This is a genomic window from Staphylococcus sp. HMSC036D05 (genome assembly GCF_001836225.1).
Lineage (GTDB): Bacteria > Bacillota > Bacilli > Staphylococcales > Staphylococcaceae > Staphylococcus > Staphylococcus caprae.
Map to the genome: position 1 here is coordinate 1 of NZ_KV827775.1, position 57,671 is coordinate 57,671.

The window sequence follows — 57,671 nt, forward strand, 5'->3', positions numbered from 1 at the left end:
ATTGTCATTCAGTTTTCAATGTTCATTTAACACTTACAATACATTATTGTATCTAAATCAATTTAATAAGTCAAGAATAAATTCTTTCGTTTATTTCTTGTTTCTTGTTAATTAATTCAACAAATAATATCTTATAATGTTTCGTTTAAAAGTTCAATAGTCAAAATTACACTTTATTAACATTAACTTTAAGGTTTTTACTTAAAGTTTTCAATTAATTAATCTGTTTTTGACGACTTTTATATAGTATCAAGTAATAAGACTATCGTCAATCAATTTATTAGAGTTTTTAAGGTTAAATTTACCTTATCAGTGAATTAATTTCTTCATTAAGAACAATTAGACTTTATAGTGTAATTAGCTTTTACTACGCAACCATTATCAATTCATCATCTGGATCTAAATTACCTCACAATTACATGAGTTTATACAGAAAAACTAGGCAACCTCTCAAGAGAAGTTGCCTAGTTCATTAGTTTAAAGTTTTTAGTTATTATCTTTTTCTTTACATTCTTTGCATGTGCCGTAAATTTCCATTCGATGATGTGTAATATCGAAGTCAGTAACATGTTGTGCTAAGTGTTCAACTTCATCAAGTTGAGGATAATGGAAGTCTACGATTTTACCACATTTTTCGCATATAACGTGATAATGATTATGTGTATTGAAATCAAATCTACTTGATGCGTCACCATATGTGAGTTCCTTAACTATGCCAATATCTTTAAATACTCTTAGATTATTATAGATAGTTGCTACACTTATATTAGGAAAATCAGGTGAAAGTGCTTGGTAAATCTCATCCGCAGTTGGATGTGAATGTGAAGAAATGAGATAACGTATAATTGCTTGTCTTTGTGGTGTAATACGTATGCCTGCTTTTCTTAAAGACGCAATTGATTCTTCAAGTTCATGTTCAATTGACTCTAAATCCGCACTCATTGAATTCACCATCTTTCTAATTAATAATAATTATTACTTAATATTAATATAACTGTTCGTAATAATGAATGTCAATAAGTACGTATTGTTTTCAGTCAATAGCCTTTATTTAAGTCCACCCTATTCTCAATTACATCATTCTTATTGAGAAAATGCTTTAAATTCTTTTCAAATATTGCTGTAACATCTCGATTAATATGCTTATCATTACCTGTGATATGAGCCGTAATTGTTACATTATTTAAATCATATAATGGATTATCGCTTGCGAGCGGTTCATTTTCAAATACATCTAAATAGGCATGTCTAATGATTTGATTTCTTAAAACATCTATTAATAGTGATTCATCGACGACAGTACCTCGTCCTATATTAATAAACAATGCATCGTCTCTCATTTGTTCAAAATGGTGTTTCTGAAGCAAGTGTATTGTTTCATTCGTTTCAGGTAAAGAATTAACAATAATATTTGCTTCTCCAATCACTTTATCAATTTCTTCTATAGTATATGTTTCGTCAAAGTGATCTTTCATATGACCTGATTTACTGACTCCGACAATTTTCATTCCAAACGCTTTGGCCAAATACGCAGTTTTTTGCGCAATAGCACCAGTGCCTAAAAATAAAAGTGTTTCACCGTTCACCCTATGACCTGTCAATTTAGAGTCAAATCGATGTGCCAATTGATTCTCATATGAAGTTCGCATTTTTTTATAATCATCTAAAATAAATGCAATAATATACTCTGATAGTTGTTTAGCTTGTACGCCTCTCCCGTTTGTAACGATAATTCCTCTTTCATTAATATAATCTAATGGAAGGTTATTTACTCCTGTAGCATACCAAGCAATCCATTTTAAATTTTTACATTCTTCTATGAATGCTTTATCTATACTTCCATCATACCCAATGAGTATATCTAATGTTTCCCTATCTTCAGTTGGAATGGTTTCCGCTTTTTTATAAAACTTAAACTCCTCATTAGGAAACTTTTTAATAAGTTCATCTTCTAAATCTTTCAATCTAATCAGGCTTACGATTTTCACTTAAATCACCCCAGGATATTTTTTAATTCCTCTATCTGAGTTTTGACTTTAACTTTTTCAATAACATCCATAATATATCCATTTTCATCAATCACAAACGTCGTTCTAACAATACCCATGCTTTCTTTGCCGAAAGATTTCTTTAATTGATAAACACCTACTTCATTTGCCAACTTATAATCTTCGTCGACTAATAAGTCGAAGTTAAGTTGATGCTTTTCGATAAAGTTTTGATGTTTCTTTTTAGAATCTCCGTTAATTCCATAAACATCTACGTCAAGTTCATTAAAATCTGATAAATGGTCTCTAAAGTCACATGCTTCAGTTGTACATGTCGGTGTATTGTCTCTTGGATAGAAATATAAGATTGCTTTACGCCCTTTTAATGTTTCATTAGTAATTACCTCTCCATTTTGATTTTCTAATGAAAATGAAGGAAATTGTTCGCCTTTATTTAACATATGCTCACCTATTTCTTAATAATGTTGATTTTATGATACGATATTAGATGAAAATATTAAATTAAAAGAGGTTGATAGATATGAATTTTACTGAAAGCGAACGTCTTCAGGAACTATCTAATGAATATATATTAGGTGGCGTTAATTCACCTTCACGTTCTTATAAGGCAGTTGGTGGCGGCGCTCCAGTTATGATGAAAGAAGGTCATGGTGCTTATTTATATGATGTAGATGGCAATAAATTTATTGATTATCTTCAAGCATATGGACCAATCATTACTGGTCATGCACATCCACATATTACTGAGGCAATTCAGGATCAAGCTGCTAAAGGTGTTCTATATGGCACGCCTACTGAACTTGAAATTGATTTCTCTAAAAAGTTAAGAGAAGCTATTCCCTCACTAGAGAAAATACGTTTCGTCAATTCAGGTACTGAAGCAGTGATGACAACGATCAGAGTTGCTCGTGCCTATACTAAGAGAAATAAAATTATTAAGTTTGCCGGATCTTATCATGGTCATTCTGATTTAGTTCTTGTTGCTGCTGGAAGTGGTCCTTCTCAATTAGGTTCTCCAGATTCAGCAGGTGTCCCTCAAAGCGTTGCTCAAGAGGTAATTACTGTACCTTTCAATGATATCGAATCATACAGAGAAGCAATCGATTATTGGGGAGATGAAATTGCGGCTGTACTTGTTGAACCGATTGTTGGTAACTTTGGTATGGTTATGCCTCAGCCAGGATTTTTAGAAGAAGTGAATAAAATCTCACATGATAATGGTACATTAGTAATTTACGATGAAGTGATCACAGCATTCCGTTTCCATTATGGTGCTGCCCAAGATTTATTAGGTGTTAAACCTGACTTAACTGCATTCGGTAAAATCGTTGGAGGTGGCTTACCTATTGGTGGTTACGGCGGTCGCCAAGATATTATGGAACATGTTGCGCCATTAGGACCTGCCTATCAAGCTGGAACGATGGCTGGAAATCCATTATCTATGAGAGCAGGTATTGCTTTATTAGAAGTATTAGAACAAGACGGTGTCTATGAAAAATTAGATCAATTAGGTCGACGCCTCGAAGAAGGATTACTTAAATTAATCGAAAAACACAATATTATAGCCACAATTAATAGAATATATGGCTCACTGACATTGTACTTCACAGATGAAAAAATTACGCATTATGAACAAGTTGAAAATTCAGATGGCGAAGCCTTTGCTAAGTTCTTCAAATTAATGTTACATCAAGGTATTAATTTAGCACCTTCAAAATTTGAAGCTTGGTTCTTAACTACAGAACACACAGAAGAAGACATTGATCAAACACTCGAAGCCGCTGATTATGCATTTAGCCAAATGAAAAAATAATCCCCCTTCTTAAACATGATCTTATTGGCTAGAACAAAAACTTTATTGAGGATAGATAAACTTAGTATTGATGGCGACACGCCTGCAGGAATAGCATGCGTCTTGAGACTACTTGTAAGTCGTTTGATTTTTAAAAGACAGGCTACGCAGTAGCTGATTGATATTGAGCTCATAAAATGGCTCAACATCTAATCATCCTTGCGGGGGTGATAATACGAATTCTTAAATTCTAGAATTCTGTATCACTCCCAAGTCATGCCCGCGGCAAGGGAGCTAAACAATACGAAGTGTTTATAATCATAGTCTTAACTTCAAACCTCTGCTCAATCCGGGCAGAGGTCTTTTTTGTATCACAAAATTTTCAAAAAGAATGTGCAAAGATCATTTGTATTAACTTGAAAATTTTAGCATCTCGGTGTATAACAATAATGAATGAGAATATATAATTATATAATTCAAAATTAAATCGAAGGAGCGTTATATTTGAGACTAGGAGCTCGGATTTTCAAAACTGGTATAGCCATCATATTAGCTATGTCTATCGCTTCTTTACTTCCGGCAAATATTGGTCTGAAAGCACTCGCTGGTGTCAGTGCAGTTGTAGCGATGCAACCAAGTGTTTATCGCTCTATTAAAACTGTTTCAGAACAAGCCATAGGTAATATTATTGGTGCCATACTTGCCGTGACCATGGTAACTATTTTTAGTAATAACTTCATCATAATGGGCGTTACGGTTATCTTATTAATCGCAATTCTATTCAAATTTAACCTAGCCCACGTTGCTACCCTAGCAAGTGTGACTGCTCTAGTAATTATGGGGCAACACACTGGTTCTTTCTATGTAGCGGCATTCTTTAGATTCGCTCTCGTAATGATAGGTGTACTAAGTTCCTCAATTGTCAATTTAGTATTTCTACCTCCAAAATTTGAAACCAAAATTTATTACAACTCAATGAATATTTCATCTGATATCTTTGTGTGGTTTAAACTTGTGCTTAATGATACTTCAGAATTTCATAATATTAAGCAAGACTGTACGCAACTTAACTCACGTATCACTAAATTAGAGCAAATCTATGATTATTATAATGAAGAGAAACCTTTAACTAAGAAGCATATCTATCAACAGAATAGAAAGAAGATACTATTTAAAGAAGTAGTAAGAACGACTAGACAAGCCTATGAAGTATTAAATCGTATGTCACGTTTTCAAAATGACTTACATCAACTTAACAATCAATTATTATTACAAATTAAACTTGAATTGGATTCGTTAGTTGCAGTTCATGAACAAATTTATAAAAGTCTATCTAAAAAGGCAAAATATGATGTTACACAGCTAGATTACGAAGTAGATAATCCACAAAAGAAAAACTTGATGGATGCCTTCCAACAAGAATTAATTAACAATCCTCATCAAACTCGTTATTCCTATGGTAATATGATGCAGATTATTGCAGCAATAGAGGAATACAGATATCACCTTGAACATTTAGATAGAATTCGATTAAGTTTCTTCACTTATCATCGTTCAGATTCAGACATTGATATTTCCGAGGAAGATTTTGATTTGTAACATATGACAAAACCACCTTTATTCTACAATCAACCATAGAATAAAGGTGGTTTTGTTTATAAATAATTATATTAGCGTTAAAGTTGCATCATTCTCATTATAAATTTTGGATGCTGTATAGATGTTCGTAAGCACCTTTTTTCGCAATTAATTCTTGATGTGTACCCGTTTCCACGATTTGTCCATTTTCCATAACAACAATCTTATCAGCATGTGTAATCGTAGACAGACGATGTGCCACAATTAAGGTTGTTCTATCTTTACTTAATACATCAAGTGCTTCCTGAATGATGACTTCACTTTCTAAATCAAGTGCACTCGTTGCTTCGTCTAAGATCAGAATAGGCGGGTTATTTAAGAAGATTCTAGCAATAGAAAGACGTTGTTTCTGACCGCCGGAAAGTTTCACACCTCGTTCTCCAACTTCAGTGTCGTAACCTTCAGGTAAATTAATAATAAAGTCGTGCGCATTTGCCATCTTAGCCGCTTCGACGATTTCTTCTTCTGTCGCGTCAGGTCGACCTAGCAAGATGTTTTCTCTCACTGTATCTGAAAATAAAATATTGTCTTGTTGTACGAGTCCTATCTGATTTCTTAAACTGCCAGTTAAGAAGTCTTTAACGTTATTTCCATCAATATTTATTTCTCCAGCAGTTACATCATAAAATCTAGGTATTAAACTAATGAGTGTCGATTTACCGCCACCACTCATACCAACAAAGGCCACTGTTTCACCTTTATTAATTGTAAGGTTAATGTCATGTAACTCTTCTGATTCATTTTCATTATACTTAAAGCTCACATGATTCAAATCAATTTGACCTTTTTTAATTTCGATAGGTTGTGCACCGATGCCATTCTTAATATCATAATCTTCGTCCATCAATTGGAATACCCTATCCATTGAGGCGAAACTTTGGGTCAATGTCGTAAATGATGATACAAGTCTTCTTAATGGTCCAAAAAGTTGTTCCAAGTACCCTACGAAAGCTGCTAAAGTACCAACAGTAATAGAGCCATTAATCACTAAATAAGCGCCAACACCAATGACAATGATTGGTCCTAAGTCTGTAACAGTATTAATTGCTGCAAAGGAATATGCATTCCATCGTGTGTGCTGGAAAGCACGCTTTAAGAAGTGACCATTTCGATGATCGAAGTTTTTCGCTTCATTATCTTCAATTGCAAAACTTTTTATCACAGACATACCCTGAACACGTTCATGTAAGAATCCTTGAACTTCTGCTAGCGCTTGTGAACGTACGCGAGTTAATTGTCTTAATCTTCCAAAGAAGAAATAGACCGTTAAAATATAGAATGGGAAGATAAATATCGCTGCAATTGTCAATTTCACATCCAAGAAGAACATGATTGATAAAGCGATAATTATTGTTACGCAATCTAACCAAATGTTCATTAATCCTGTAAGAATGAAGTCTTTCGTTTGTTCTACATCATTAATGACACGAGAAATGACTTGTCCTACTTGATTATTAGCATAAAAACGTGCACTTAATGCCTGTAGATGATTATATAATTGTTTACGAATGTCATATAAAATTTTGTTACTTGTCCATTGAGCTAAATATTGTCTTATATACTCAATGGGTGGTCGAACAATTAAAAATATAAATAGCGCTATGCCAATCGCCACACCGAGATGACTGAATTTCTCACTATTTGAAAGTGAGTGATTATTAATCACGCCGTCAATCGCATATTTAATAAGCAATGGAATTAACATAGGTATACCGAATTTGATAATACCCACGATAATTGTTGCTATAATACGATATCTATACGGTTGAACGAATTTTAAATATCGTTTAATCATGCGTATTTACCCCCTGTGATGCACGCAGATTTTATTTATCAAAAATGAACAGAGGTTGAACACATTTCAATCGCTTACCACTATTTGTAAGCAACGTCATGATAATGTTTCAACCTCTGATTTAAAATACTATACAAGCTTATATTACGATGTTAAGTCATTCTTTATAATGGTGGAATAGTCTCATTGCAAGATTGTAATACATTTAAATCATGAATACGATTTATTGTTTAATACCTTTAACAATATAAAGCATTGATTCAAGTATTACATCTATTTTGCTTAATAATCTCTAATCTTTTTATAACGTTCTTTCCATACTTTAATAAAATCTGGCGCAAATGGCCCCTTCTTCTGTTCTATCCATTGTTGTAAGATATCAACATTTCTTCTTAAAATCACATCAATATCATGAGGATAGTTCATTTGATTCATATGTTGTTCGTACTCATCTTCATCTAATAAATGATACTTACCATTGGGATAAACTTTAATATCCAAATCATAATCAATATATTTAAGTGCCTCTTCATCGCACACGAAAGGTGATGATAAATTGCAATAATAATAAATGCCGTCTTCCCTAAACATGCAGATAACATTAAACCAATACTCTGAATGGAAGTATACAATTGCCGGCTCTCTAGTAATCCATGTACGCCCGTCACTCTCAGTCACTAACGTGTGATCATTTCCACCTATAATCACATGGTCAGTACCCTTTAAGATTGTTGTTTCCGACCACACACGATGAATGTTTCCATCATGTTTGTAACTTTGAATCTTAATTGATTCTCCTTCTTTCGGTATGGATTCCTTAACCATACTCCACACCACCTTTAATATTTTTAGCCATTTAGATTATATCATATTTTAATCTACATGCTTAATAAATAAAGGCGCTTCCATTATAAGTGAATTAACACATCTATCCCACTATGAAACGGTATATTTTATCCATTGAAACTGGAAAAGTATGAGCCTCTCTATCATCTAAATCAAACCATTTCATATTTGAAGGCAATTCATCATCTGGAATGTCATGTATCTCAGGTACACTATATACTTTAATATTCCATGTCATATGCGTAAATTGATGTCGTAGTTCATAAATAGGTTCTTCTAAAGATTGAACACGTAATCCAAGATAATCAGAAAGTTGCGCATCTGCATCACTTTCTTCTCTCATAGGAAATTGCCACATACCATTTAATAATTTTTCTTGTCGTTTTTCAAGAAGATATTGTCCTTTATTATTTCTAATAAGTAGAACCTTTTGATTTACTGTTTTCTTTTTAATATTTTTCGTTTTTACAGGAAGTTCCTGTGTGGTCCCTTCGTGGAAAGCTTCACAATTTTCTTGAACTGGGCAAAATAGACATAATGGTGATTTCGGAGTACAAATTAATGCACCCAACTCCATCATTGCTTGATTAAATGTCCCTGAGGCTTCTTGTACATAAGGATTTAATTCCTGCTCGAATGCTTTACGTGTCGATTGCAACTTCGTATCACGATAATCATTATTCAACCTTGACCATACACGAAAGACATTGCCATCAACAGTTGCAAGCGGTTGGTCAAATGCGATACTCATCACTGCCGCTTGTGTATAAGGTCCCACGCCTTTTAACTTTTTGAAAAGTTCTGGTTCAGAAGGGACTTCACCATCATATTGTGCTTCAACTTCTTTAATAGCAGTGTGGAAATTTCGAGCTCGACTATAATAGCCTAAACCTTCCCAATACTTTAGCACTTCATCTTCATTAGCTTCACTTAAACTTGCAACTGTCGGGAAGCGATGAATAAATCTATAGTAATAATCGATCACTGTATTGACTTGTGTTTGTTGCAACATTACTTCACTCAGCCATATATAGTAAGGGTTTGTCGTTTCTCTCCATGGCAAATCCCGTTGATTCTTCTCAAACCAATCTACAATATTCTTTTTAAAAGATTCGTTTTGATACATGCAATTAATCCTTTCTTTACTCTTTCAATTTTGATTCATTTGATGTTAGTCTTTACTTTTAAAAACAATAATCGATTGAAGTAAGTTAATTTTGTTATTGTGACTTTTAGATTATAATATATATTAAATAAAGATGAAAAGAGTGAACAATTATGGACACAGCCACGCACATTGTTATGGGTGTGGGTCTCACTGCGTTAGCTACTCAAGATCCAGTTATGGCAGGCTCATTTGCAGCTACTGCTACAACATTAGTAGCAGGTTCATTAATACCTGATGGCGATACAGTATTAAAATTAAAGGATAACGCGACCTATATCTCCCATCATAGAGGAATTACACATTCTATACCTTTTACCATTTTATGGCCGATTTTAATAACATTTCTAATATTTGTGATTTTTAATCATACTGAGCCACTACACGTGTGGCTATGGGCACAACTTGCCGTCTTTTTACACGTATTTGTAGATATATTTAATTCATACGGCACCCAGGCACTAAGACCTATTACAAATAAGTGGATACAACTAAGTGTGATAAGCACCTTTGATCCAATTATCTTCACTCTACTATGTATTGGCGTCTTACTTTGGATTGTTGGTGTTCATCCTTATCTTGCTTTCTTTCCTATCGTCGCAATTTTAGTCATTTATTATATCGTGCGTTTCATGATGCAAGCAACAATTAAAAAAGAAGCGCTCAAACGTATCGATCGTTCGCATAATGCTGTGAAAGTCTTTGTCGCCCCTACAATCAAATTTCATGTTTGGCGTGTTGCGATTCAAACTGAACAACATGATTATGTAGGCACTGCACGTTGGAAAGACGTTGAATTTACTGATAAAGTAAAACGACAATCTATGACGCCAGACACATTACTATGGAAAGTAAAAGGAAACAAAGATATCTTTACTTTCTTAAATTTCTCTTCTATTTATCGTTGGCAAACAACACCTTTAGAAGATGGTGCAACTGAAATACGATTAATGGATTTAAGATATCTTAACAATGGTCGGTACTCATTCGTCGCAATAGCACATTTAACGCAAGATAACGAAATCGACCACTCCTACATCGGCTGGGTCTTCAGCGAAGACAAACTACAACGCAAACTATACTCACAATAACATACAAAGAAACCAAGGCACCCCTTCCTCCAACCAATGATAAGGGGTGCCTTGGCTTTTATCTAAATTTATCTAAACACTTAATGTCTAAGTATTTTCAAACTGTAAACAAATATATGATTAACCTATCTTCAATACGCTAACAAATTACCGTTAACTTGCAAATGATCACATTCCTTCAAATGACCAATGACCACTTACCTTCAAACTAACACTCACCTTAACGTTAAAGGTTACCATCATTATCATTTACGTTACGAGCGGTATGTCCTTTCACGCTACCATCATGACGTCCATTTTCACCTGTGATATGCTCATCTTTCTTCTTGTCTTCATCTTCATGTTCGATAGCTTTTGAAGTGTCATTATCACCCAAAGTAACTTGACTATCATATTTATCAAAAGCAATGTGACGAACTAGCGCATAATTTATCACACACAAGATTACTAAAAGAAAAATAAAATAAATATGATATGGAATGTTATTCATACTTACTGCTCCAAATACCACCGACTCTGCGCTACCATTCACGAGATAATAAACTGGATTCAACATTAATATATGTTCAATTATTGTTGAATGTGTCTTAGGTATAAATAATATCGGCACGATAAAGAAACAAATCGCACTAGCAATTAAGTATAGCAGATGAAATCGTTTAACAATGAATTGTAATAAACCACACATGACAGCTGCAATTACAATAAATATACTTGCCATGACGCTATAATAAATAAACGCAAAGATTGAAGTATCAAAATTGACTGGCTTTAAAAATGCGATAATTAAACCAAGAACTAACATCGTCACTAAAGTCATCAACGCAATGACAATTAACGGTGTGACAGCTGAAATATGGAAAGACTTCATTACCATATAATCTTTTCTATAATATTTATAGCCTAAGTATATAGAAAACACTATAAGCCCAAAGACAACAAGCGCTGTTACTCTGAATAACCAACGCACTTGTACCAATTCAGTATTATGATTCAAATTGAAGATACCTTCTAAACCTAAAATAAACACAAGACCTATTACAAAACTAATGACAAACCAATGCCAAGTTTGCTTTATCCGTTGAGTACAGTAACCTATCAGATGTGGCAAGTTTTTAAAGTATAAGATTATATTATCTATCATTTTCACACCTACAATTCAATATATATCCATTTGTTATCTTTCATATCTGCTATGAAATAACCATTGCCAGATTTCGTAATCCATACATCTTTTTTTATATTATATTTTTTCTTCAATTCTGTTTTATGTTCCATAGGTACCACAAATCCTGAAAGTGTATCTTCATCTCCGAAAATCATTTTAATCGGTTGTTGAGTGATTGGTACGACATAACGACTATCTTTCTCTGGAACAAGGGTCTTCGTAACTTTGTCATGCTTTTGGTGTAAATGACTATTAAAATACTCTATGTATGTACTATAGTTGGTTTTAATATAAGGTGAAAGCTTTTTAAAACTGTGTGATTCATATAAACCAGCAGGGTTAAAATAGAATAAGTCACTTTTTCCAACCGTATACGTCTTTTGGTTCATTTCTATTCGATATTTTTTACTATTCTCACCTGTAATTGTCGCTAATCCATATTTAGGTAATTCCGTATTCTTTGTACCTTTTAATGTGGTAGAACCATCAAGCGCAAGGCCATAAGCTAATTTATCTTCATATGGATCTTTGCTTTGGTTTTGTATTGCGGCTTGGGTATTATTTTCAGAAATATGAACTTTGCCTAAATTGTTGAAGAGTAATACCCCCATCAAAGCTAGACCAATTAAGAAACTCGCAAATAATGTCCAGAACCTTACTAAAAAGACAGGTGGCTTAGCATGATTATAGCGCTCAATTCTCTTAAAGTTATACGTCATTTCTGGTATACGTGTACGGCTTTTCTTCCAGTCTAAATCGAAGCTTTCCAATTGCATCTTAGAATCAATACTTTGACGGTCCTTTTCATGTTCTCTAAACACAGGCAAAACTTGATTTAGCGAACCCTCTTTACGAATTTGACCATGAGATACCCAAGTGATATAGTTAGCTGTTTCACTAATCTTGTCTATATCATTGTCAATCAATACTAATGTTTGGTTACTTTGTATGTAATCATCTGATAATTCAATTGCTCTTTTGAAGAATACATCATCTAAATGTGTCAATACGTGGCTAAGGATGATGATTTTATTTTGAGAAGAACGGGCGATACTCAGTAATAATTGAGCATACTCAGTTGGAGATAAATTTGAAATACTTGTCTTCGCTTTATCTCCTAAATGTGCCCATTGAATGATTTGTTCTGCCTTGTGGTCATTTACTTTGTAAGGAAATAATTGCACAGTGCTGTCTACAAAATCTTGAACAGTTTGATATGTAACATGACGGTGCTCCATATCTCCATAAAATACATTCTCAGTACGAATAACTTTTCCTTTATCAGGTTTAACAGTCCCACTCAAAATTCTACCAATTAACGTCTTCGAGGATCCTGGTTCACCAATAATACCAAGTGATTCACCTTGATAAATATGTAAAGAGATATTATTTAAATTGATATCTTCTGCATCATATCCAAAGGGCAGATACCATTTCTTTGAGCTTTTATTTCTATAGTAATGTGTCACTTTAAGTAACCTTAATACAATTGAGCTTCCCATTGATTAAACATCCTTCTAAATTTTTAATAATGCTAATGGTAGACCTTCTTCTGGTTCACTACTTTTAATTCTGAACCCCCAAGCAAAAACACCTTTCAGTCTTTCTACTTTGAAGTATTGTTCACTGCCATCATTTAATTTATAAATCTTTCCTATTTCAACTTTATTACGATCAACCAGATAGCTTTCTGCAATGATGACTTTACTTTGGTACACATCGTATTCATTCATAATGCCATTCATTTCAGCTTTACGCATTTTTTCTTTATATGTCTGAATTTCATGTCTTAATTCTTGTTCTGACATCTCACTCAATTTCTTCTGTACCATTTGTAATACCACTTTCTTCTAATTTTGTTTTAATTTTATCATACTTATAACCTTTTCTCATAAGCGCTTCAATGGTTTTCATCATTAATTTTTGACCATCGTATTTTCTACAATTTTTATTATAGACTTTCTCTAAATCACGTTGCAATAAATTATCTAATGTCTCTTCATCTTGGGAAAAGTTGAGCTCAGACATCGCAGCCTGAATCGTCTCAAATGTGAAGCCTTTTTGCATTAAAGCTTGTGAAACTTTTTGTTTTACTTTAACTTCAGGCCCCTTCTTCGTTTTCATTATTTTATTGCCTACTTTAATGACATCTTCAAGAGGTTGTTCTTGTTCATAAAGCGCTGTATAATGATCAATGATTTTAGGTTCAATACCTAATTGATAAAGCTTTTGTTTATATATTTCTGGTCCTTTATCTGTCGTACGAATCATTGTGTTTTTCAAACTTTCAGCATAATCTTCATGATCAATAAACTTTTCTTTATAGCAATAATCAATCACTTGCTCAATTGCATCTTCAGAAATTTCATTTTTTTCTAGATATTGCCGAACTTCTTTTTCAGTACGTTTTTTATAAGATAAATACTGAATCGCCATATTCACACCACGTCTATAGTGATCGTATTTTTGAATTTGTTCCATATCAGCCGCTTCAAGTATTTGATCTTTTTTTAAATTAAATTTAACGAGCGTATCGATATCAATACCCATTTCAAATACACCGTCTAAATATAAGTTGAATCGTTCTTTGTTCTTTTTCTGAACTTCAAGTTTTGTAACTTTAGGCACGTCTCACCCTCCCTTTCCTGAAAATGTTTTAAACATGAATTACCATTATTATGGCACATTTATTACATATTCATAAACAACTATGCCTTTTTTGAGAACCATTATGTAACGATATAAATAAACACCTGCGCTCTATCATTTTCAGTAGAAAGCAGGTGCTTAATTTTGTAATTAATTTCCTAATTGTGACATAGCTTCTTTATATTGTGCGTCTGTAATATAATCTTGCTGTTTCATCTTTTCCAAATTAGCTTTAACACGATTTTTAAAATTCTCAGACATATCATTGACATCATATACACTAGGCGCATTCACTTTACTTGCTAAAATGGCACTTTGTAATACACTTATTTGTGGCATACTTTGATTATTTTTATTCACTGTTGTACCAAAATAATGATTTGCTGCACTTTCAACCGTATACTGATTGTCACCATAATAAATATTATTCACATAAAAACTTAAAATTTCGTTCTTGTTATACTGTTGTTCAACTTTATGCGCAACAAATAATTCTTTAATCTTTCTCATAAATGAACGTTCATTATCGTAATAATAATTTTTGACTACTTGTTGTGTGATGGTACTACCGCCTTGAACATCTCGGTCACTAATGGTTGAAAATAATGCACGTGTTGTTCCTTTTAAATCAAAACCATGATGTTTATAAAAACGTTCATCTTCCATCGATATAAATGCGCCCTTAACATAATTAGGCATGTTATCTGCAGGTACGAAACTATTTTTATTTTCAATTGACTTCAAATCATCAACATTCGCTCTTGAAGATAAGAAATACATCAAACCTAAAAATAAAATAAACACGATAATGACGACGAACAATATTTTTAAAATGATTTTATTAGTTTTCTTCTTTTTTGGTGGTTTACCTACTGGTTGATAATACGTATTATAATGAGGTCTTCGCATTTCACTACGTTGATCATTATAAGAATCCGCATATTTTTCGCTTCTTTTCATGCGTTTGCTCCTTTTTTCTTAAACTCACCCTCTTAAAGTGAGTTTACCAGTAGTTTCATCGTTTAGCTATAGCTTATGATAAAAATCAGTCCCAAGGTGTATCCGTGTCTGGACCCGTTGGCTTAGCTATATTCCAAAATAGCTAAGGATGCTTATTTCAATCACTTTTAAATAAAAATAAAACTGCCAACAGAGTGAATACTCTGTCGACAGCCTCATATCTCATATTAAATTATTTAGAATACTGAATTATGCTTCTAATTGTTTAACAATTTCTCTATTGAAATCGTCTAAATCATCAGGTGTACGGCTTGTTACGATGTTGTTATCAACAACTACTGATTCATCAACAACTTGCGCACCTGCATTTGATAAATCTTTACGTACATTTAATACACCAGTTAATGTACGGCCATTTAAGTCATCAGTATCGATTAATACTAATGGACCGTGGCAAATTGCAAATGTTGGAACATCATTTTTAGTGAAGTATTTAGCAAATGTGCCATAACGACCTTCAGCATCGCCACGTAAGTGGTCAGGTGAGAAACCACCAGGAATTAATAATGCATCATAATCTTCTGGTTTAGCATCTGCAATGCTTACTTGAACTGTAGCTTTTTCACCATGTTTACCTACAACTTCATGTTTTGCAGTATCCCCAATGATTTCAGTTTCAAATCCAGCATTTTCTAAAGCTTCTTTAGGACTTGTTAATTCAATATCTTCAAATTCATCTGCAAGAATGATTGCTACTTTTTTAGTCATAATTAATAATCACCTTTCTCTAATTAATTCTAATCTATATATAGACAAGATGATTAATGTTTAAACATAAGATGTTAAGTCCTTTCATTTCTCACTTTTCTTAAAATAAAAAACAAATCCTCAATTTAGAAATTAAAATAAGAGGATTTGTTAAATCTACATCATTATTATAGTATGAGCCTTATTTTGAAACTTGCTTTACTTTCTCTTCTAATTGATCTAATAGACCAATCCATTCGTCAATATCTTCTACACGTACTTCGTCAGGATTCACATGGTCGATATCCTCTATAAATTTGTTTAGACGTGTTTTAATTTGATCAATTGTTTGTTGTTCATTCATTTAAAATAAGCGCTCCTTCTTTAAATATTTTTTTAAGATACTCATATCCTAACAGAATTTGACAAAAAGCGATATAATCTTAATAATGTTTACTGTACTTTTTACGTAATAAACAAAGTAGATGGAAAGTTTATATTTAGGAGTAATAATTCATGTTGACCACAAATAAAAAACCTATTTCTATCCAAAATGACCCATGGGAAGCGTATAACGATATCATTGATCATGGTGGATTAACATTAAGTAATATAGAATTTACAACAACCAATCTGTGTAATATGCGTTGCAGTCACTGCGCAGTAGGCTATACACTTCAAACAAAAGATCCAGACCCTCTTCCAATGGATATTATTTATCGAAGACTGGATGAAATCCCCAACTTAAGAACGATGTCGATTACTGGTGGCGAGCCAATGTTCTCCAAGAAATCGATTAAAAATGTCGTTAAACCTTTACTTAAGTATGCTTATGATCGAGGTATTTACGTTCAAATGAATTCAAATTTAACATTGCCACAAGACAGATACTTAGATATTGCAGAGTATATCGATGTCATGCATATTTCTCATAACTGGGGAACAATACAAGAGTTTACCGATGTTGGTTTCGGAGCGATGAAGAAGCAACCACCTTTAAAAGCAAAACTTAAATTATATGAACAAATGTTAGATAATTCGAGAACTTTATCGGAACAAGGTATGTTTGTTTCTGCTGAAACAATGCTGAATCAAAGTACGTTACCTTATTTAGATAAAATTCATCATGAAATTGTTAATGATATGAAGTGTAGCCGTCACGAAGTACATCCTATGTATCCTGCTGATTTCGCGAGTCAACTGAATGTTCTTTCACTTAAAGAAATGAAAGACGCCATTAATTACTTATTAGATATTCGCGATGAAGAGACTTGGATGCTATTTGGAACTTTACCTATTTATCCTTGTATTAATGATGAAAATGACCAAAAATTACTACATAGATTAAGAAACGCGAAGAATGTCACAATGAGAAATGACCCAGATGGACGTAGTCGATTAAATGTCAATGTCTTTACTGGCAATGTTATTGTGACTGACTTCGGTGATGAAAATGGTACAATTTCAAACATTCAAAAGGATAAACTCACTGATGTATTTGATCAATGGCTTCATTCAGAATTAGCACAATCACTTAACTGTCACTGCCCTGAATTCCAATGTCTAGGTCCTAATGTATTAGTTAAAAATATGTACTATCCTCAAACAGACTTCAAACTCAAAGAAAAAGAAATGCATTCACGCCACATTTTTTCTTAAGTAATAACAACATACAAAGACGTTAGAATAAGTAGCATTATTCTTAAAAGATAAACAAAGTATTGATGGCGACACGCCTGCAGGAATAGCATGCGTCTTGAGACTACAGGCTCAAGCCATGCCCGCGGCAAGGGAGCCAAGCAATACGAAGTATAAAATATAAAAGTAGCAGTAAGAAGTTTCTAACTGAAATCCTCTTACTGCTATTATTTATGAGAATGATGACTCTGACTGATTGCTTATTTTTCAATATGTCTAACTCTGGATAGATATTCAATCGTTTTCTTACTTTCTGAACGACGTTCTTTGCGTCTTTCAACACGTGAAGGTGCACTTTCATGGAACCACTTTTCAACATCTGTTTCAGGATAGACACCTGGAACATTTATAGGCTTCCCGTCTTCGCCTAGTGCTACAAAAGTTAGAAAACTTAAGGCTGCGAGATGACGCTCATTATTAAAGACATCATCTATAATAATTTGCACACAAATTTCCATTGAACTTGTTCCAGCATATGACACCATCGCTTCATAAGAAAGAATGTCTCCTGTTTTAATTGGTCTTAAGAAATCTACTGAGTCTGTTGAAGCAGTCACCACTTGTGCGCCCGCATGTTTTGTAGCTGAAATAGCTGCTATTTCATCAATATTTGCCATCAAAGAACCACCAAACATTGTATGATGATGATTCGTATCTTGTGGAAATACTTGTCTATGTTTGATACATTTTGCTTCAGACATTGCTTTCATTTTTCTATTTTCATTAGACATACTCTATTTCTCCCCATCTTTATATACCAGAACTTTAACTCCCAGTAAGCTAAATTCATTAATTATTATTATACCTTTTTAATTTTGAAAAGTAATGTGCGTACTGCATTACTAGGCCCAATTACCATTCTCGAAGACTAACTCTTTCGTACCATCTTGTAAAATGCCATAAATCGTTAAATCAGAACTACCAATCATAAAGTCTTCATGGACGTTCGAATCATTTAATCCACTTGCAATTTTTTCTTCTGTCGTCATTTCGGTACCACCTTTAACATTGAAACCATATGCAGAACCGATAGCGAGATGGCAAGAAGCATTTTCATCGAATAGTGTATTGTAAAAAATAGTACGACGATTTGAAATTGGCGAATCATCAGGTACTAAAGCGACTTCGCCTAATCTTCTTGAGCCTTCGTCTGTGTTAATTAAATCTTTAAGAACTTCTTCGCCTTTTTCAGCTTTAACTTCAACGATTTCACCATCTTTGAATGTTAATGTGAATCCGTCGATAATATTACCATTATAACTTAGAGGTAATTTGTTTGTGACATAACCATTCACATTATTTCTATCAGGCGCAGTAAACACTTCCTCTGTAGGAATATTGGCAATAAACGGTTGTCCATCTCCATTGACATAACTTGTTGCATCTTCCCATAAGTGTCCTTTAGGTAAACCAACTGTTAGGTCTGTACCTTCAGAGATATAGTGAAGAGCCTTATAATTCTTTTCTTGAAGTCTTTTGGCATGAACACTTAAAGATTTTACATGGGCATTCCAGTTTTCGATAGGATTATTGCCATCCACTCGCACAATATCGAATACTTCATCTATGAATTTTTCATATGCCTCTTCTTCATCCAAGTCTGGATAAACACGGCGTGCCCAATCTCTTGTTGGGAATGCTGCAACTACCCATGGGAACTGATTCTTTTGACTCGCTTCCATATATGGTTTAAAGCCTTTTGAATACTGAGCTTGATATGCTTTTAATTTATTCACATCAATACCATTAAGTAAATCTGGATCTTCAGCAATTAATGCTAAATTAGCTGCACCACGTTTAACATAATCTAAACGTTCATCAATATCATATTGCTTTAATTCATTATTTTCAAAGTGCTCAACAGATTCATGTTCGAATTTAAGACGTTTCAAACGCGCATCAGCATATTTTACTCGAACATCTGATGCACCTGCTTTATAAGCTTCTTCAACTATTAAGTGCGTTAATTCTAAGGCTTCAACTGAAGAGCGAATAAATACAGGTTGATTCTCTTGAACATTCATGCCTACTTTAACAAGTAGTTCCGCATATTGTTGTAACTTTTCTTGATAATTAGCCATACTGTAGTCCCCCTAATCTTGTCTAAGTTGTCCTAAATGGTCTGCAATCGCAGTGACCTCACTCGGAGAAAACGAATCTTTAGACATTACAAATTCATATATTTCAGTGATTTCTTCGTGATTTGAAGATTTGAATTTATCTGGATTCAGTAACCCTTGATTGACTATATTTAATTTCTTTCTGATTTCTGCAATCATTTCTTCATTTGATAATGACATGGGATTCACCTCTTTAATTCAATATTCTATCAAATTACCATACTTTATTAAACTTTAATAGAATTTGAGGTTAAGTACTTTCTTATTGTTTAAATACTCTATAAAATGGGGATATAGTTACATAGTTTGGAGGAATAATTATGGTAGACGTAGCATTTGTATGTCTCGGTAATATATGTCGTTCTCCAATGGCTGAAGCTATCATGAGACAAAGGCTGCAAGACAGAGGCATTTCAGGTATTACAGTTCACTCACGAGGTACAGGACGTTGGAATTTAGGCGAACCACCTCACGAAGGTACCCAAGCGATATTGAAAGAACACAATATCCCCTTCGATCATATGATTAGTGAACTTTTTGAACCAAATGATGATTTTGACTATATTATAGCAATGGATCAAAGTAACGTGGATAATATTCGCCAAATCAATCCAAATCTACACGGACAATTGTTCAAATTGCTAGAATTTAGTAACATGGAAGAAAGTGATGTACCAGATCCGTATTACACAAACAATTTTGAAGGTGTATTTGAAATGGTACAATCATCATGTGATAATTTAATTGATTACATCGTAAAAGATGCAAATTTGAAAGAGGGGTAATCACTATGGAAAATAAATTAGTTCCTGGTATTCTAATTGGTGCAATTATCGGCGGCGCTGCTACTTTAGCCGATAAATCTACACGTAACGCTTTAAAACAATCATTTAAAGACGCTAAAGAAGGCAATCGTTCACGTAAACCTTCTAAATTTAATAGCATTAAAGATGAAGTAATGTATTGGAAAGATACGATTGAAGAAATTCGTCGTAACAATCCAGAATTAGAACGTTCTATTAAAGATGCTAAGGATACATTCGTTAATCGTAAAAACCAACGTTTAGGTAAATAATCGATAGAATAAGCACGACTTAGCTATACTTTATAACAAGACGCCTTTATTGTTAGAGATTGTATATCTCGCTTTATGGGCGTCTTTTTATATTGACTCATCATGAGTGACTATATATTTAAACCTAATTGTCTTCATATATTTCATACATTAAATTGATTTGAAAGATATTCTATTTAAAATTCACTTTATAGCATTTGCCTTTCCTATCAATTTAAGACAAAATATTGAATGAAATATTAATTTACTTAAAACTTTAAGGTGATTATTAAAATAAATGACATAATTTGCCATTTATTGTTTTAATTCTAACTTAACTTGGGAATATAACAGTCATACATTTTTCGATTATACAAAGCAAAGGAGATTGTCATGTCAAAACAAGAAAAAACGACTTCAAAATTCCTTAATTCAGCTAAGGAACAAGAAGAACGTCAACACAAAAAGAATGACGATAAAGACAAACAAATTAAAGTCGATCGTACATACATTGAACCTCAAGAGTTCAAGTCAAAGTCACCTAAGAAAAAGGACCAAGTATTCTTTCTATCTCGTTTAAACAAGCCAGCAAAGTACACGAAAGATTCTAATTTCCTAAAATACTTAATTTATAGAATCGGTAAAGACGATGCATCCGGTCTAGCGGCTCAAATGACTTATCATTTCGTGCTCGCAATGTTCCCTATGCTCATCTTCTTACTTACTTTATTAGGACAATTTATAACTATTAACACTGACCAAATCAACCACAAGGTCAGTCAATATATACCTGATCAAAGTACTGCTGATGTTGTTACTAAGATATTTAGTAGTATTTCAGATAGTGCCAATGGTGGCGTTCTATCCATTGGTTTAATCTTAGCCATTTGGTCTGCGTCTAATGGTATGTCTGCCATTATCAATTCATTTAATGTCGCTTATGACGTAGAAGATGCAAGAAATGGCATTGTGCTTAAGATTCTAAGTGTCATTTATACACTCGTTTTAGGCATCGTATTTGTAGTGGCAATTGTGTTGATTACATTAGGACCTGTGATTAGCAAATTCTTATTTGGACCTTTAGGTTTAGATAAACAAGTAGAGTGGATCTTTGATGTAGTGAGAATCGTATTACCTCTGATTATCATTATTCTTCTATTCACAGTATTATATTCTGTTGCACCAAATGTTAAAACAAAATTACGTTCAGTACTTCCTGGTGCTTTATTTACATCTATTATTTGGTTAGTTGGTTCATTCTTATTTGGTTGGTATATCTCAAACTTTGGTAATTACAACAAAACATACGGAAGTTTAGCCGGCATCATTATCTTATTCTTATGGTTGTACATTACAAGTTTCATTATCATCATTGGTGCAGAAATTAATGCAATTATTCACCAAAGAAAAGTCATCAAAGGTCATACACCTGAAGAAGCTGCGTTACTCCATGATGACAACAATCAAAATCATTATAATGAAGACACAACTTATGAATACAACAATGACACACCAGAGAATAAAGATGAAAATTATAATATAGATCAAAATGCTGATAATGAGAAACCTGAAGATCAGGAAACACTTAAAGATAAAATCGTTGATAAATTTAAAAACAATCATGACAACGATGATAAAAATCAAAAATAAACCACTAAAAAAGGCGAAGGACACGTTTTCACCGTGACTTTCGCCTTTCATTTTTGTTATTTTATTGTATAAGATTGTGTTGGAAAGCATAGATAACAGCTTGTGTTCTATCTTGTACTTCTAATTTACTTAGAATATTACTCACATGCGTTTTAACAGTTTTAATTGTAATATGAGATGCACTCGCAATTTCTTGGTTTGAATACCCTTTTGCGATTAATAATAAGATTTCCATTTCACGTTCTGTTAACATTTCATATAATTCCGCACGTTTTTTCATTCGATTTCTCATTTTCACAAGTACTTCAGGTTCAAACACTGATTCACCTTGATATGTTTTACGTACTGCTTCAGCAATATCACTTGCGCTTGTTGTTTTTAAAATATAACTATCCACGCCGGCATCTAACGCACGATAAACTTCTTTATCTTCAATAAAGCTTGTTAACATCACGACTTTAATATGAGGTAAATCCTTTTTTATTTCGGTTGTGGCTTCTACACCATCCATATCGTCCATCAGTAGGTCCATTAAAATTAAATCTGGCTTTAATTCGTGTGCTTTCTCAATGGCTTCTTTTCCTGAAGCACCCTCACCTACTACCTCAATATCTTCTTGTGTAGAAAGATAACTAGAAATACCTATTCTAACCATTTCGTGATCATCCACAAATAATACTTTAATCGCCATTTGATTCATCCTCCTTGTTCAATGGTGCTTTGACTTCTATACGTGTACCTGAATCTGGTAACGATACGATATGGAATGTGGCACCAATCTCTAATGCGCGTTCTCTCATATTTTTTAAACCATAACTTTGTTCAAATTTTTCATCTACATTGAAACCTTTACCATTATCTTGAACTCTTAACAGTAAATAATCTTCTTTATTGAATAATTCTACCGTTACTTTCGAACCATTTGAATGTCTTAATGTATTGGAAATCGCTTCTTGAGTAATTCTAAACAAATGATCTTCAATACCTTTAGGTACTTTGAAATCTTGAATTTCATGAACCACTTTCATAGGCACTTTCTTTTGAAGATCAATGACTAAATCTTTGATTCCTTCACCTAGAGACTTATCTTTTAATCCTATAGGTCTTAAGTGTAGAAGTAACGCTCTCATTTCAAGCTGTGAATCTTGAACCATTTTCTCTAGAACAGGAATTTGTTGGTCTAAAGGCGGTTCTAATTTAGATTCTTTAATCGCTGAAAGCATCATACTTGCGGCAAATAATTGCTGACTTACCGAATCATGTAATTCTCTAGCCAAGCGCTGGCGTTCATCTTCTATAATTTTTTTCACTTTCACATCATTTAGATTATAGTTTTCATTTGTCATGTTTTGCGTTTTCATTCTCAATCGATGCAATTCTTGATTTAAGGGTACCAATGTATGATAAATATCTAAAGTCTCACTATATAACTCTAAATTTTGATCGTTAATACCAACTGTTTCCCCTTCAATCGATCTTTCAATTTGAGATTTAATCCAATCATTTTGTTGATTGATTTTATACGCTAACACAGACCCTACAATGATGCATAACAAGATAATTAATATATTTAAGAATAAAAATACGGGAATTCCAAATATTTGGGTGTAAAACATCCCTTGAAAATAAATAATATTAACAAAAACTTTGTCAATGAATAAAAAAGCAGTGAGCATACTATAGACAAGTATTAGCATCGATCCAATTGCTCTTAAGTAGTGATTCATTTATAAATCACCTCAACGTCTCCAATAAATGTTGAAACGTAAACATTGACTGTATAGTTGTCATCTTTAGTTTTTTCCTCAACTTGAATATGATTATTCTCAATTTTATATGATTTGTCATTTACATATGCCGTTCCGTAAAAAGCAGCTGTATGTAAATTAATGTTGTAATTTAACGGCACAACCACTTGTACTTTACCTAAGATGTGACGAACAACAATTGTATTAGTTTCTTTAATATTAGCCGCTTTGGTCATATCAATATGGATATCGCCAATCCCATGTTGAATTTGCACATCTTCCCATTTATACACATATACGGGTGTACGTTGTTCACCGAACCATTTTTGTTTAATAAAAATAGGTGATGTCACTTCTTCATCTGTTGCAACTACCTTTAAAGGTTTAAATTTATAAATTAAATAGCGGATAATGAGTACAACTAAGAATATAAAAAGAATGATAATCGTGTACTTATTTGATAATAAAGTAAAGGCGATAAGTAACGCACCTATCCAGAATGACAGTAAACCTCTTACTTTATGAAAGAATACATACCCCACATACACGAGCACGCATCCTAATAATAAGACGAGAAGAAAGCCAATTTTTTCAAAGAATATATAATAAAAATTAGCGATAATCATTAAAGCTGTAAAAATTATCAACATCTCAGTTGATATATATTTATGCGTCATGTTTCGCCACCTTTCTATGCTACAGCACTCATATGATAAATTAAGTTACATTCATTTTCTGTAGTAATTTTTTCTTTAGATTGTTGATGAATATCCGCTTCTATTCTCGCATAATACGCTTCTATATCATCAAGTTTTGTTTTAATACTTTCAATTTCTGTATCATGAATTTCCTCAGCACAATAAATGTCATGATTATTTACGATGTCGATATATTTATTTTCTAATGAGAGTGTTAAGCTGTCAATTAACTTCTTGAGTTGCGTTCTTTTTTCACTTAAATAATTAATATAACTCTCAATACTTTTTAATTTTTTATCGAGTATCATTCTGTATTCATTGATACTATCTTTAATTGTTGATTTTAGAAAATGTTGTATGTATAAATCCATATAATTCATAGTACCACCTCGTCACTGATTAAGCTTTATTATAAAACAATTCCGAAACCTAACGTAATAGGCTCCGGAACCATATTGAGTTCATACTTTAGTCCGACGAGGATTTCATATGATTATTTTAGTAACTTCATTAAATCTGAAAATGACGCAACGATTAGTCATCAATTTTAGTTGTTAATACTGGACCATCTTTTGTAACAATGACTGTGTGTTCTATTTGAGCCACAAAACTTTTATCTTTTGTTTCAAAAGCCCATTCGTTTTTACCTTCAGTCACATATGTAGCACGTGATGAAATAAAAGGTTCTACAGCGATAACAAGACCTTCTTTTAATAATGTTTTATCCTTAGGATCATAATAATTCATGACATGTTTTGGTGATTCATGTAATGATTGTCCCACACCATGTCCAGTTAAATTTTTAATGACAGTTAAGTCATTTTGACGTGCAGTAGCATGCACAGCTTTACCAATGTTGCTTAATTTCGCACCAGGTTTCACTTTAGTCATTGCATTTTCAAATGCCATCGTTGCTACATCACACACTTTTTGTTTCATAGGATTATCTGATTCACCAACGACAAATGAGATGCCTGTATCGGCATAGTAGCCATTTTTTAACGCTGACACATCAATATTTACTAAATCGCCTTCACGAATCATACGTTTACCAGGAATGCCGTGTGCTACCTCTTCGTTCACACTAATACATGTTTGACCTGGAAAGTTCTCATCGTGGATTGGCGCAGAGATTGCACCATGTTCTTCGAATAATTCTTTGGCGATATTGTCTAACTCTCGAGTTGTGACACCAGGTTTTGTTGCTTCTCGCATTGTGTCTCTGACTTTAGCACAAATGTATCCTATTTCTTTTAACGCTTGTAATTCTTCATCAGTTTTAACAATCATTTTATCCCGTTCCTTTATAAATTTTATTACATCTTATTATAGCAAATTTTTTTTGATATACTAAACATGAATCATATATCACGTTACATTGTAAAATTATTTTTAAGAGAAAGAGAATTTGTATAAAGTATTAGCTTTTCGAATTCCCTTTTACTGCAAAGGGGTCATATAAGTATGAACGTAAAATGGTATAAACATATTATTGGGGCTAGGACAATTAAAACTGGTCTTGCAACTTTCCTAACAACGGTGTTTTGTATGTTGCTTAACCTCACCCCGATATTCGCAATATTAACTGCGATTGTAACCATTGAACCTACTGCTAAGGCTTCCATCAAAAAAGGATATAAACGTCTTCCTGCAACGGTTATAGGTGCGTTATTTGCGGTAATCTTTACATATATTTTTGGAGATCAATCCCCTCTAAGTTATGCGCTAGCTGCAACATTTACAATTTTAGTTTGCACTAAGCTCAATTTACAAGTAGGGACAAATGTTGCTGTACTTACATCAGTCGCAATGATTCCAGGTATCCATGAAGCATACTATTTCAATTTCTTTTCTAGATTATTAACTGCCCTGATAGGACTTGTGACGGCTGGCTTAGTTAACTTTATCATCTTACCTCCCAAGTATTATCATCAACTTGAAGACCAATTGTCACTTTCAGAGAAAAAGATGTACGAATTATTTTACGCTCGTTGCCAAGAGTTATTACTAGGTAAGTTCAGCTCTGAAAAAAGTAATAAACAACTCACTAAATTAAATATTATCGCTCAAAAAATTGAAACATTAACAAGCTATCAAAGAGATGAACTCCATTATCATAAAAATAAAGAAGATGACTGGAAGTTGCTAAATAAAATAACAAATCGTGCATATAATAATCGTTTATTTATTTCACATTTATCAAATATCATCTATTTACCTAAGAACACGCACGTTGCTTTTACACCTAATGAAAAAATGGCAATCATTAACATTAGCAATAGTATCAATGAAATTATTAGTAATGGCAGCTTTAAACGGCAGAAGAAATCAGCTTCAACTTTGAAGACATCTGTGAAGCGCTTAGAGGAATTTGATCAAAATCAAATGAAAAGTCATCTCATATATGAAATGCTACTGATTTATAAAATTTTAGATTCACGCTATGCCAAATAAAAAGATATTAAAAAGAGTTTTTTTGGGGGGCAAAATGAAATAGCATGATTAACAATGAAAAGCTCTGAACATACAAATACCTCAGAAAGACTGAATCATTATACGTCTTTCTGAGGTATTATTTTATGATTTACTAGTAAAATTTATTCTGTTTCGCCTTGACCGATTGTAACTGAAGTTACATAACCGTCTTCAACTTTGAATTGTAATTTGATTTGATCACCGTGATATACGTATGTACCGTCATCAGGTTGATCTGCATTCGAACTTGTGTGTGGGATATGATTTAATTTATCACTAGGATAAGCATCTTTCATCTGATCTAAAGTGACTGATTGATCTGTTACTTTAAAGCGAATACTCACAGCAGTATCGTCGCTTGTTGCTCTAACTTCTTGGTCATAAACTTTTTTGTATTCTACATTGTCGTCGTTATCTTGATCGATAGAGTAGCCGTTAAAATTCAACTGTCCACTATCTAATGCGTTAACAAAATCTGAATCTGCAAGATATGAAGCGTTTTGTCCAGCGTTACCTTTATGTGTATAACCGCCTTCAGCTTCGTTCATGTGAACGCCATAATGTGTTTCGTTATTTTCCCCTTTAACCATTTGTTCAGCGTGTGCAACTTGCGAAAGTGAAAAAGCAATCGTTGATGCAGCGAGTGTCAGACCCATCAATTTTAAACCTTTCATTTTCTCACTCCTATTTTAGTTGTATAAATTTAAAATTCTCCCTTACGAGTTCAGTATATCAATCGATTAATTTATAATTAATTATATTTCTTATATTAAGCGTTTTAGCACTTTACTGTCTAAATATAAAATTTTTAGGACATCTAAGCATCCTAAGTGTCTCATAAAAAAAGAGTTAAATTGAAAACCACAATTGGTCATTCAACCTAACTCTCTATAAAAATATTCAATTTTCACTTTATTTACACATTAGTGTTTGTTTCCTTTTGCTCGTTCGATGAGGACGCTTTTAGCTACTTCTTCTTCGGTGTTATCTAATTCCTTAGGTTCAAAAGGGATACCTTTACGTTCGCATGCTTTTTCAAGGAGATAATCTGTCATTTCATGGTTCTTAGGTAAAATAGGACCATGTAAATAGGAGCCTAACAAGTTTTTATAATGGATACCTTCTTCACGGTCAGTGTCATTATTACCATAACCATGTGTCACATGTCCTAATGTACCAAAGTTATGATATGTTCTTCCACCGTGATTCTCAAAGCCTACAATCGTTCCGAAAGTGTCACTCTCAATGACAATATCACCTGTTAAACGATCCGTTTGAGATTCAGTGTAAAAATCTAGCACACCTAAACCTTCAAGCTCAGTACCATCTGGCGTAATATATTTAGTACCCAAGAATTGGTATCCTCCACATATCGTGAGTCCTGGCATCCCATCTTCAATCGCTTCTTTAAGAGACGTTTTAATCTTACTTAATTCTTTAGTAGCAAGTGCTTGTTCTCTGTCACTACCTCCGCCAATGAAGAAGATATCGCAATCGTCGAATGTTACGCCTTCAGTTTCATTAATTTCTTTGACGTTAAGTTTAATATTTCTTTTTTTAGCGCGTTGTCTTAACGCTATAATATTACCAATATCACTATATAAATTTAATTTATCTGACATAAAGTGGTAAACCGTTAATTCATTCATTTACGACTGCCCTCCTTCAAATGAGCGATTGAGTTGCTCTAACATAGGTGCTAGAGATGTATAGTTTGGTATAGCCACCGTAAACGATGTATAGTTCATTGTTTGAGCAGTTGCTTTATAAATGTCCTTTTCAACGATAATAGGTACATTGACTTCAGCTAGCTTTAAACGCAATTGAAGTTCTTCGGCACGCGTACCTGTCACTATAATTGCTTCAATATCTTGATTGCTTAACTTTTCAAAGTCAGCATCATAGATCCATGAAGTATCACGGCCATCTGCAGCATTGTCATTCAAACTAATCACATAGACTTTCTTGCCCTCTAGCTGTTCTCCAACGGATAAACTTGCATTCATACCAGCCGGATTCTTAGCTAAATTAATCATCGCTTCTTTATTATCTTTAGAAAAATACTGCATCCGTCCATTATCTGAAGTGTACGTTTCAAAACCTTTTTCAATTGATTCATCACTAAGACCTAATTCACGTAATACAGTATACGCAGCGATTGCATTATATGCATTAAAGTCTCCAGCAATCTTCATATTAAATAAATGATTATTAATTGTCATATTTAAAAACGGTGAAACTTCAAAAGATGATACTTCATATGTAGGGTCTTCACGTTTGAAACCACATTGACAATGATAATGGCCGATTTGATTGTAATGTATATAATCATATTGCAATAGACGACCACAATTAGGGCAATATTTACTTTCATTCATCGTACTTTGTTCGAATTCGTGTGCATGTGCTTTCATACCATAATATACAAGTGAATCACTTGCGATTTTCAAACGACTAACAAATGGATCATCGGCATTTAACAATAATTTAATTCCTTTATTACTAATTGATTTCGCAATATTGTTAACCATAATATCTATTTCACCAAATCTATCCATCTGATCTCTGAAGAAGTTCGTAAACACCATCATTGACGGTGTCACTTCTTTTAACACACGCGGAATTGAACCTTCATCGATTTCTATGATAGCGATTTTAGTTTCTTTAGAAATTTGCATAATGAAGGCAGATGTAATCCCAGCAGCCATGTTTGCGCCTTCGTTATTATGAATAATCTTAATTTGATTTGCTTTTAAAGTATGTCCGATTAAGTTAGATGTTGTTGTCTTTCCATTTGTCCCACTGATAAACACAATATCATCTACTTGTTCAGACAATTTTCTTAATATATTTTGATCCACACGACGTGCAATTTGCCCAGGTAAGTCCGTTCCCTTTTTACCAACAGCGATACTTGCCTTACGAGCCAACTTAGCCATGTGGGTTGCAGTCCATTGTCTCATGCGTTTCCTCCTCTTAATTCCACTCGCATAATTATAACATGTAAAGGGTATAACAAAAAAGATTCTCAATTCTTATGGGGCTATCTATTTGCAGATTAGAACAATTATCATCTGTAATTGAGAATGGTTATCTCTAGATTAGAATAATTATTATTTACTATTGAGAAAAGGTCTGTTATACTCATAAGTGTTATTAATTAATTAAATTTTTATATGAGGTGAAAAAAGATGTTAAGTAAAGATCTACTCAAAGCATTAAATGAACAAATGAACCACGAATATTTCGCTGCGCATGCTTATATGGCAATGGCTGCTTATTGCGATAAAGAGTCTTATGAAGGATTTGCAAATTTCTATATTGAACAAGCTAAAGAAGAACGTTATCACGGTAAAAAAATCTACGACTATATCAACGACCGTGGCGAACATGCAGTATTCGATACATTAAAAGCGCCTAAAGTAGAATTCTCATCTATTTTAGAAACTTTTAAAGATGGTTTAGATCAAGAAAGAGATGTAACTAAACGTTTCTATAACTTATCTGAACTTGCACACAAAGATAAAGACTATGCTACAATTTCATTCTTAAATTGGTTCTTAGATGAACAAGTTGAAGAAGAATCAACTTTTGAAACACACATTGATTATCTAACTCGTATTGGCGATGATTGCAATACACTTTACTTATATGAAAAAGAATTAGCTGCACGTTCTTTTGACGAAGAGTAATTTTAATTTAATACTCGTATTTTTATGAGAGAGTGATTTAACTAAACTGTTAATGAAGTGATACGCTTCGTTGACAGTTTATTTTTTAATTTTATAGTGCGTTGTTATGGAGTTCCCTTTCTGTGATGAAAATGAATTGATGATGTGAATGTGCAATTGTTTTTACTATGCAGGTTGTAAGAAGTGTTATAAAATATATAATTAAAACGTTTAATCACAAAGTATTAAATGGTTATATTGAAAGGAATGTTGCAATGAATCATAATGCATTTGTAGCGTTAGACTTTGAAACAGCAAATGGAAAACGCACGAGTATTTGTTCTGTTGGAATGGTAAAGGTCATTGATAATCAATTAACCGAATCATTCTACACGCTTGTGAATCCTTTTGATTATTTTACTGAAACAAATATTAACGTTCATGGTATTAAGCCAGAGAATGTTGAAGGTGCTCCAAGTTTCGAATATGTCTATCCGTACATGTTACAATTTATCGATCAATTACCAGTTGTTGCCCATAACGCAGCTTTTGATATGAATGTCTTACACCAAAGTTTAAAGCAACTTAATATAGAAACGCCCTCGATGACTTATTTTTGTTCGTATCAACTTGCTAAACGCACGATTGACGCATATCGTTATGGTTTGAAACACCTGATGAATCATTATAAATTAGATTTTCATGGTCACCACGATGCACTAAATGATGCAAAAGCTTGTGCTATGATTACATTTAGATTGCTTAAACATTATGATGATCTTCCAAGTATGCTCAATATTTATGGGAAGAATCTTAAAGATAAAGGCTGATTCACCACTATATACAAGTGATAATCAGCCTTATTTTTTATATAAAATCATATATTGTCATGTTTCGATAACTCGATTGTTCTAAATTGCCGACAGTTACGCCGATAAGACGAATTGGAACATCAGGGTCTTTTAAATCATTATAAAGTGAATAAGCAATGTTATAAATATCTGTTTCAGATTGCACTGAATCTCTTAAACTTGTTTGTTTTGAGAGTGTTTCATATTGAAATGTTTTAATTTTAACAGTTACAGTTTTACCAGATTTCTGCAATTTATTGAGTCTTTCTGCTGTCTTTCCAGATAGCTCCCAGACCTTTCTCAAGATTTCATCATCATCATTCACATCAGTAGAAAATGTACGCTCGGTACCTACGGATTTCCGTACGCGTGTCGCTTTAACTTCATTATTGTCAATGCCCCGCGCTTTGTTATATAAACCTCGTCCCCTTTTCCCAAATAAGCGTATGAGTTCAAACTCATCTTTATTATATAAATCTTGTCCTGTAAAGATTCCATTATCATGCATCACTTTCTTTGAAGCCTTACCCACGCCAGGAAAATCTCCAATATCTAAATGCATTAGAATCTCATGCACATTCTGATAATCAATCACCGTCATGCCATTAGGCTTATTCATACCACTTGCTAATTTAGCTAAAAATTTATTATATGAAACCCCAGCAGATGCTGTAAGTTGCGTTTGTTCATATATATCACGTCGAATATAATTAGCAATTCTTGAAGCTGGCATATCGGGTCTTACTAGATGCGTAATATCTAAGTAAGCTTCATCAAGTGACATGGGTTCTACAATTTCTGTATAACTACGGAATATTTCCATAATTTGTTGAGAAGCTTCTCTATAAGCACCAAAGCGACTTGTGACATAGTATCCATTAGGACAAAGTTTGTGAGCTTGAGACATTGGCATTGCGGAATGTACACCGTATTTTCTTGCTTCATAAGATGCCGTTGATACGACACCACGATTACTTGCTTTACCTCCAACTATGACCGGTTTACCTTTTAATTTGGGATTATCTCGCATTTCAACTTGTGCGAAAAAATAATCCATATCAATATGAATAATCCTTCTTTCTGCCATTGTCTCACCTCACTTTCTCCGATTCTCAAAATAGCTTTATATTATTATACGCTTTAAATAGATAATTTACATGTATTGTGCACACTTTAAATACCTTAACCCAGCTTTAATTTTAAAAAAACGAATAAGTTAAAGCGAAATCTTTCATTCTTAACAAATGAAGTATGGATGACAAGACTCCTGAGGGAACAGAACAAACTGAAGGCTACAGGCTGAAGTTGTCCCCTAGGAAAGCGCGGCCATCCAATACGAAGTAATTATATAAAACGAATATTTCTATATTTCGTATTTTAACTATGATTATCATTCCATTATTTTCGAAAACTAAAAACCACTTATCCGCTTCAATGGATAAGTGGCCTATTGATTATTCGTGATTGGCTTGGGTTGGTTTATTTTGATATAAATATAAACCTTCATCATATTTTTGAATATATTTAAATTTACTTGTAAGCGCAAGTGCGACTAAAAATACATCAATCATGCAGTAACTAGTATGTATACTAAACATAAAGATTAATGAAGAATAGGAATAGAGTTGTATCAAAGTGAGTAATGCTACACTGATAATTACAAGTGGTGCTAATAGAATCGTTGTAAATTGCCATCTATTAAAACAAGTATTAGAGAATTGTACGATAATAGTACTTTTCTTATATTTCAATATAGGCTTTTCACCTTTTGAAAACACGATAAATAATACACGATGAATCAATTCGTGAACAATCAATAGAACAATAAATCCAATAAAGCCATATAGCAGATTCATTACTAAATTTTGTTCAATCACGTGCGTGACTTTATATGCCCATTTATAAGTGAATAATACGACAAATAATCCTAAAACAATTTGCAATAAAATAAATCGCTGAAGTTGAAATTTATTTTCTGATAAATCTATTTTATGCACAACCAACCCTCCAATACTCTATTTTTCAACCATAGTATACAACTTTTATTTAGGTTAAAAAAGACTCTTTTCAAGAAAGTAAGTTGCTTGTAATATAACCTTAACATTCAATATACATTTGCAATTAATTGCATTCTATTTATATAATCTTTTACATTCGCTCAAACAATGCCACGGTCTCAATATGTGTGGTTTGCGGGAACATATCTACTGGCGTTATTTCAACTAAATGATAATGACTCGCTAACATTTGTGCATCTCTTTGTTGAGTAGATGGATTACAAGATATATACACGATACGTTTAGGGTTCAATTTGAGTAATGTTTTGATAAACGTCTCATCGCAACCTTTTCTTGGTGGATCAACCATGACAACGTCTGGTTTAATTCCTTGTGCTTTCCATTCTAGAATAATATCTTCTGCTTTCCCACATTCAAAAGTCGTATTATTTAATTGGTTTTTAGTCGCATTCTCTTCTGCGTCTTTAATTGCAGAAGGTACGACTTCGACGCCATAAACATGTTTCGCTTGTGATGCCATATATAAACCAATTGTACCAATGCCACAATACGTATCTAATACAATTTCTTCACCAGTTAACTGCGCGTAATCAATTGCTTTTTGATAGAGCTTTTCAGTCTGGGCAGAATTAATTTGATAGAATGATTGGTCTGAGATATTGAACGTCACTTCACTCAATTGATCGACAATTTTCTCTTTACCATACAATGTCACAGAATGACGGCCCATAATGACATTTGAATGACTGTCATTGATATTTTGTTTGATACTCGTAATATTAGGAAAGGCATTTTTAAGCTTTTCAACAAGCATTTCAGAATGCTTAAATTTCTTACCATTTGTTACAAATATAACCATCATTTCATCAGTATGGTGCCCAGTTCTCACAACGAGATGTCTGATTAATCCAGTTTTAGATTGTTCATCATAGATACTAATATTCAGTTCATTAAGCCATTGTTTAACATGATTCATCACTTCTTGGTGTTGTTCATCTTGAATTAAGCAATGATCCATATCGATAATGTCATGACTTCTTTGACGATAGAATCCCATGATCACTTGCCCATCTTTATTCTTGCCTACAGGTATTTGAGATTTATTACGATATCTCCACGGTTGTTCCATACCTACCGTGGGATTTATTGGCGTATCTTTGAAAGGTCCCTTTCTATGAAAAAGGTTGACGACTTGTTCTTTCTTCATATCAAGTTGTGCCTGATATGTCATATGTTGCAGCTGACACCCCCCACATTTGTAGTAATACACACAAGGCGGAGTTATTCTATCTTTACTCTCCTTTTTAACTTCAAGTAATTTCCCTATCGCAAAGTTCTTTTTAACTTTAATGAGTTTAAATTCGATCTCTTCATCTATTAATGCGTTCGGTACAAATACTGGATAACGATCAATTTTCACTACACCATGCCCTTCGTGTGTTAAATCGACAACGTTCCCAATTCTCACATCGTTCTTTTTTAATGTTTCCAAAACGTTTCCCCCACATGCAAAAAGGTTAGGACAGCAAATTCTGGGTCTCCTAACCTTTTGATTTATATTCTCATTGCTCGGTCGTTGTTTGTTGCTTTTCAGAAGTAATATCTGGCGTCGTACCGTTATCTAATAATTCTTCATTGAAAACGTCTTTCGGTGTGAAGACTTCAATATGACGCTCTAGATTTAAGAAGTTGGCAGGTAGTTTACCACCATATTCTCCATCGACATTAAGTTGCATCTCTGTATAGGATGAGATATTAATTGATTTAGCCTTTTCATAGATCACTTTCGGATGTTTCGTATGTTCTCCTCTTGAAGCTAATGTCATGATATGACCCAACTCTGCTAAGTTGGCCTTTTCCACAATAATTAAAGTAAAATGACCATCGTCTAATTTCGCATCGGGTACTAACTTTTCAAAGCCAGCCATAGAATTTGTTAAACCAAGTAGGAAGAGTAATGCCTCACCTTGGAAAACTTTATCATCATATTCAATACGAATATCAACTGCCTTCATTTGTGGCAACATTTCAAATCCTTTAATGTAGTATGCGAATGGACCTACAATAGACTTCAGTTTACTTGGCGTCTCATACGATACTTGAGTTAATCGACCGCCAGCCGCAAGATTAATAAAGTAACGATTATTCATCTTACCAATGTCTACTTTAGTTGTATGACCATCAATGATGACATCAACTGCACCCATAATGTCGTTAGGCAAGTGTAGTGCACGTCCAAAGTCATTGACTGTACCCATTGGTATAATTCCTAATTTAGGACGATTAGGTTGTTCAGCAATCCCATTGACGACTTCATTTAACGTTCCATCGCCACCTGCAGCAATCAGTAAATCATAATGACTACTTAACGCTCTTTCTGCTTCAATTGTTGCGTCTCCAGCCTTTTCAGTTGCATATGCGCTAGTCTCGTAACCAGCTTTCTCCAATTTAATTAATACATCTGGTAATACGCGTTTAAAAAGTTCTTTCCCTGATGTCGGGTTATATATAATTCTTGCACGTTTTCTCATTGTTAATCCCTCGACTTCATATACTCATACATTATATTAAATGATTTAAACATCAGTTGAAAGTATTTATTACTAATTCTCTTAACTAATCTGCTTTGCCAAGTCTTTTTAATTGGAAAATGATTTCTTTTTTCAATTTTTGTATTTTATTATGATGATTTTTTAGAAATAACTTAATCTCTACTTTTCAAAAAATAAAGCTTCTACCACATGTCTTTAAACATACAGTAGAAGCTTTAAAGTAAGTATTTGATTGATTAACGTTTGTCTAGTTCTTGTTTTAATAAGCCATTTACTTTTTGAGGATTTGCTTGGCCTTTTGAAGCTTTCATAATTTGTCCAACTAAGAAGCCCATCGCTTTCCCTTTACCATTTTTATAATCTTCAACAGATTGAGGGTTATTATCTAAAGCTTCATTAACAAATTTTAATAATGTCGCTTCGTCAGAGATTTGTACTAAACCTTTGTCTTCCATGATTTGTTTAGCATCTCCACCATTTTCAGCAAGTTCTGGGAAGACTTTCTTAGCAATTTTACTACTCATCGTACCGTCTTCAATTAATTTAATCATGCCGGCAAGGTTTTCAGGAGTTAACTGAGTATCTTGTAATTCAACTTGATTTTTATTTAAATACTCGTTTACGCCACCCATTAACCAGTTAGAAGTTAATTTAACGTCGGCACCATGTTGGATTGCACCTTCGAAGAAATCTGACATTTCTTTCGTAAGTGTTAATACATGTGCGTCATACTCAGGTAATCCTAAATCATTTACATATTTAGCTTTACGTTCATCCGGTAGTTCTGGGATTGTTTGACGAACACGTTCTTTCCATTCTTCATCAACGTATAAAGGTACAATGTCTGGTTCTGGGAAGTAACGGTAATCATCAGAACCTTCTTTGACACGCATTAAAATTGTTTTACCAGTAGATTCATCGAAACGACGTGTTTCTTGACCGATTTCTCCACCATTTAACAATTCTTCTTCTTGTCGTTTTTCCTCATATTCTAAACCTTTTCTTACATAGTTAAATGAGTTAAGGTTTTTTAATTCTGTTTTAGTACCAAATTCTTTTTGACCATAAGGACGTAATGAAATGTTGGCATCACAACGAAGTGAACCTTCTTCCATTTTACAATCTGATACACCTGTGTATTGGATAATTGAACGTAATTTTTCTAAATAAGCATACGCTTCTTGAGGAGAACGAATGTCTGGCTCAGAAACAATTTCAATTAACGGCGTACCTTGACGGTTTAAGTCAACTAATGAATAACCATCTTTATGTGTTGATTTACCAGCATCTTCTTCCATATGAAGACGTGTGATACCGATACGTTTAGTTTCTCCGTCTACTTCGATATCGATATAACCATTTTCACCAATCGGTTGATCAAATTGTGAAATTTGATATGCCTTAGGATTATCTGGGTAGAAATAGTTTTTACGATCAAATTTAGAATTCGTAGCGATATCCATATTTAATGCCATTGAAGCTCTCATAGCCCAATCTACTGCGCGTCTATTTACGACTGGTAATACACCTGGATATGCTAAGTCGATAACATTTGTGTTTGAGTTAGGTTCAGCTCCAAAATGCGCTGGTGATGGAGAGAACATTTTTGAGTCTGTTTTTAACTCAACATGAACTTCAAGTCCTATAACTGTTTCAAAATGCATGATTTCCACTCCTTATAAATTTTCGTATGCGTCATGTAAGTTGTATTGTGTTTCATATTGATAAGCTACACGATATAACGTCTTTTCATCGAATGGTTTACCAATGAATTGTAAACCAATTGGTCGTCCGTTAGATTGTCCGCAAGGAACAGAAATACCAGGTAAACCAGCTAAGTTAACTGGTGTAGTTAATAAGTCGTTAGCGTACATTGTTAATGGATCATCAATTTCTTCGCCAATATTAAATGCAGTTGTTGGTGTAGTTGGTCCTACAACAACATCATATTCTTCAAATACTTTATCAAAGTCATTTTTAATTAATGTTCTTACTTTTTGAGACTTTTTATAGAATGCATCATAATAACCAGAGCTTAATGCGAAGGTACCAAGGAAAATACGACGTTTAACTTCGTCACCAAATCCTTCTGATCTAGACATTTTATATAATTCTTCTAATGATTGCGCCTCTTTTGAGTGGTAACCGTAACGAATACCATCGAAACGAGCTAAGTTTGCTGATGCTTCAGATGAAGCAATCACGTAGTATGAAGGAATGCCATATTTAGTATTTGGTAGTGAAACTTGTTCTACTTCAGCACCTAAAGATCTTAAAGTTTCAATTGCATTTTTAACTGCGTCTTTAACCTCTTCACTTATACCCTCACTTACATATTCTTTAGGGAAAGCAATTTTAAGCCCTTTAATATCTTTACCGATATCAGAAGTGAAATCTACATCTTCTACAGGAGCACTCGTTGAATCATTTGCATCTACACCTGAAATCGTTTCAAGTACAAGTGCGTTATCTTTTACGTTACGAGTGATAGGTCCGATTTGGTCTAATGAAGATGCGAATGCTACAAGACCAAAACGTGACACACGACCATAAGTAGGTTTCATACCTACAACACCACAATAAGCTGCTGGTTGTCTAATAGAACCACCAGTATCAGAACCTAAACTGAATGGCACTAAGCCAGCTGCAACCGCTGCTGCAGAACCACCAGAAGAACCACCTGGTACTGCTGTATGGTCAAATGGGTTTAATGTCTTTTTGAAGTAAGATGTTTCTGTTGAACCACCCATCGCAAATTCATCCATGTTTAATTTACCAATTAATACAGCATTTTCATCGTATAATTTATTCATTACTGTTGATTCATAAATAGGTACGAAACCTTCTAACATTTTACTTGCGCAAGTTGTTTCAACATCTTTTGTAATAATATTGTCTTTGATACCCATTGGGATACCAAATAATTTACCTTCCATTTGGTCTTTCGCTTGTAATTCATCTAATTCTTCTGCTTTTTTAATAGCATTATCTTTATCTAATGCTAAGAAAGATTTAATCGTAGGATCAGTTTCTTCGATAGCTGCGTAAATATCTTTAACCACATCAGAAGGTTTAATTTCTTTGTTCTTAATCATTTCTGTTAATTTCTCAACAGATTCATAACGAATACTCATCTTAAGCGTCCTCCTCATTCATGATGGCTGGCACTTTAAATTGCCCATCTTCTGTTTCTTTTGCATTTTTCAATGCTAATTCTTGAGGAATGCCCTCGATTGCTTTGTCGTCACGTAGCACGTTTTGTAAATCTAATACGTGATAAGTTGGCTCAACGCCTTCAGTATCAGCACTGTCATTTTGTTTTGCAAAATCTAAAATACTTTCTAAAGTGTTAGCCATTTCTTCTGTTTCTTCAGAAGTAATTTGAAGTCTAGCTAAATTAGCAATGTGTTCAACTTCTTCACGTGTAACTTTAGTCATTAAATAATAGCCTCCTTAATACTCATTCATCACCAAATTGTATCAAATTTCGCAATAAAAATCTAAGTATTTATGATTATCATGCATAAAATCAATGCTTGATATATCAGCATTTATACTCATTATTATATTAAGTTACATATTTATATATTTTGGATTTTCTTATAGTGACTCAATTCAGTTAATAATTAAATAATGTGATATATATACAGTTATATTCATTTTCAAGAATTCTAACATTTAAATAGTAAGCGCTTACTTAATTGTTACAACAGTTTATATTTGCATTATAATTAAAATTTTACTTTTCTGAACATTTAGTTATATTGTATAATATTACATGTAACTAAATTAAAACTACATAAAGGGAGTGTTTACGATGCTGACATTAGGTTCCACACTTAGTAATCAAGTCGACGCAAACTGGCAAACCTATATAATGATTGCCGTTTATTTTATTATTTTGCTAATTATCGGCTTCTATGGTTATAAGCAAGCTACAGGTAACTTAAGTGAATTTATGCTAGGAGGACGTAATATTGGTCCGTATATTACAGCTTTATCAGCAGGTGCTTCAGATATGAGTGGTTGGATGATTATGGGGCTTCCAGGTTCTGTCTATAGCACTGGCCTTTCAGCTATATGGATTACGATTGGCTTAACATTAGGCGCATATATTAACTATTTCGTTGTAGCACCAAGGTTACGTGTATATACAGAAATTGCTGGAGATGCCATCACTTTACCTGACTTCTTTAAGAACAGATTAGACGATAAACAGAATATTATTAAGATTATCTCTGGATTGATTATTGTTATCTTTTTTACGTTATATACGCACTCAGGGTTTGTTTCAGGTGGGAAATTATTCGAAAGTGCATTTGGTCTTAACTATCACTTTGGATTAATTTTAGTTGCAGTGATAGTCATTTTTTACACTTTCTTCGGAGGATATTTAGCCGTATCTATCACAGACTTCTTTCAAGGTGTGATTATGCTTATTGCAATGGTGATGGTTCCTGTCGTTGCTTTAATGAAATTAAACGGATGGGATACGTTTAGTGAAGTTGCACAAATGAAACCAACCAACTTAGATTTATTTAGAGGTACAACTGTATTAGGGATTATCTCATTATTCTCTTGGGGATTAGGATATTTCGGTCAACCACATATTATCGTACGCTTTATGTCTATTAAATCACATCGATTACTTCCTAAAGCAAGACGATTAGGTATTAGTTGGATGGCAATTGGTTTGTTTGGTGCAGTAGGCGTAGGTTTAACTGGTATTGCTTTTATTTCTGAAAAGCATATCAAAATGGAAGACCCAGAGACATTATTTATCATTATGAGTCAAATTCTCTTCCACCCTCTTGTAGGCGGATTCTTATTGGCAGCCATTTTAGCAGCTATTATGAGTACCATTTCTTCTCAATTACTCGTTACTTCTAGTTCTTTAACAGAAGATTTTTACAAATTGATTCGTGGCGAAGATAAAGCTTCAACGCATCAGAAAGAATTCGTCATGATTGGACGACTTTCAGTGTTACTTGTAGCAATTGTTGCTATCACTATTGCTTGGCAACCTAATGATACAATTTTAAACCTTGTAGGTAATGCTTGGGCAGGTTTTGGTGCAGCCTTTAGCCCGCTTGTACTCTATTCACTTTATTGGAAGGGGCTTACACGCGCTGGTGCTATTAGCGGTATGATCGCTGGTGCTTTAGTCGTAATTATTTGGATAGCATGGATTAAACCTCTTGCATCAATCAATGAAATTTTTGGTATGTATGAAATTATACCTGGTTTTATCATTAGTGTATTAGTGACTTATATTGTAAGTAAACTCACTAAGAAACCTGGTGCTTTCGTTGAGAATGATTTAAATAAAGTAAAACAAATTGTAAAAGAATAACTATTTCCTAATATTCATATATATATATAAAGGCGTCTTCGACTAGATTGTTCATTTTAGTCGAAGACGCCTTTTCATGTATTAATTATGATAGATGTGAACTTGAGGTTCTTTGTCATCTTTGGATTTACTTATAAGCGCACGAGGTGTATTACCATCTTTGATACGAATTTCATATTCATCAATGTTATCAAAATATTTTTCAGCTTGTTCAGTGACATATTGTGTAATACCAATTGTTTCCGCTTGACCATAATAGTCAATTGGTAAGTCTACTGTTAATTGTTTCGCTTTTTTATTTACAAATTTAACCTTTCCTACTGCTTGTGTAAAGTTAGAGAAGTACGATTGTAGGTTATCGTTAAATTGTTTGAAATTATTATTCAGTGTTTCATTATAATCTTCTGCTGTTGAGGATGGAAGTAAAGCAGATTTCTCTTTTATCGTATCCCATCCATTGATTTTTGTTTGACCATCGTCTGCAGTCGCTCCAGCAATGAATTCTCCTGGTGAAATAGAGTCTTGTCCAGACTGTTTATAAATTGCAAAATGAATTGGAATATCTTTTAAATCACTATTTTCACGTAATCGAGATAATATTTCACTTGCCATTTGTTTACCTTGTTTCTCTATGTCTTTATCATTTAGATTTTTACTATAAGTCTCGCCATCTTTTTCTTTTTGATAATAATAAACACTATTCATAGCTAAACCAATTGTCATACCTTTAATGTTTTTACCTTTTGAATCACTATTACCGTAAAAATCTTGTTCTAAAATATTTGATAGATACGCTGGTGAGTTGTCGGCAATTTTTTCCTGATTCGTTTCACCATTATGAGAAGGATTAAGTCCTAAGTTTTCATTAGCTTTTTTACTTTTCTTCTCTTTTTCGCTCATTTTATCAATTTCTTTTTTCGTATATTTCGGATCTAAATAAGCATTAATTGTTTTCTTATCTAAATACTGTCCATCTTGATAAAGGTATTTATTTGTAGGAAAGACTTCTTTACTTAACTCTAATAAGCCACTTTCAAAGTCTTCACCGTTATAGCTATTGGCCATATTATCTTGCAGTAAACCTCTAGCCTGACTTTCCTTAAAAGGTAAAATCGTTCTGTAATTATCACCTTGAACATTTTTGTCAGTTGCAATTTGTTTAACTTGGTTTGAATTTTTACTGTCTTTACTCTCACTTTGATCTTTGTTTGATTGATTATCTTTTTGTCCATTATTACAAGCAGCTAATAAAAATATTGTCGAAATGAGTAATATAAGTGTTCGCTTCATCGACGTACTCCTCTAATTATTTAATTCTTTTTGTTTGTTAGCAAATTCTTCCTCTGTCCAGATTTCCGTACCAAACTTCTCAGCTTTGGTTAATTTAGAACCCGCATCGGCACCTGCAATGACGATATCCGTACTCTTAGTTACACTGTTTGTTACTTTAGCGCCTTGCATTTCTAGCCATTGTGATGCTTCACTTCTAGTCATTTGTTCTAATTTTCCTGTTAGTACAATTGTTTTACCGCTAAATTCTGGATGTCCTTCAATCTCTGTTGTTTTAATTCCTTTATAACTCATATTAACATTTTTGTCTTTTAATTTTTGAATTAAAGCACGAATATCTTCATTTTCAAGATACGTAACAACAGATTGTGCAAGTTTATCGCCAATATCATGAATTTCAACCAATTCAGCTTCAGTGACTTCTAATAAGCGATCCATCGTTTCATACTTCTCAGCTAATACTTGGCTCGCTTTCACACCGAGATGTCTAATTCCTAGCCCAAATAGTAAATGTTCGAATGAATTATCTTTAGCCTTTTCAATTGCAGCTAATAAATTCTCGACTTTTTTAGTTCCCATACGTTCTAATGGAAGTAAATCCTCTTCTTGAAGATAAAATATATCAGCAACATCTTTGATAAGCTCATTTTCATATAATTGTTGAATGATTTTTGTACCTAAACCATCAATGTTCATCGCTTGTCTTGAAACAAAATGAATCAGACCTTCAATGAGCTGTGCTTGGCATTTAGGATTAATACAACGCAAAGCGACTTCGCCTTCAATGCGAACTAACTCGTGACCGCAACTTGGACAATGTGTCGGCATATGGTACGTTTCTGCATCGTCTGGACGTCTATCTAGAATACTTTTAACTACTTCAGGTATGATGTCACCTGCTTTTTTAACGACGACGCTATCACCAATACGTATATCTCGTTCATGTATCAAATCTTCGTTGTGTAAAGACGCTCTTGAAACTGTCGTACCAGCTACTCTGACTGGTTCCAATATAGCTGTAGGCGTAACAACACCTGTGCGTCCAATACTTAATTCAATATCTAATAATTTAGTAACCACCTCTTCAGCTGGGAATTTATACGCAATCGCCCATCTTGGTGATTTCTGTGTGTAACCCATTTCTTCTTGTTGATCTAAATCATTGACTTTAATTACAATCCCATCAATATCGTAAGAAAGTGATTCTCTTTTATCGGTCCATTTCTCAATGTATTTAAGAACGCCTTCAATATCTGAAACACGTTCTCTCTCCTGATTCGTTTTAAATCCTAGTTGATCAAGTTCGTTCAATGCACCACTTTGGGTCGTAGCATTAAAATCGGTAAAGTCATTTACACTATATAAGAACACACTTAGTTTTCTTTTCGCTGCCAATTTAGAGTCGAGTTGTCTCAGAGAACCTGCTGCTGCATTTCTAGGGTTTGCAAAAGGTTGTTCACCATTCTCTTCTTTCTGCTTATTCAAATTCATAAATGAACGTCGCGGCATATAAGCCTCACCACGTACTTCAAAATTGAGTGGTTCTTTTATTTTTAATGGAATCGCATGTATGGTTCTTAAATTTTCAGTAATGTCTTCACCTGTCGTACCATCACCACGCGTTAGTCCTTGAACAAATTTACCGTCTTGATATTTAAGTGAAACAGCCAAACCATCAATCTTAAGTTCACACATATATTCGACGTTACCAATATTTTCCCTAATACGTTGGTCGAACTTTCTTAAATCTTCCTCATTAAAAGCATTGCCTAAACTTAGCATAGGTGTATCGTGGTTTACCTTCTCAAATGAGGACTGAGCTTCTCCACCTACTCTAACAGTAGGTGAATCTGCAGTTTTATACTCAGGATGTTTTGTTTCAATATCTATAAGTTCATGTAATAGTTTATCGTACTCACTGTCTGGTACAGACGGATTATCCTGTACATAATATTCATAACTATACTGATTTAATAAATCATGTAATTCATTAACGCGACGTTGTAAATCTTCCATCCCCCATTAATCCTCCTTCTTCTCTATTGGCGCAAATTGTGCAAGTAGACGTTTAGGTCCTTCAGATTTAAAGATAATATCTAGCTCTACTGAACCATTTTTCTCATTGACATTACTCACCATACCTTCGCCCCATGCTTTATGTGTAACCTTATCTCCAACTTTCCAATCAGAAGAAGAAACTTGTTTCTTAGGTGACGTTGTGCGTTTACTAAATCCACGTTTCTGTTGTGGTTTAGCCTGTGAAATGGTTTGACGTTTCGTTCCAGTATGACTTTCAAGTAAGTCTTCAGGAATTTCCCTTAAGAATCGTGAAGGCATATTTGATTGAGAACGTCCGAACAACATCCTTGTCGTAGCATTCGTGATGTATAGAAGTTCTTCTGCACGCGTAATTGCTACATAACAAATTCGACGTTCCTCTTCCATTTCGTGATCATCATCACTTTTGATTGCACGAATATGAGGAAACAGTGATTCTTCCATACCCATAATGAAGACAATTGGGAATTCTAAACCTTTTGCTGAGTGCATTGTCATAAGCGTTACACCACTTTGCGTATCGGCTTCGTCTATATCGGCAACCAATGATAAATCAGTTAAAAAGTTAATTAATGATTGTTCTTCTAAAGGTGTATTTTCTTCGTAATCTTTTGGTACTGACATAAATTCATCTAAGTTTTCTAGACGACTACGAGATTCTAGTGTTTGTTCTCTCTCAAGCATGTCACGATATCCAGATTTTTGTAATACTTCATCTACAATGTCACTTATTTCAAGAAACTCTTGTTCTTTAATTAAATTAGTGATGGTTTCATAAAAATTGATACATTCTTGAGTGACCTTTTTAGATAATCCAATAAAATCAACCTCACCAAGTGCATCAAACATACTAATTTGATTTTGAACAGCATAGGTTTGAATTTTTTCAACTGAAGAAGGTCCGATTCCTCTTTTTGGCACATTAATAATTCGTTGTAAACTAATGTCATCATTGCTATTAGCAATTACTCGTAAATAGCTTAGCAAGTCCTTAATCTCTTTACGATCATAGAACTTTTGGCCACCAACCATCGTATATGGGATGTTCGATTTCATGAATGTTTCTTCTAACACACGTGATTGTGCATTTGTTCTATAAAGAATAGCCATATCACTATATTTCTTACCATTACGCTGATGCTTCATAATTTCCCTAACAACGTATTCCGCTTCATCGCGTTCAGTCATTGCTTCATAGTATTGAATTTTATCTCCGCCGGAATTGGCAGTCCATAAACCTTTTGGCTTACGTTCTGAGTTATTTTTAATGACTTCATTTGCAGCATTGAGAATATTTTTAGTTGAACGATAATTTTGTTCTAGGAAAATGGTTTTCGCTTCTGGATAATCTTCCTCGAAGGATAAAATATTTTGAATATCAGCACCACGCCAACCATATATCGATTGGTCAGAATCCCCTACGACACATAAATTTTTAAATTTACTAGCAAGTAATTTCACTAAAGTATATTGCGCTTTGTTTGTATCTTGATATTCGTCTACGTGAATGTATTGGAATTTATTTTGATAATATTCTAGAGCATCAGGTACACGTTCAAATAAATTGATAGTAGTCATAATTAAATCGTCAAAATCTAATGCTTCGTTACGAGACAGTTGTCTTTGGTACCCTTTATAAACTGTCGCTACCATTTGTGAATGAAAATCATTTGCTTCTTTTTGAGCATCGTCAGGTGTTTTTAATTCATTTTTTAAATTACTAATTGCGCCAATAAACATTCTAGGTTCAAAGCGCTTGCTATCAATGTTTTCATTTTTCAAAACATCTTTAATGACAGATTTTTGGTCAGTAGGATCAATAATCGTGAAATTTCTTTCTATGCCAATTCTATCCGCATCTCTTCTCAATATTCTTACGCACATGGAGTGAAACGTTGACATCCAAATGACTTGGGCTTCTTCACCAACAAGTTGTTCAACACGTTGTTTCATCTCTTTAGCAGCTTTATTAGTAAAAGTAATCGCTAAAATATTGTAAGGAGAGACATCTTTTTCATCTAATAAATAAGCGATGCGATGTGTTAATACACGTGTTTTTCCTGATCCCGCACCTGCCATTATTAGTAGTGGCCCTTCAGTCGTTCTTACGGCTTCACTTTGTTCGGTATTCATATTCTTGACTAGCGAATTCATTAATTAGACTCCTTTATTTTTACTGTTTTTAGCGCTTTTTTAATATCTGTATATATGATATTTCCTACGATAATCGTATCGGCAATATCAGCCATCTCTTGTGCTTGTCCTAAACTTGAGATGCCTCCACCGTAGAAAAGTTGCGTTTCTGTAAGCATGTTAGATACGGCTTTGACTTTATCAATATCACCGTACTCCCCACTATATTCTATGTACATTACTGGGAAATGATAGAGTTCATTAGCCATTTGCGCATATGCCTCAACATCTTCCATATCAAGTGTCGTATTGGCATTGGTACTTTGAGCTACTTTACTATTTGAATTTAATACTAAGTATCCTTCAAATACTACTTCTTCAAAGTTAATCACATGTCCATATTGTTTCAGTGCCTCTAGCAAAATACCGTTGTGAAATCTCGTATCGTTGCTATTCATCACTGTCGGTATAAAGTAAAAGTCAAACCCGGGCATGACACTTTCAACATTTGAGACTTCTAATGCAAGTGGTAATGGATAACGTCTTACTCTACTCATTAAATGGATGACATTGTCTTCAGTTACATTATCAGTACCACCAATTATAATTGCATCTGTATTAGACATACATATTGCCTCTAAATCATCATCAGAAATAGACTTAGCAGGATCTAATTTAAATATATGTTGCCATTTTTTTATGTCATACATTTTTCGTAACTCCTTTAATTAACATACCCTAAATTATAGCATTTTTAAGTACTAAGTTCTAAAGAGTAAATATGAAAATAATACATTATTTAAGTAATAACTTTATTTACTATGGTGCGTGTCTAATTTTGAATTTGTTGAGAATTGAATCAATCATTTTCCTTTTAAACTAATCATCATTGCGAACTTTTATTTTCAAATATAAAAGGCTTCGAAAAATGATTAAACACTTTTCAAAGCCTTAGGTCCTATTATTTTATAAAAATTAAAACATTAAAACGAGTCAGCGTCAGACGGTAAATCAAATTTAAATCAATATTGTCTTATGACTGTGTTTCGATATTAAGTCTATCTAAAATCATAGTGTACGCATCGTTACCCCATTGTAATGATCGTTTCACTCTAGAAATTGTTGCAGTTGATGCTCCAGATTCGTCTTCAATTGTTGCATACGTATAACCTTGTTTAATCATTTTAGCAACTTGAAGCCTCTGAGATAATGACTGTATTTCATTGACAGTGCATAAATCATCGAAAAACTGATAACATTCTTCTCTATTTTCTAGCGCTAGGATCGCATCAAATAATTCATCTAATGCTTGACCACGTAATTTTTCAATTTGCATCTCGAACAACCCCTATACACGTTTTCTTTCATCATTTTAACGTACTAATTAGTTAAAGTGTAGTAGTTTCAATGAAAAAAGTATAGGAATTTAACCGCTTTTCTAACATGATATTTAAGATTTTTATTCTAAACCTGCACGTTCAAATATTGTGTCGACTTGATTAAGGTGATGTTCTGGATTGAAACATTCGTCTAATTCTTCTGCAGTTAAGACATTAGTAATTGTTTCGTCTTGTTCAATCAATTCTCTAAATGGTGTCTTAGTTTCCCATGATTCCATTGCTTTAGGTTGAACCTTATCATATGCTTCTTCACGAACCATGCCTTTATTAATAAGTGCTAATAATACACGTTGTGAGAAGATTAAACCAAATGTTTTATCAATATTATTTCGCATATTATCTTCAAAGACCGTTAAGCGATCTACAATATTAGTAAAACGATTCAATGCATAATCAAGCGCTATGGTTACATCTGGTAACATAATACGTTCAGCTGAAGAATGAGAAATATCGCGTTCATGCCATAAAGGAACATTTTCATAAGCAGTAGTAATATAGCCACGAATAACGCGAGATATTCCAGTAATATTCTCAGAACCAATTGGATTACGTTTATGCGGCATTGCAGATGAACCTTTTTGACCTTTAGCAAATGCTTCTTCTACTTCACGTGTTTCAGTTTTTTGTAGATTACGAATTTCTACTGCAAACTTTTCTAAAGAAGTCGCAATCAATGCTAGCGTCGCAATATAATATGCATGGCGATCTCTTTGCAATGTTTGAGTTGATACAGGAGCAGTATCAATACCTAGATGTTTACAAACATATGCTTCAATTTCTGGAGGAATATTCGCAAATGTACCAACTGCGCCACTCATTTTACCTACTTCAATTTCTTTACGTACTTCCTTGAAACGTTTAAGGTTACGTTTCATTTCTGTGTACCATAATGCCATTTTCACACCAAATGTAGTTGGTTCAGCGTGAACACCATGTGTACGTCCCATCATAAGCGTATATTTATAATTCTTAGCTTTTTCTGCTAATACATCAATAAATCTTTCTAAGTCTTTTTCAATGATTTCATTCGCTTGTTTAACTACGAAGCTTAATGCAGTATCTACTACATCAGTTGATGTAAGACCATAGTGGACCCATTTTCTTTCTTCACCTAATGTTTCAGAAACTTGTCTTGTAAATGCAACGACGTCATGACGTGTTTCTAATTCAATTTCTTTTGCACGTGCTACATCAACTTTTGCATTGTCACGAATTTTTTGGACATCTTCTTTAGGAATATAACCTAATTCGCTCCATGCTTCACACGCTAATATTTCTACCTCTAACCAAGCTTCATAGCGATTTTGATCCGTCCAAATATTAGACATTTCTTCTCTTGAATAGCGTTCAATCATTCTTTATAAACTCCAATCGTATGTATTATTGTAGAATTAAAACCTGTACATTAAATTATTTTTTAATCTAAAAGTTCGTGTTTAAGCTTTCAATTTTAGTTTAACAGAACTGTTACAAAATGTATAAATCTTTTTTCTTTATATTCCTATTTTATTGTAATTACCTTAGAAACTCAATTAACTATAAGAAAGAGTAGGATAGAAATTCTACTTTAGTATCATTTCGATATCCTACTCTTTGAACATATTTCTATATGAAATTTTATAACTTGTTACTTGATTGGTTTACCTACAAAAATAATTTCTTGTCTAAGGACTTCAATACTTCCGTCCTTATTCTCTTTATAGACTGGTTTCTCCATTCTACGCGTTGGCATAAATCCTTCATTTCGCATTCGATTTAAGCAGTCTGAAATGGTCTCATTATCCTCTACTTTAAATTTTTTGCTCATTTGACCTTGCACTTTCTTGTTCTTCGTATTCTACTACTACATCAAGGTGTTCTGGTTCATAAGCTTTAAGTTTACGTCTACGTACACCTTTAACCCAGAATCCACCATGAATATTTCTAGGTTCATATGCAATAATAAACGCTTTAGGATCTAAATTTTTGATTGTATCCATAAGCTTAAGTTCGTATTTACGAGGGGTTAAGATTTGCATCACCATTCGACTGCCATCACGACCAAATGCTTCATAGTGTGTAACTCCATAACCAAGATTTCTCAATTCATTTGGTAAATCTAATTCATATTCTGAAGATGTTACATTGACAACGGTATAACCTAATGCCAATTTTTCTTCGATTTTCATACCGACGATGATTCCCACTGAAAATCCTAATGCATATGCGAAAATATTTTGAATTTGATCTAAACTAGACATAACTAAACCTAAACCAACCACATATACGAGAACTTCAAGGAAACTCACTGCAGCAGCAATATATCGATAACCTTTTAACGTTAGTATCGTTCTCATTGTTAAAAATGTGACATAACATACGTTGATTACAAATATAGCCAAGACCATTAACCATGGATTGTGAGCAATTGCTGACATATTATTCCTCTTTTCTTACAATTAAATCCAAATCATTTTATCAGTCATGCATCGATTTGTCACTTAAATTTTTACGTATTAATCATTATTAATTTTTAGGCCATGTATATCTTGTATAAGCAAGCTCACGTTTATGCGCATTTCTTACATAATGTTTTTCGATTGTTTCGCGTGCTTCAGCAGGTATTTCTTTACCTTCTAAGTAATCATCAATTTGATCATATGTCACACCAAGCGCTTCTTCATCAGGTAGTTGAGGTTTATCATCCTCTAAATCTGCTGTAGGCACTTTTTCATATAAATGTTTTGGTGCTTTCAAATATTCGAGTAACTGTTTACCTTGTCTTTTATCTAAACCGAAAATAGGCGCAATATCAGCTGCACCATCACCATATTTAGTATAGAAACCTGTAATATTTTCGGCAGAATGATCCGTTCCTACGACGATACCGCTTTGATTAGAAGCAATAGAAAATTGAACTTTCATGCGCTCTCTAGCTTTTTCATTGCCTCTTTGGAAATCAGTGAGGGCTATCCCCGCTTCTTTTAAAGATTGAACACTTTGATCTACAGCAGGTTTAATATTGACCGTAATGATTTCATCAGGCTCAATAAATTTAAGTGCATCTTCCACCTCGTCGGCATCTTTTTGAATACCATAAGGTAGTTTAACTGCGATGAATTTACATTCTCGACCTTCTTCTCGTAATTCATTCACCGCTAATTGCACTAACTTACCTGTTAACGTTGAATCTTGTCCTCCAGAAATACCGAGTACTAATGATTTAATAAATGAATGTGATTGAACATACGATTTTATAAAATGTTTGATTTCATTGATTTCTTTTTCGCTATCAATTTGTTTTTTTACTTTCATTTCTTTAACTACAATATCTTGTAACTTACTCATTTTCTTCCTCCATTTCCTTAACATGTTCAGCCACTTCAAAAATGCGTTTGTGTTTGTTTTCCCAACATTTTGCACTTAAATCAACAGGATATTCTTGTGGGTTTAAATAACGTTTATTTTCATCCCAAAGTGTGTTTAAACCTTGCATTAGATAAGTTTGAGCTTCACGTTCACTTGGAAGTTGGTATACAAGTTTGCCATTATCAAAAATCGTATGATGTAAATCTTTTGCTTCAAAAGACTTAATAAATTTCATTTTATAGGTATGAACAGGATGGAATAATTTAAGTGGTTTCTCAGCTGTAGGGTCTTCCCCGTCAAGTGTAATATAGTCACCTTCCGCCTTACCTGTTTTTTTGTTGATAATCCGATAAACATTCTTTTTACCTGGTGTTGTGACCTTTTCCGCATTATTAGATAGCTTAATTCGATCACTAAACGTACCATCTTCTGTCTCGATAGCTGCCAATTTATAAACAGCTCCAAGAGCAGGTTGATCAAAACCAGTAATGAGTTTCGTTCCGACGCCCCATGCGTCAACCTTTGCGCCTTGCGCTTTTAAACTTGTTATTGTTTGTTCATCTAAATCGTTTGAAGCAATAATTTTCGCATCAGTAAAGCCTGCTTCATCTAGCATTCGTCTAGCTTCTTTAGATAAGTATGCAATATCACCTGAGTCTAATCTAATTCCTATAAAGTTGATTTTATCTCCCAACTCTTTTGCAACTTTAATAGCTGTAGGTACACCTGATTTAAGAGTATGGAAAGTATCGACTAAAAAGACGCAATTTTTATGTCGTTCTGCATATTTTTTAAAAGCTATATATTCATCACCATACGTTTGCACTAATGCATGCGCATGTGTTCCAGAAACTGGAATATCAAACAATTTACCTGCACGTACATTACTCGTTGAATCGAAACCACCAATAAAAGCTGCTCTTGCGCCCCATAATGCAGCGTCAACTTCTTGACCTCTTCTAGTGCCGAATTCCATCAAAGTATCATTCATTGCAATTTGACGTATTCTACTTGCTTTGGTCGCAATTAACGTATGGAAATTAATGATATTAAGTAAAATCGTTTCTATTAGTTGCGCTTGAATCAAAGGCGCTTCAACTCTAATTAACGGTTCATTACCAAAGCATAATTCACCCTCTTGCATTGAGCGAATATTACCTGTGAACTTGAGTTCTCTCAAGTATTCTAAAAAGTCATCCTTGTAGCCTATTGTTTTCAAATACGCTATATCACTATCGGAAAATCCGAAGTTCTCTATAAAATCAATTACACGTTTTAACCCATTAAAAACCGCATACCCACTATTAAAAGGCATACTTCTAAAATATAAGTCAAAAATGGCAATTCTTTCGTGAATGCCATCATTCCAATAACTTTCTGCCATATTAATTTGATATAAGTCGTTCTGTAACATTAAGCTGTCGTCTTTAAATTGATACACACTTATCTCTCCAATCGACCGATTCATTTACAATTAGTTTATCATAATTCACATACTGTAGGTAAATGAGTTACTTGATTAATCTGAATCTTTTAATAGTTTAGATTTAATCATTTACAAAATCATTCTATACGACAAATTCATGACAATTGAATATTTTAACTGAGTATTTTTAAAACCTCGATTATAATACGTGTGAGGTGTTTTTAAATGTTATTAGATGAAGCTAGATCATTTATTCAAACTATGTATACCGAACTTAATTATGATTCAAGTAAAATAGCAGAGAGATTGAATGAAATTGAGAATGAAATCACACGTACAGGAAGTTATACGCATACTTATGAAGAGCTATCTTATGGAGCAAAACTAGCATGGAGAAATTCTAACCGTTGCATTGGGAGACTATTCTGGGACTCATTAAATGTAGAGGATGCGCGAGATATAGATAATGAAGAAAACTTTTTAGAAGCAATTTATCGTCATATCGATATTGCAACTAATGGTGGCAAAATCAAACCACTTATTACAATTTTCTCATCTCAAAATGCGCCCAAAATCTATAATAACCAATTAATTCGATATGCAGGTTACGATAACGCGGGAGATCCATCTGAAAAAGAAATCACACGTTTAGCTCAACATTTAGGTTGGAAAGGCGAAGGCACGAATTTCGATATTCTACCACTCATTTATCAAATATCGAATGGAAGCATTAAGTGGCATGAATTCCCAAATCACATCATTAAAGAGGTCCCTATTTGGCATGACCAATATCCAAAATTAGCAGAATTAGGTCTAAAATGGTATGCTGTCCCAATTATTTCAAATATGGACTTAAAAATTGGTGGGATTACCTATCCAACTGCACCTTTTAATGGATGGTACATGGTTACTGAAATAGGCGTACGTAATTTCACAGATAGTTATCGATATAATTTATTAGAAAAAGTTGCAGAAGCCTTTGATTTTGGTACACTTAAAAGTAATTCATTTAATAGGGATCGAGCACTCGTAGAATTAAATTATGCAGTTTATCATTCTTTTAAATCTGAAGGCGTTTCAATCGTCGATCATCTCACCGCTTCAAAACAATTCGAAATGTTTGAGCGAAATGAACAAAAAAATGATAGACACGTCACTGGCAAATGGTCTTGGTTAGCACCACCATTGTCACCAACTTTAACATCAAATTATCATCATGGTTATGATAATACTATGCGTTCAACAAATTTCTTTTACAAAAAAGAAGAACCTATGAAGTGCCCTTTTCATTAAGTTTTTAGAGGTGTCATCATGCGATTATATTACCTAGGTCCAAAGGGAACTTTTTCTTATTTAGCTTCACAAAAATTTATATCTGAAAATGAAATCGAATATTCAGCAAAAACTAATCTTCACGAGGTCATTAAAGCAGTGTCTAGTAACGATCAATCTGTAGGCATTGTACCTATAGAAAATTCAATTGAAGGTACTATTAATATCGTTGCGGATTCATTAGCCCAACAACAAATTTATGCACATGGAGAAATTCACTTAGACATCAATTTTGCATTGTACGGTAATGGAACAGACAGTTTGAAGGACATAAAGAAGGTTTACTCGATTGCGCCAGCTATCAGCCAAACAACCAATTATATTCATCAACATCACTTTTTATATGATTATACTGACAGCACGATTCAAAGTTTGGATAAGATTGATAAAGGTATAGGGGCGATTGCGCCGCTGGGTAGCGGAGAGACATATGGATATCAACCCATAGACAAACATATTCAAGATTACCCACATAATGTCACTCGCTTTTTAATAGTTAAAAATCATACACATTTCGACAAAAATGCGAATACAACGATGTTTTTAATTACACCACAATATGATAAACCAGGTTTACTGGCAAGTGTGTTAAATACCTTCGCACTATTTAACATTAATTTATCGTGGATTGAATCAAGACCATTAAAAACGCAACTAGGTATGTACCGTTTCTTCGTTCAAGCAGATACACCTGTCACACATGATATTAATAAAGCCATTACAATTTTAGAAACTTTAGATTTTAAAGTAAAACTAGTAGGTTCTTTTAATAAAAAACAATAAATTTATAAGTGTTACACCGCCAACAAGAAAAGTTAGGCGGTGTTTTATATTCTTCCTTTTTGTTCATTCTTCAAAAATATGCATGCGTTTTATTCTATATTGATTTTTTCTATTTGAAGAAATGGTTCTTCTTGGTTTAACGTAAGATCTTTAATATCTTCTAAATGTAACGTTTGAGAGGCGTCATCAAAATAATTACCAGCAATAAATACTTGGTGATGTTTAACATTATTGTAATTTCTGATATGAATTGCGTCTCTTTCCATTTTTCCTATAAATATATTTCCGATGACGTTAAAGTTCTCACCTGCTTGCGTTTCCATCACTTGTCCTGTGACAGGATCGGCCGCATTTTTTCCATCTTTAACACCAAGGAAGCGTATTCCTCCATTACACATTCTAAATTCATTATTTGTAATGAATGTATTTTTAGATTTTAAAGGGGTTAACGCAAATTCATTCAGTTGGTCAAATATGTTATTTCTAATATGAATATTATCGTAAAATCTGTCATATCTGCTCGCGTGTGAACCAATCGCTCGGTTCCATGCTTTCATTTTCGGGTTATCGGAGTCACCAAAATAACAATTCTCTATAACTACATTCTTAGTAATAGTTCCATCTGTTGTGCCAAATTTAGGAAATGCGCCTGGGACTTGAATGTCTAATTGCACCGCTTCAGAAAATGAACGGTCACCATCAATATCAAGAAATCCTTCAAATGAACAATTCGTAATATGTAATCCATTTAAGCCACATGCGTCTAGGGCGTGGCCACCTACAATATTTTTAAATGTCACTCCATTTAGTTGAATATCCTCTGCGTGTCCTATACTCATAGCAGTATTATTATATGGATAATCTCCCCCATTCATATCGAAGGTACCACCTTTAATATAGATATGACTATTACCCGAATAACCATAGTATAAAATATATGATTTTCCATTTTTTAGTAATGCATCTTTACCTACGCGCAAAAGTATCGCTTCATCATCAAGTAATAACGTCGTAGAATCATAAATGACTAGCGCTTTTCTAATATGGTAAGTGCCTTTAGGTATAAATACGGTATGTTCCCCGTGCTTTGCATAGTTTAACGCCTTCTGAATTGCTTTAGTATCCTTGTATTTACTTTCTCCTTTGAGTCCAAAATCTGCAGCATTAATTAACATAACAGTATCCTCCATTTTAATTGAAAATAAAGATTGTGCGGTTAAGGCGAACTCTATATACTAAAGTTAGATTTTATTAATGATATGTTATTTAATTTCAAAAATGAGTCAAACTGTCGATAAATTTTATCGCTCTTTGTCGAAATGCTCATCATTTTTTAATTACATATCAAAAAGTCTTAGTTATATATAAATATACCAATCTAATACTTTTTAAACACATTTGAGAGAGGATGTTTTTATGAGTAAAAATGCATTAATTATAGTGGATTATTCTGTGGATTTTATTGCTGATAATGGGAAACTTACATGTGGGAAGCCAGGTCAAGAAATAGAGAACTTTATCGTTGATCGCATTCATTCATACATTGATCATCAAGATGAGGTCATCTTTACAATGGACTTACATTATGAGAATGATCAATATCATCCTGAAACACAATTATTCCCTCCTCATAATATTTACGGTACGGAAGGTCGTAATTTATATGGAAAAGTAGGCAGTTTATATCAAACAATTAAAGATAATACACACGTGCATTATTTAGATAAAACAAGGTATGATTCTTTTTATGGCACTTCATTAGATAGCTTGCTAAGAGAAAGAAATATTAAAAATGTAGAAATTGTTGGTGTATGTACAGATATTTGTGTACTTCATACCGCTATTTCAGCATATAATTTAGGTTATCATATTACGATACCTAGTAAAGGTGTCGCGTCTTTTAATCAAGAAGGACATACTTGGGCACTTTCGCATTTCAAAAACTCACTAGGTGCTAAGGTAGAAGATTAAACTTAAATCATGCTAAAATATGATTAAATATAAAAGAATAAGGAGATATTGAAAATGACAAAAACTTATATATTCGGGCATAAAAATCCAGATACTGACGCAATTTCTTCAGCAATTATTATGGCTGATTTTGAACAACAAACAGGAAACACTGAAGCTAAAGCATATCGTTTAGGCGAAGT

Annotated in this window: 57 protein-coding genes (1 of these 57 running past the window's edge); 15 read left to right on the forward strand and 42 right to left on the reverse strand. The window is 33.4% G+C overall.

Features of this window, described 5'->3' with window-relative positions; translation table 11 throughout:
- Positions 1–486: 486 nt before the first annotated feature.
- The 3 genes from perR to bcp all read right to left on the reverse strand — a co-directional run bounded on the left by perR (position 487) and on the right by bcp (position 2,449).
- Positions 487–942, reverse strand: coding sequence for a peroxide-responsive transcriptional repressor PerR (gene perR, locus HMPREF2580_RS03425; RefSeq protein WP_037541849.1), 456 nt, complete (start codon positions 940–942; stop codon positions 487–489).
- A gap of 95 nt (positions 943–1,037) precedes the next feature.
- Complete coding sequence (locus HMPREF2580_RS03430; protein WP_070830414.1) at positions 1,038–1,988, reverse strand: phosphoglycerate dehydrogenase; 951 nt, start codon at positions 1,986–1,988, stop codon at positions 1,038–1,040.
- Between the two features lie 5 nt (positions 1,989–1,993).
- Positions 1,994–2,449 (reverse strand): thioredoxin-dependent thiol peroxidase, encoded by a 456-nt coding sequence (gene bcp / locus HMPREF2580_RS03435; RefSeq protein ID WP_002445512.1) that lies wholly within the window; start codon positions 2,447–2,449, stop codon positions 1,994–1,996.
- Positions 2,450–2,529: 80 nt separating this feature from the next.
- Between bcp and HMPREF2580_RS03440 the strand changes: the two genes are divergently transcribed.
- The gene (locus tag HMPREF2580_RS03440; RefSeq protein ID WP_070830416.1) at positions 2,530–3,822 is read left to right on the forward strand and encodes a glutamate-1-semialdehyde 2,1-aminomutase; all 1,293 of its coding nucleotides are present in this window, start codon (positions 2,530–2,532) and stop codon (positions 3,820–3,822) included.
- Positions 3,823–4,305: 483 nt separating this feature from the next.
- Complete coding sequence (locus tag HMPREF2580_RS03445; protein WP_070830418.1) at positions 4,306–5,400, forward strand: FUSC family protein; 1,095 nt, start codon at positions 4,306–4,308, stop codon at positions 5,398–5,400.
- A gap of 97 nt (positions 5,401–5,497) precedes the next feature.
- On the opposite strand, the gene HMPREF2580_RS03450 is transcribed toward HMPREF2580_RS03445, so the two are convergent.
- The 3 genes from HMPREF2580_RS03450 to mutY all read right to left on the reverse strand — a co-directional run bounded on the left by HMPREF2580_RS03450 (position 5,498) and on the right by mutY (position 9,206).
- A complete protein-coding gene (locus HMPREF2580_RS03450) occupies positions 5,498–7,234 on the reverse strand; it encodes an ABC transporter ATP-binding protein (RefSeq protein ID WP_070830420.1) in 1,737 nt (578 codons plus the stop codon).
- 282 nt (positions 7,235–7,516) lie between these two features.
- Complete coding sequence (locus tag HMPREF2580_RS03455; protein ID WP_002445505.1) at positions 7,517–8,059, reverse strand: nucleoside tri-diphosphate phosphatase; 543 nt, start codon at positions 8,057–8,059, stop codon at positions 7,517–7,519.
- Positions 8,060–8,162: 103 nt separating this feature from the next.
- Positions 8,163–9,206 carry an A/G-specific adenine glycosylase gene (gene mutY / locus HMPREF2580_RS03460; RefSeq protein ID WP_070830422.1) on the reverse strand — a complete coding sequence of 348 codons (1,044 nt, stop codon included), beginning with the start codon at positions 9,204–9,206 and terminating at the stop codon, positions 8,163–8,165.
- Positions 9,207–9,358: 152 nt separating this feature from the next.
- Here mutY and HMPREF2580_RS03465 point away from each other — a divergent pair, with 152 nt between their 5' ends.
- The gene (locus tag HMPREF2580_RS03465) at positions 9,359–10,336 is read left to right on the forward strand and encodes a metal-dependent hydrolase (protein ID WP_070830424.1); all 978 of its coding nucleotides are present in this window, start codon (positions 9,359–9,361) and stop codon (positions 10,334–10,336) included.
- Between the two features lie 226 nt (positions 10,337–10,562).
- Here the strand turns inward: HMPREF2580_RS03465 and HMPREF2580_RS03470 are convergent, their stop codons facing one another.
- From HMPREF2580_RS03470 to HMPREF2580_RS12165, 7 genes are all read right to left on the reverse strand, one after another.
- Positions 10,563–11,480, reverse strand: coding sequence for a hypothetical protein (locus HMPREF2580_RS03470; RefSeq protein ID WP_070830426.1), 918 nt, complete (start codon positions 11,478–11,480; stop codon positions 10,563–10,565).
- Between the two features lie 8 nt (positions 11,481–11,488).
- Positions 11,489–13,006, reverse strand: coding sequence for an ATP-binding cassette domain-containing protein (locus tag HMPREF2580_RS03475; RefSeq protein ID WP_070830428.1), 1,518 nt, complete (start codon positions 13,004–13,006; stop codon positions 11,489–11,491).
- 15 nt (positions 13,007–13,021) lie between these two features.
- Positions 13,022–13,336 (reverse strand): YfhH family protein, encoded by a 315-nt coding sequence (locus HMPREF2580_RS03480; RefSeq protein WP_002445497.1) that lies wholly within the window; start codon positions 13,334–13,336, stop codon positions 13,022–13,024.
- Complete coding sequence (gene recX / locus HMPREF2580_RS03485) at positions 13,314–14,132, reverse strand: recombination regulator RecX (protein ID WP_070830430.1); 819 nt, start codon at positions 14,130–14,132, stop codon at positions 13,314–13,316. The genes HMPREF2580_RS03480 and recX overlap by 23 nt, the downstream gene beginning before the upstream one ends.
- 171 nt (positions 14,133–14,303) lie before the next feature.
- The gene (gene sgtB, locus HMPREF2580_RS03490) at positions 14,304–15,113 is read right to left on the reverse strand and encodes a monofunctional peptidoglycan glycosyltransferase SgtB (protein ID WP_070830432.1); all 810 of its coding nucleotides are present in this window, start codon (positions 15,111–15,113) and stop codon (positions 14,304–14,306) included.
- 249 nt (positions 15,114–15,362) lie between these two features.
- On the reverse strand, positions 15,363–15,881 hold the full coding sequence (locus HMPREF2580_RS03495; protein WP_002445490.1) for a type 1 glutamine amidotransferase domain-containing protein: 519 nt from the start codon (positions 15,879–15,881) through the stop codon (positions 15,363–15,365).
- Between the two features lie 181 nt (positions 15,882–16,062).
- Positions 16,063–16,224 (reverse strand): SE1561 family protein, encoded by a 162-nt coding sequence (locus HMPREF2580_RS12165; protein WP_002445674.1) that lies wholly within the window; start codon positions 16,222–16,224, stop codon positions 16,063–16,065.
- A 152-nt stretch (positions 16,225–16,376) separates the two neighbouring features.
- Here HMPREF2580_RS12165 and yfkAB point away from each other — a divergent pair, with 152 nt between their 5' ends.
- Positions 16,377–17,519, forward strand: a complete 1,143-nt coding sequence (gene yfkAB, locus HMPREF2580_RS03500) for a radical SAM/CxCxxxxC motif protein YfkAB (RefSeq protein WP_070830434.1) — start codon at positions 16,377–16,379, stop codon at positions 17,517–17,519.
- Positions 17,520–17,758: 239 nt separating this feature from the next.
- Here yfkAB and HMPREF2580_RS03505 read toward each other — a convergent pair whose 3' ends face one another.
- The 3 genes from HMPREF2580_RS03505 to HMPREF2580_RS03515 all read right to left on the reverse strand — a co-directional run bounded on the left by HMPREF2580_RS03505 (position 17,759) and on the right by HMPREF2580_RS03515 (position 19,858).
- A complete protein-coding gene (locus HMPREF2580_RS03505) occupies positions 17,759–18,289 on the reverse strand; it encodes an acyl-CoA thioesterase (RefSeq protein ID WP_002445489.1) in 531 nt (176 codons plus the stop codon).
- A 111-nt stretch (positions 18,290–18,400) separates the two neighbouring features.
- The gene (locus HMPREF2580_RS03510) at positions 18,401–19,639 is read right to left on the reverse strand and encodes an aminopeptidase (protein WP_070830436.1); all 1,239 of its coding nucleotides are present in this window, start codon (positions 19,637–19,639) and stop codon (positions 18,401–18,403) included.
- A 12-nt stretch (positions 19,640–19,651) separates the two neighbouring features.
- Positions 19,652–19,858 carry a DUF1128 domain-containing protein gene (locus HMPREF2580_RS03515; RefSeq protein WP_002445484.1) on the reverse strand — a complete coding sequence of 69 codons (207 nt, stop codon included), beginning with the start codon at positions 19,856–19,858 and terminating at the stop codon, positions 19,652–19,654.
- Positions 19,859–19,998: 140 nt separating this feature from the next.
- On the opposite strand from HMPREF2580_RS03515, the gene HMPREF2580_RS03520 reads away from it, so the two are divergent.
- The 3 genes from HMPREF2580_RS03520 to HMPREF2580_RS03530 all read left to right on the forward strand — a co-directional run bounded on the left by HMPREF2580_RS03520 (position 19,999) and on the right by HMPREF2580_RS03530 (position 22,382).
- A complete protein-coding gene (locus tag HMPREF2580_RS03520) occupies positions 19,999–20,463 on the forward strand; it encodes a low molecular weight protein-tyrosine-phosphatase (protein WP_002445482.1) in 465 nt (154 codons plus the stop codon).
- Positions 20,464–20,468: 5 nt separating this feature from the next.
- The gene (locus tag HMPREF2580_RS03525; protein ID WP_002445480.1) at positions 20,469–20,753 is read left to right on the forward strand and encodes a hypothetical protein; all 285 of its coding nucleotides are present in this window, start codon (positions 20,469–20,471) and stop codon (positions 20,751–20,753) included.
- A gap of 372 nt (positions 20,754–21,125) precedes the next feature.
- Positions 21,126–22,382, forward strand: coding sequence for a YihY/virulence factor BrkB family protein (locus tag HMPREF2580_RS03530; RefSeq protein WP_070830438.1), 1,257 nt, complete (start codon positions 21,126–21,128; stop codon positions 22,380–22,382).
- 61 nt (positions 22,383–22,443) lie between these two features.
- Here HMPREF2580_RS03530 and vraR read toward each other — a convergent pair whose 3' ends face one another.
- The 5 genes from vraR to map all read right to left on the reverse strand — a co-directional run bounded on the left by vraR (position 22,444) and on the right by map (position 26,118).
- A complete protein-coding gene (gene vraR, locus HMPREF2580_RS03535; RefSeq protein ID WP_037541848.1) occupies positions 22,444–23,073 on the reverse strand; it encodes a response regulator transcription factor VraR in 630 nt (209 codons plus the stop codon).
- Complete coding sequence (locus HMPREF2580_RS03540) at positions 23,063–24,109, reverse strand: sensor histidine kinase VraS (RefSeq protein ID WP_002445475.1); 1,047 nt, start codon at positions 24,107–24,109, stop codon at positions 23,063–23,065. Before HMPREF2580_RS03540 ends, vraR begins: the two co-directional genes overlap by 11 nt.
- Positions 24,106–24,807: a cell wall-active antibiotics response protein VraT gene (gene liaF / locus HMPREF2580_RS03545; RefSeq protein ID WP_002445474.1), complete on the reverse strand. Its 702-nt coding sequence runs from the start codon at positions 24,805–24,807 to the stop codon at positions 24,106–24,108. Before liaF ends, HMPREF2580_RS03540 begins: the two co-directional genes overlap by 4 nt.
- A gap of 14 nt (positions 24,808–24,821) precedes the next feature.
- Positions 24,822–25,208 carry a hypothetical protein gene (locus HMPREF2580_RS03550; RefSeq protein ID WP_070830440.1) on the reverse strand — a complete coding sequence of 129 codons (387 nt, stop codon included), beginning with the start codon at positions 25,206–25,208 and terminating at the stop codon, positions 24,822–24,824.
- Positions 25,209–25,362: 154 nt separating this feature from the next.
- Positions 25,363–26,118, reverse strand: a complete 756-nt coding sequence (gene map / locus HMPREF2580_RS03555) for a type I methionyl aminopeptidase (protein ID WP_002445472.1) — start codon at positions 26,116–26,118, stop codon at positions 25,363–25,365.
- A gap of 174 nt (positions 26,119–26,292) precedes the next feature.
- Here map and HMPREF2580_RS03560 point away from each other — a divergent pair, with 174 nt between their 5' ends.
- Positions 26,293–27,282, forward strand: a complete 990-nt coding sequence (locus tag HMPREF2580_RS03560; RefSeq protein ID WP_002445470.1) for an FUSC family protein — start codon at positions 26,293–26,295, stop codon at positions 27,280–27,282.
- 143 nt (positions 27,283–27,425) lie between these two features.
- Here the strand turns inward: HMPREF2580_RS03560 and HMPREF2580_RS03565 are convergent, their stop codons facing one another.
- The 3 genes from HMPREF2580_RS03565 to HMPREF2580_RS03575 form a co-directional block, all read right to left on the reverse strand.
- Complete coding sequence (locus tag HMPREF2580_RS03565; RefSeq protein WP_002445468.1) at positions 27,426–27,977, reverse strand: immunodominant staphylococcal antigen IsaB family protein; 552 nt, start codon at positions 27,975–27,977, stop codon at positions 27,426–27,428.
- Between the two features lie 249 nt (positions 27,978–28,226).
- Entirely contained in the window at positions 28,227–28,952 is a 726-nt protein-coding gene (locus HMPREF2580_RS03570; RefSeq protein ID WP_070830442.1) for a lipid II isoglutaminyl synthase subunit GatD, read from the reverse strand.
- The gene (locus HMPREF2580_RS03575) at positions 28,953–30,266 is read right to left on the reverse strand and encodes a lipid II isoglutaminyl synthase subunit MurT (RefSeq protein WP_002445465.1); all 1,314 of its coding nucleotides are present in this window, start codon (positions 30,264–30,266) and stop codon (positions 28,953–28,955) included.
- A 228-nt stretch (positions 30,267–30,494) separates the two neighbouring features.
- Between HMPREF2580_RS03575 and ftnA the strand changes: the two genes are divergently transcribed.
- Both ftnA and HMPREF2580_RS03585 read left to right on the forward strand, forming a co-directional pair.
- The gene (gene ftnA, locus HMPREF2580_RS03580; protein WP_002445463.1) at positions 30,495–30,995 is read left to right on the forward strand and encodes an H-type ferritin FtnA; all 501 of its coding nucleotides are present in this window, start codon (positions 30,495–30,497) and stop codon (positions 30,993–30,995) included.
- A gap of 254 nt (positions 30,996–31,249) precedes the next feature.
- Complete coding sequence (locus HMPREF2580_RS03585) at positions 31,250–31,804, forward strand: 3'-5' exonuclease (protein ID WP_070830444.1); 555 nt, start codon at positions 31,250–31,252, stop codon at positions 31,802–31,804.
- A 37-nt stretch (positions 31,805–31,841) separates the two neighbouring features.
- Here HMPREF2580_RS03585 and dinB read toward each other — a convergent pair whose 3' ends face one another.
- The 7 genes from dinB to gatC all read right to left on the reverse strand — a co-directional run bounded on the left by dinB (position 31,842) and on the right by gatC (position 39,833).
- A complete protein-coding gene (gene dinB, locus HMPREF2580_RS03590; RefSeq protein ID WP_070830447.1) occupies positions 31,842–32,912 on the reverse strand; it encodes a DNA polymerase IV in 1,071 nt (356 codons plus the stop codon).
- Between the two features lie 367 nt (positions 32,913–33,279).
- Positions 33,280–33,822: a DUF3267 domain-containing protein gene (locus HMPREF2580_RS03595; RefSeq protein WP_002445455.1), complete on the reverse strand. Its 543-nt coding sequence runs from the start codon at positions 33,820–33,822 to the stop codon at positions 33,280–33,282.
- A 151-nt stretch (positions 33,823–33,973) separates the two neighbouring features.
- Complete coding sequence (gene rlmD / locus HMPREF2580_RS03600) at positions 33,974–35,335, reverse strand: 23S rRNA (uracil(1939)-C(5))-methyltransferase RlmD (protein ID WP_070830449.1); 1,362 nt, start codon at positions 35,333–35,335, stop codon at positions 33,974–33,976.
- 70 nt (positions 35,336–35,405) lie between these two features.
- Positions 35,406–36,374, reverse strand: a complete 969-nt coding sequence (locus tag HMPREF2580_RS03605) for a diacylglycerol kinase (RefSeq protein WP_002445451.1) — start codon at positions 36,372–36,374, stop codon at positions 35,406–35,408.
- Positions 36,375–36,631: 257 nt separating this feature from the next.
- Positions 36,632–38,059: an Asp-tRNA(Asn)/Glu-tRNA(Gln) amidotransferase subunit GatB gene (gene gatB, locus HMPREF2580_RS03610; protein ID WP_002445449.1), complete on the reverse strand. Its 1,428-nt coding sequence runs from the start codon at positions 38,057–38,059 to the stop codon at positions 36,632–36,634.
- Between the two features lie 12 nt (positions 38,060–38,071).
- Entirely contained in the window at positions 38,072–39,529 is a 1,458-nt protein-coding gene (gene gatA / locus HMPREF2580_RS03615) for an Asp-tRNA(Asn)/Glu-tRNA(Gln) amidotransferase subunit GatA (protein WP_002445447.1), read from the reverse strand.
- Between the two features lies 1 nt (position 39,530).
- Entirely contained in the window at positions 39,531–39,833 is a 303-nt protein-coding gene (gatC, locus tag HMPREF2580_RS03620) for an Asp-tRNA(Asn)/Glu-tRNA(Gln) amidotransferase subunit GatC (RefSeq protein ID WP_070830451.1), read from the reverse strand.
- Positions 39,834–40,212: 379 nt separating this feature from the next.
- Here gatC and putP point away from each other — a divergent pair, with 379 nt between their 5' ends.
- Positions 40,213–41,748, forward strand: coding sequence for a sodium/proline symporter PutP (putP, locus tag HMPREF2580_RS03625; RefSeq protein ID WP_070830453.1), 1,536 nt, complete (start codon positions 40,213–40,215; stop codon positions 41,746–41,748).
- Between the two features lie 81 nt (positions 41,749–41,829).
- On the opposite strand, the gene HMPREF2580_RS03630 is transcribed toward putP, so the two are convergent.
- The 10 genes from HMPREF2580_RS03630 to HMPREF2580_RS03675 form a co-directional block, all read right to left on the reverse strand.
- Positions 41,830–43,038 (reverse strand): CamS family sex pheromone protein, encoded by a 1,209-nt coding sequence (locus HMPREF2580_RS03630; protein ID WP_002445442.1) that lies wholly within the window; start codon positions 43,036–43,038, stop codon positions 41,830–41,832.
- Between the two features lie 12 nt (positions 43,039–43,050).
- The gene (gene ligA, locus HMPREF2580_RS03635) at positions 43,051–45,054 is read right to left on the reverse strand and encodes an NAD-dependent DNA ligase LigA (RefSeq protein ID WP_070830455.1); all 2,004 of its coding nucleotides are present in this window, start codon (positions 45,052–45,054) and stop codon (positions 43,051–43,053) included.
- A 6-nt stretch (positions 45,055–45,060) separates the two neighbouring features.
- The gene (gene pcrA, locus HMPREF2580_RS03640) at positions 45,061–47,250 is read right to left on the reverse strand and encodes a DNA helicase PcrA (RefSeq protein ID WP_070830457.1); all 2,190 of its coding nucleotides are present in this window, start codon (positions 47,248–47,250) and stop codon (positions 45,061–45,063) included.
- Positions 47,250–47,939 carry a heptaprenylglyceryl phosphate synthase gene (locus HMPREF2580_RS03645; protein WP_070830459.1) on the reverse strand — a complete coding sequence of 230 codons (690 nt, stop codon included), beginning with the start codon at positions 47,937–47,939 and terminating at the stop codon, positions 47,250–47,252. The genes pcrA and HMPREF2580_RS03645 overlap by 1 nt, the downstream gene beginning before the upstream one ends.
- A 323-nt stretch (positions 47,940–48,262) precedes the next feature.
- On the reverse strand, positions 48,263–48,565 hold the full coding sequence (locus tag HMPREF2580_RS03650; protein WP_002445436.1) for a YerC/YecD family TrpR-related protein: 303 nt from the start codon (positions 48,563–48,565) through the stop codon (positions 48,263–48,265).
- Positions 48,566–48,688: 123 nt separating this feature from the next.
- The gene (gene purB, locus HMPREF2580_RS03655) at positions 48,689–49,984 is read right to left on the reverse strand and encodes an adenylosuccinate lyase (RefSeq protein WP_070830461.1); all 1,296 of its coding nucleotides are present in this window, start codon (positions 49,982–49,984) and stop codon (positions 48,689–48,691) included.
- A 272-nt stretch (positions 49,985–50,256) separates the two neighbouring features.
- Entirely contained in the window at positions 50,257–50,436 is a 180-nt protein-coding gene (locus tag HMPREF2580_RS03660; protein WP_002445431.1) for an NETI motif-containing protein, read from the reverse strand.
- Positions 50,420–51,046, reverse strand: a complete 627-nt coding sequence (locus tag HMPREF2580_RS03665) for a DUF2179 domain-containing protein (protein WP_070830463.1) — start codon at positions 51,044–51,046, stop codon at positions 50,420–50,422. The genes HMPREF2580_RS03660 and HMPREF2580_RS03665 overlap by 17 nt, the downstream gene beginning before the upstream one ends.
- Before the next feature lie 88 nt (positions 51,047–51,134).
- On the reverse strand, positions 51,135–51,956 hold the full coding sequence (gene nadE, locus HMPREF2580_RS03670; protein ID WP_070830465.1) for an ammonia-dependent NAD(+) synthetase: 822 nt from the start codon (positions 51,954–51,956) through the stop codon (positions 51,135–51,137).
- Positions 51,949–53,418 (reverse strand): nicotinate phosphoribosyltransferase, encoded by a 1,470-nt coding sequence (locus HMPREF2580_RS03675; protein WP_037541845.1) that lies wholly within the window; start codon positions 53,416–53,418, stop codon positions 51,949–51,951. The genes nadE and HMPREF2580_RS03675 overlap by 8 nt, the downstream gene beginning before the upstream one ends.
- 210 nt (positions 53,419–53,628) lie before the next feature.
- Between HMPREF2580_RS03675 and HMPREF2580_RS03680 the strand changes: the two genes are divergently transcribed.
- Positions 53,629–54,696, forward strand: a complete 1,068-nt coding sequence (locus HMPREF2580_RS03680) for a nitric oxide synthase oxygenase (protein ID WP_070830468.1) — start codon at positions 53,629–53,631, stop codon at positions 54,694–54,696.
- Positions 54,697–54,714: 18 nt separating this feature from the next.
- A complete protein-coding gene (locus tag HMPREF2580_RS03685) occupies positions 54,715–55,518 on the forward strand; it encodes a prephenate dehydratase (RefSeq protein ID WP_070830470.1) in 804 nt (267 codons plus the stop codon).
- A gap of 89 nt (positions 55,519–55,607) precedes the next feature.
- On the opposite strand, the gene HMPREF2580_RS03690 is transcribed toward HMPREF2580_RS03685, so the two are convergent.
- Complete coding sequence (locus tag HMPREF2580_RS03690; protein WP_070830472.1) at positions 55,608–56,693, reverse strand: glycosyl hydrolase family 28-related protein; 1,086 nt, start codon at positions 56,691–56,693, stop codon at positions 55,608–55,610.
- A 241-nt stretch (positions 56,694–56,934) separates the two neighbouring features.
- Between HMPREF2580_RS03690 and HMPREF2580_RS03695 the strand changes: the two genes are divergently transcribed.
- Positions 56,935–57,489, forward strand: coding sequence for a cysteine hydrolase family protein (locus HMPREF2580_RS03695; RefSeq protein ID WP_002445416.1), 555 nt, complete (start codon positions 56,935–56,937; stop codon positions 57,487–57,489).
- Positions 57,490–57,543: 54 nt separating this feature from the next.
- Positions 57,544–57,671, forward strand: partial view of a manganese-dependent inorganic pyrophosphatase gene (locus HMPREF2580_RS03700; RefSeq protein ID WP_070830474.1) — the 5' end (the start) only. It continues 799 nt past the right edge of the window; 128 of the gene's 927 nt are visible here — the first part of the coding sequence; the start codon lies at positions 57,544–57,546; its stop codon lies beyond the right edge, outside the window.

Coding starts and splice junctions, on each gene's coding strand:
- HMPREF2580_RS03505 (WP_002445489.1), bottom strand. CDS start 18,289: ATGTCTAATGAAAATAGAAAAATGAAAGCAATGTCTGAAGCAAAATGT.
- perR (WP_037541849.1), bottom strand. CDS start 942: ATGAGTGCGGATTTAGAGTCAATTGAACATGAACTTGAAGAATCAATT.
- yfkAB (WP_070830434.1), top strand. CDS start 16,377: ATGTTGACCACAAATAAAAAACCTATTTCTATCCAAAATGACCCATGG.
- ligA (WP_070830455.1), bottom strand. CDS start 45,054: ATGGAAGATTTACAACGTCGCGTTAATGAATTACATGATTTATTAAAT.
- HMPREF2580_RS03510 (WP_070830436.1), bottom strand. CDS start 19,639: ATGGCTAATTATCAAGAAAAGTTACAACAATATGCGGAACTACTTGTT.
- HMPREF2580_RS03480 (WP_002445497.1), bottom strand. CDS start 13,336: ATGGTACAGAAGAAATTGAGTGAGATGTCAGAACAAGAATTAAGACAT.
- HMPREF2580_RS03530 (WP_070830438.1), top strand. CDS start 21,126: ATGTCAAAACAAGAAAAAACGACTTCAAAATTCCTTAATTCAGCTAAG.
- gatA (WP_002445447.1), bottom strand. CDS start 39,529: ATGAGTATTCGTTATGAATCTGTTGAGAAATTAACAGAAATGATTAAG.
- HMPREF2580_RS03585 (WP_070830444.1), top strand. CDS start 31,250: ATGAATCATAATGCATTTGTAGCGTTAGACTTTGAAACAGCAAATGGA.
- HMPREF2580_RS03455 (WP_002445505.1), bottom strand. CDS start 8,059: ATGGTTAAGGAATCCATACCGAAAGAAGGAGAATCAATTAAGATTCAA.
- HMPREF2580_RS03650 (WP_002445436.1), bottom strand. CDS start 48,565: ATGCAAATTGAAAAATTACGTGGTCAAGCATTAGATGAATTATTTGAT.
- HMPREF2580_RS03540 (WP_002445475.1), bottom strand. CDS start 24,109: ATGAATCACTACTTAAGAGCAATTGGATCGATGCTAATACTTGTCTAT.
- ftnA (WP_002445463.1), top strand. CDS start 30,495: ATGTTAAGTAAAGATCTACTCAAAGCATTAAATGAACAAATGAACCAC.
- pcrA (WP_070830457.1), bottom strand. CDS start 47,250: ATGAATTCGCTAGTCAAGAATATGAATACCGAACAAAGTGAAGCCGTA.
- map (WP_002445472.1), bottom strand. CDS start 26,118: ATGATTGTTAAAACTGATGAAGAATTACAAGCGTTAAAAGAAATAGGA.
- HMPREF2580_RS03680 (WP_070830468.1), top strand. CDS start 53,629: ATGTTATTAGATGAAGCTAGATCATTTATTCAAACTATGTATACCGAA.
- HMPREF2580_RS03690 (WP_070830472.1), bottom strand. CDS start 56,693: ATGTTAATTAATGCTGCAGATTTTGGACTCAAAGGAGAAAGTAAATAC.
- vraR (WP_037541848.1), bottom strand. CDS start 23,073: ATGGCGATTAAAGTATTATTTGTGGATGATCACGAAATGGTTAGAATA.
- HMPREF2580_RS12165 (WP_002445674.1), bottom strand. CDS start 16,224: ATGAATGAACAACAAACAATTGATCAAATTAAAACACGTCTAAACAAA.
- HMPREF2580_RS03515 (WP_002445484.1), bottom strand. CDS start 19,858: ATGTCATTATCAAATGAAGAAATGATTGCAGAAATCAGAAAGAAATTA.
- HMPREF2580_RS03665 (WP_070830463.1), bottom strand. CDS start 51,046: ATGTCAGCAATTGCTCACAATCCATGGTTAATGGTCTTGGCTATATTT.
- liaF (WP_002445474.1), bottom strand. CDS start 24,807: ATGACGCATAAATATATATCAACTGAGATGTTGATAATTTTTACAGCT.
- HMPREF2580_RS03525 (WP_002445480.1), top strand. CDS start 20,469: ATGGAAAATAAATTAGTTCCTGGTATTCTAATTGGTGCAATTATCGGC.
- HMPREF2580_RS03605 (WP_002445451.1), bottom strand. CDS start 36,374: ATGAGAAAACGTGCAAGAATTATATATAACCCGACATCAGGGAAAGAA.
- putP (WP_070830453.1), top strand. CDS start 40,213: ATGCTGACATTAGGTTCCACACTTAGTAATCAAGTCGACGCAAACTGG.
- HMPREF2580_RS03550 (WP_070830440.1), bottom strand. CDS start 25,208: ATGAATTATATGGATTTATACATACAACATTTTCTAAAATCAACAATT.
- HMPREF2580_RS03570 (WP_070830442.1), bottom strand. CDS start 28,952: ATGAATGAATTAACGGTTTACCACTTTATGTCAGATAAATTAAATTTA.
- gatB (WP_002445449.1), bottom strand. CDS start 38,059: ATGCATTTTGAAACAGTTATAGGACTTGAAGTTCATGTTGAGTTAAAA.
- HMPREF2580_RS03495 (WP_002445490.1), bottom strand. CDS start 15,881: ATGACTAAAAAAGTAGCAATCATTCTTGCAGATGAATTTGAAGATATT.
- HMPREF2580_RS03695 (WP_002445416.1), top strand. CDS start 56,935: ATGAGTAAAAATGCATTAATTATAGTGGATTATTCTGTGGATTTTATT.
- HMPREF2580_RS03450 (WP_070830420.1), bottom strand. CDS start 7,234: ATGATTAAACGATATTTAAAATTCGTTCAACCGTATAGATATCGTATT.
- dinB (WP_070830447.1), bottom strand. CDS start 32,912: ATGGCAGAAAGAAGGATTATTCATATTGATATGGATTATTTTTTCGCA.
- HMPREF2580_RS03565 (WP_002445468.1), bottom strand. CDS start 27,977: ATGAAAGGTTTAAAATTGATGGGTCTGACACTCGCTGCATCAACGATT.
- HMPREF2580_RS03440 (WP_070830416.1), top strand. CDS start 2,530: ATGAATTTTACTGAAAGCGAACGTCTTCAGGAACTATCTAATGAATAT.
- sgtB (WP_070830432.1), bottom strand. CDS start 15,113: ATGAAAAGAAGCGAAAAATATGCGGATTCTTATAATGATCAACGTAGT.
- HMPREF2580_RS03475 (WP_070830428.1), bottom strand. CDS start 13,006: ATGGGAAGCTCAATTGTATTAAGGTTACTTAAAGTGACACATTACTAT.
- purB (WP_070830461.1), bottom strand. CDS start 49,984: ATGATTGAACGCTATTCAAGAGAAGAAATGTCTAATATTTGGACGGAT.
- mutY (WP_070830422.1), bottom strand. CDS start 9,206: ATGTATCAAAACGAATCTTTTAAAAAGAATATTGTAGATTGGTTTGAG.
- HMPREF2580_RS03465 (WP_070830424.1), top strand. CDS start 9,359: ATGGACACAGCCACGCACATTGTTATGGGTGTGGGTCTCACTGCGTTA.
- HMPREF2580_RS03560 (WP_002445470.1), top strand. CDS start 26,293: ATGAACGTAAAATGGTATAAACATATTATTGGGGCTAGGACAATTAAA.
- HMPREF2580_RS03685 (WP_070830470.1), top strand. CDS start 54,715: ATGCGATTATATTACCTAGGTCCAAAGGGAACTTTTTCTTATTTAGCT.
- HMPREF2580_RS03630 (WP_002445442.1), bottom strand. CDS start 43,038: ATGAAGCGAACACTTATATTACTCATTTCGACAATATTTTTATTAGCT.
- HMPREF2580_RS03645 (WP_070830459.1), bottom strand. CDS start 47,939: ATGTATGACATAAAAAAATGGCAACATATATTTAAATTAGATCCTGCT.
- HMPREF2580_RS03660 (WP_002445431.1), bottom strand. CDS start 50,436: ATGAGCAAAAAATTTAAAGTAGAGGATAATGAGACCATTTCAGACTGC.
- HMPREF2580_RS03520 (WP_002445482.1), top strand. CDS start 19,999: ATGGTAGACGTAGCATTTGTATGTCTCGGTAATATATGTCGTTCTCCA.
- nadE (WP_070830465.1), bottom strand. CDS start 51,956: ATGAGTAAGTTACAAGATATTGTAGTTAAAGAAATGAAAGTAAAAAAA.
- HMPREF2580_RS03575 (WP_002445465.1), bottom strand. CDS start 30,266: ATGAGACAATGGACTGCAACCCACATGGCTAAGTTGGCTCGTAAGGCA.
- gatC (WP_070830451.1), bottom strand. CDS start 39,833: ATGACTAAAGTTACACGTGAAGAAGTTGAACACATTGCTAATTTAGCT.
- bcp (WP_002445512.1), bottom strand. CDS start 2,449: ATGTTAAATAAAGGCGAACAATTTCCTTCATTTTCATTAGAAAATCAA.
- HMPREF2580_RS03470 (WP_070830426.1), bottom strand. CDS start 11,480: ATGATAGATAATATAATCTTATACTTTAAAAACTTGCCACATCTGATA.